Annotated in this window: 46 protein-coding genes and 1 tRNA gene; 22 read left to right on the plus strand and 25 right to left on the minus strand. The window is 67.1% G+C overall.

Going from position 1 to position 47,987, the window contains the following annotated elements:
* Positions 1-44: 44 nt before the first annotated feature.
* The 5 genes from ABIC25_RS21520 to ABIC25_RS21540 are packed head-to-tail and all read left to right on the plus strand — an operon-like array spanning position 45 to position 4,208.
* Complete coding sequence (locus tag ABIC25_RS21520) at positions 45-1,241, plus strand: serine hydrolase domain-containing protein (RefSeq protein ID WP_354563091.1); 1,197 nt, start codon at positions 45-47, stop codon at positions 1,239-1,241.
* 29 nt (positions 1,242-1,270) lie between these two features.
* The gene (locus tag ABIC25_RS21525) at positions 1,271-1,756 is read left to right on the plus strand and encodes a PPOX class F420-dependent oxidoreductase (RefSeq protein WP_354563093.1); all 486 of its coding nucleotides are present in this window, start codon (positions 1,271-1,273) and stop codon (positions 1,754-1,756) included.
* Positions 1,757-1,787: 31 nt separating this feature from the next.
* Complete coding sequence (locus tag ABIC25_RS21530; RefSeq protein WP_354563094.1) at positions 1,788-2,756, plus strand: ATP-binding cassette domain-containing protein; 969 nt, start codon at positions 1,788-1,790, stop codon at positions 2,754-2,756.
* Positions 2,753-3,556 (plus strand): ABC transporter permease, encoded by an 804-nt coding sequence (locus ABIC25_RS21535; RefSeq protein WP_354563096.1) that lies wholly within the window; start codon positions 2,753-2,755, stop codon positions 3,554-3,556. The genes ABIC25_RS21530 and ABIC25_RS21535 overlap by 4 nt, the downstream gene beginning before the upstream one ends.
* Positions 3,557-3,566: 10 nt before the next feature.
* Positions 3,567-4,208, plus strand: a complete 642-nt coding sequence (locus ABIC25_RS21540; protein ID WP_064570275.1) for a GyrI-like domain-containing protein — start codon at positions 3,567-3,569, stop codon at positions 4,206-4,208.
* A 29-nt stretch (positions 4,209-4,237) separates the two neighbouring features.
* Here ABIC25_RS21540 and ABIC25_RS21545 read toward each other — a convergent pair whose 3' ends face one another.
* The gene (locus ABIC25_RS21545; RefSeq protein WP_354563098.1) at positions 4,238-5,278 is read right to left on the minus strand and encodes an LLM class flavin-dependent oxidoreductase; all 1,041 of its coding nucleotides are present in this window, start codon (positions 5,276-5,278) and stop codon (positions 4,238-4,240) included.
* 131 nt (positions 5,279-5,409) lie between these two features.
* On the opposite strand from ABIC25_RS21545, the gene poxB reads away from it, so the two are divergent.
* From poxB to ABIC25_RS21565, 4 genes are all read left to right on the plus strand, one after another.
* Positions 5,410-7,146, plus strand: coding sequence for a ubiquinone-dependent pyruvate dehydrogenase (poxB, locus tag ABIC25_RS21550; RefSeq protein ID WP_354563100.1), 1,737 nt, complete (start codon positions 5,410-5,412; stop codon positions 7,144-7,146).
* A gap of 498 nt (positions 7,147-7,644) precedes the next feature.
* Positions 7,645-10,227, plus strand: coding sequence for a tetratricopeptide repeat protein (locus ABIC25_RS21555; protein ID WP_354563101.1), 2,583 nt, complete (start codon positions 7,645-7,647; stop codon positions 10,225-10,227).
* An 830-nt stretch (positions 10,228-11,057) separates the two neighbouring features.
* Positions 11,058-12,344: an oxygenase MpaB family protein gene (locus tag ABIC25_RS21560; RefSeq protein WP_354563103.1), complete on the plus strand. Its 1,287-nt coding sequence runs from the start codon at positions 11,058-11,060 to the stop codon at positions 12,342-12,344.
* A gap of 65 nt (positions 12,345-12,409) precedes the next feature.
* Positions 12,410-13,462, plus strand: coding sequence for a fused (3R)-hydroxyacyl-ACP dehydratase subunits HadA/HadB (locus tag ABIC25_RS21565; RefSeq protein WP_239399176.1), 1,053 nt, complete (start codon positions 12,410-12,412; stop codon positions 13,460-13,462).
* Between the two features lie 9 nt (positions 13,463-13,471).
* On the opposite strand, the gene ABIC25_RS21570 is transcribed toward ABIC25_RS21565, so the two are convergent.
* Both ABIC25_RS21570 and ABIC25_RS21575 read right to left on the minus strand, forming a co-directional pair.
* The gene (locus ABIC25_RS21570; RefSeq protein ID WP_354563104.1) at positions 13,472-13,948 is read right to left on the minus strand and encodes a DUF8821 family protein; all 477 of its coding nucleotides are present in this window, start codon (positions 13,946-13,948) and stop codon (positions 13,472-13,474) included.
* 80 nt (positions 13,949-14,028) lie between these two features.
* Complete coding sequence (locus ABIC25_RS21575) at positions 14,029-14,454, minus strand: nitroreductase family deazaflavin-dependent oxidoreductase (RefSeq protein ID WP_004022194.1); 426 nt, start codon at positions 14,452-14,454, stop codon at positions 14,029-14,031.
* Between the two features lie 145 nt (positions 14,455-14,599).
* Between ABIC25_RS21575 and ABIC25_RS21580 the strand changes: the two genes are divergently transcribed.
* Positions 14,600-15,079 (plus strand): methylated-DNA--[protein]-cysteine S-methyltransferase, encoded by a 480-nt coding sequence (locus tag ABIC25_RS21580; protein ID WP_354563105.1) that lies wholly within the window; start codon positions 14,600-14,602, stop codon positions 15,077-15,079.
* A gap of 198 nt (positions 15,080-15,277) precedes the next feature.
* Here the strand turns inward: ABIC25_RS21580 and ABIC25_RS21585 are convergent, their stop codons facing one another.
* On the minus strand, positions 15,278-16,186 hold the full coding sequence (locus ABIC25_RS21585; protein ID WP_248642798.1) for an alpha/beta fold hydrolase: 909 nt from the start codon (positions 16,184-16,186) through the stop codon (positions 15,278-15,280).
* 230 nt (positions 16,187-16,416) lie between these two features.
* Between ABIC25_RS21585 and ABIC25_RS21590 the strand changes: the two genes are divergently transcribed.
* A complete protein-coding gene (locus ABIC25_RS21590) occupies positions 16,417-18,015 on the plus strand; it encodes an AMP-binding protein (RefSeq protein WP_354563106.1) in 1,599 nt (532 codons plus the stop codon).
* A gap of 90 nt (positions 18,016-18,105) precedes the next feature.
* Positions 18,106-18,960, plus strand: coding sequence for a helix-turn-helix transcriptional regulator (locus ABIC25_RS21595; RefSeq protein WP_354563107.1), 855 nt, complete (start codon positions 18,106-18,108; stop codon positions 18,958-18,960).
* A gap of 83 nt (positions 18,961-19,043) precedes the next feature.
* Here ABIC25_RS21595 and ABIC25_RS21600 read toward each other — a convergent pair whose 3' ends face one another.
* The gene (locus ABIC25_RS21600; RefSeq protein WP_354563108.1) at positions 19,044-19,922 is read right to left on the minus strand and encodes an enoyl-CoA hydratase/isomerase family protein; all 879 of its coding nucleotides are present in this window, start codon (positions 19,920-19,922) and stop codon (positions 19,044-19,046) included.
* 160 nt (positions 19,923-20,082) lie between these two features.
* Here ABIC25_RS21600 and ABIC25_RS21605 point away from each other — a divergent pair, with 160 nt between their 5' ends.
* The 9 genes from ABIC25_RS21605 to ABIC25_RS21645 all read left to right on the plus strand — a co-directional run bounded on the left by ABIC25_RS21605 (position 20,083) and on the right by ABIC25_RS21645 (position 28,183).
* Positions 20,083-20,652: a recombinase family protein gene (locus tag ABIC25_RS21605; protein WP_101821395.1), complete on the plus strand. Its 570-nt coding sequence runs from the start codon at positions 20,083-20,085 to the stop codon at positions 20,650-20,652.
* A complete protein-coding gene (locus ABIC25_RS21610) occupies positions 20,649-20,951 on the plus strand; it encodes a hypothetical protein (protein WP_004022198.1) in 303 nt (100 codons plus the stop codon). Before ABIC25_RS21605 ends, ABIC25_RS21610 begins: the two co-directional genes overlap by 4 nt.
* Positions 20,952-21,240: 289 nt before the next feature.
* On the plus strand, positions 21,241-21,660 hold the full coding sequence (locus tag ABIC25_RS21615; protein WP_101821393.1) for a chorismate mutase family protein: 420 nt from the start codon (positions 21,241-21,243) through the stop codon (positions 21,658-21,660).
* Position 21,661: 1 nt separating this feature from the next.
* Complete coding sequence (gene pabB, locus ABIC25_RS21620) at positions 21,662-23,791, plus strand: aminodeoxychorismate synthase component I (RefSeq protein WP_101821391.1); 2,130 nt, start codon at positions 21,662-21,664, stop codon at positions 23,789-23,791.
* A complete protein-coding gene (locus tag ABIC25_RS21625) occupies positions 23,788-24,678 on the plus strand; it encodes a prephenate dehydrogenase dimerization domain-containing protein (RefSeq protein ID WP_101821390.1) in 891 nt (296 codons plus the stop codon). The genes pabB and ABIC25_RS21625 overlap by 4 nt, the downstream gene beginning before the upstream one ends.
* Positions 24,675-25,616, plus strand: coding sequence for a diiron oxygenase (locus ABIC25_RS21630; RefSeq protein ID WP_101821388.1), 942 nt, complete (start codon positions 24,675-24,677; stop codon positions 25,614-25,616). The genes ABIC25_RS21625 and ABIC25_RS21630 overlap by 4 nt, the downstream gene beginning before the upstream one ends.
* A 52-nt stretch (positions 25,617-25,668) precedes the next feature.
* Complete coding sequence (locus ABIC25_RS21635; protein WP_101821479.1) at positions 25,669-26,142, plus strand: GNAT family N-acetyltransferase; 474 nt, start codon at positions 25,669-25,671, stop codon at positions 26,140-26,142.
* A 38-nt stretch (positions 26,143-26,180) separates the two neighbouring features.
* Positions 26,181-27,269: an ATP-binding protein gene (locus ABIC25_RS21640; protein WP_257881307.1), complete on the plus strand. Its 1,089-nt coding sequence runs from the start codon at positions 26,181-26,183 to the stop codon at positions 27,267-27,269.
* Between the two features lie 182 nt (positions 27,270-27,451).
* Entirely contained in the window at positions 27,452-28,183 is a 732-nt protein-coding gene (locus tag ABIC25_RS21645; protein ID WP_101821386.1) for a dienelactone hydrolase family protein, read from the plus strand.
* A gap of 15 nt (positions 28,184-28,198) precedes the next feature.
* Here the strand turns inward: ABIC25_RS21645 and ABIC25_RS21650 are convergent, their stop codons facing one another.
* Positions 28,199-28,669 carry a DUF6389 family protein gene (locus ABIC25_RS21650; RefSeq protein ID WP_354563110.1) on the minus strand — a complete coding sequence of 157 codons (471 nt, stop codon included), beginning with the start codon at positions 28,667-28,669 and terminating at the stop codon, positions 28,199-28,201.
* Positions 28,670-28,726: 57 nt separating this feature from the next.
* On the opposite strand from ABIC25_RS21650, the gene ABIC25_RS21655 reads away from it, so the two are divergent.
* Positions 28,727-29,266 (plus strand): hypothetical protein, encoded by a 540-nt coding sequence (locus ABIC25_RS21655; protein WP_354563111.1) that lies wholly within the window; start codon positions 28,727-28,729, stop codon positions 29,264-29,266.
* Positions 29,267-29,342: 76 nt separating this feature from the next.
* Here ABIC25_RS21655 and ABIC25_RS21660 read toward each other — a convergent pair.
* From ABIC25_RS21660 to ABIC25_RS21750, 19 genes are all read right to left on the minus strand, one after another.
* Positions 29,343-29,416, minus strand: a tRNA-Pro gene (locus tag ABIC25_RS21660).
* Positions 29,417-29,566: 150 nt separating this feature from the next.
* Complete coding sequence (locus tag ABIC25_RS21665) at positions 29,567-29,830, minus strand: GlsB/YeaQ/YmgE family stress response membrane protein (RefSeq protein WP_033204961.1); 264 nt, start codon at positions 29,828-29,830, stop codon at positions 29,567-29,569.
* A 50-nt stretch (positions 29,831-29,880) separates the two neighbouring features.
* Positions 29,881-31,320 carry a ribosome biogenesis GTPase Der gene (der, locus tag ABIC25_RS21670; RefSeq protein ID WP_004022209.1) on the minus strand — a complete coding sequence of 480 codons (1,440 nt, stop codon included), beginning with the start codon at positions 31,318-31,320 and terminating at the stop codon, positions 29,881-29,883.
* Positions 31,317-32,030, minus strand: a complete 714-nt coding sequence (gene cmk / locus ABIC25_RS21675; RefSeq protein WP_354563113.1) for a (d)CMP kinase — start codon at positions 32,028-32,030, stop codon at positions 31,317-31,319. The genes der and cmk overlap by 4 nt, the downstream gene beginning before the upstream one ends.
* The gene (locus ABIC25_RS21680; protein ID WP_064572061.1) at positions 32,027-32,962 is read right to left on the minus strand and encodes a pseudouridine synthase; all 936 of its coding nucleotides are present in this window, start codon (positions 32,960-32,962) and stop codon (positions 32,027-32,029) included. Before ABIC25_RS21680 ends, cmk begins: the two co-directional genes overlap by 4 nt.
* Positions 32,963-32,968: 6 nt before the next feature.
* Complete coding sequence (gene scpB, locus ABIC25_RS21685; RefSeq protein ID WP_354563114.1) at positions 32,969-33,727, minus strand: SMC-Scp complex subunit ScpB; 759 nt, start codon at positions 33,725-33,727, stop codon at positions 32,969-32,971.
* Positions 33,724-34,602: a segregation and condensation protein A gene (locus ABIC25_RS21690; RefSeq protein ID WP_248642837.1), complete on the minus strand. Its 879-nt coding sequence runs from the start codon at positions 34,600-34,602 to the stop codon at positions 33,724-33,726. Before ABIC25_RS21690 ends, scpB begins: the two co-directional genes overlap by 4 nt.
* On the minus strand, positions 34,599-35,546 hold the full coding sequence (locus tag ABIC25_RS21695; RefSeq protein ID WP_101821374.1) for a ParA family protein: 948 nt from the start codon (positions 35,544-35,546) through the stop codon (positions 34,599-34,601). The genes ABIC25_RS21690 and ABIC25_RS21695 overlap by 4 nt, the downstream gene beginning before the upstream one ends.
* Before the next feature lie 178 nt (positions 35,547-35,724).
* Complete coding sequence (gene xerD / locus ABIC25_RS21700; RefSeq protein ID WP_004022215.1) at positions 35,725-36,645, minus strand: site-specific tyrosine recombinase XerD; 921 nt, start codon at positions 36,643-36,645, stop codon at positions 35,725-35,727.
* On the minus strand, positions 36,642-37,277 hold the full coding sequence (locus ABIC25_RS21705; protein ID WP_064572064.1) for an NUDIX domain-containing protein: 636 nt from the start codon (positions 37,275-37,277) through the stop codon (positions 36,642-36,644). Before ABIC25_RS21705 ends, xerD begins: the two co-directional genes overlap by 4 nt.
* Before the next feature lie 6 nt (positions 37,278-37,283).
* Positions 37,284-39,083 (minus strand): CTP synthase, encoded by a 1,800-nt coding sequence (pyrG, locus tag ABIC25_RS21710; protein ID WP_239399238.1) that lies wholly within the window; start codon positions 39,081-39,083, stop codon positions 37,284-37,286.
* Positions 39,084-39,226: 143 nt separating this feature from the next.
* Positions 39,227-40,162, minus strand: a complete 936-nt coding sequence (locus tag ABIC25_RS21715) for a copper transporter (protein WP_004022218.1) — start codon at positions 40,160-40,162, stop codon at positions 39,227-39,229.
* A 3-nt stretch (positions 40,163-40,165) separates the two neighbouring features.
* Entirely contained in the window at positions 40,166-41,353 is a 1,188-nt protein-coding gene (gene steA, locus ABIC25_RS21720) for a putative cytokinetic ring protein SteA (RefSeq protein WP_033204963.1), read from the minus strand.
* Positions 41,354-41,456: 103 nt separating this feature from the next.
* Positions 41,457-43,211, minus strand: coding sequence for a DNA repair protein RecN (gene recN / locus ABIC25_RS21725; protein WP_239399242.1), 1,755 nt, complete (start codon positions 43,209-43,211; stop codon positions 41,457-41,459).
* 2 nt (positions 43,212-43,213) lie between these two features.
* On the minus strand, positions 43,214-44,236 hold the full coding sequence (locus ABIC25_RS21730) for an NAD kinase (protein ID WP_354563116.1): 1,023 nt from the start codon (positions 44,234-44,236) through the stop codon (positions 43,214-43,216).
* A 76-nt stretch (positions 44,237-44,312) separates the two neighbouring features.
* The gene (locus ABIC25_RS21735; protein ID WP_004022222.1) at positions 44,313-45,200 is read right to left on the minus strand and encodes a TlyA family RNA methyltransferase; all 888 of its coding nucleotides are present in this window, start codon (positions 45,198-45,200) and stop codon (positions 44,313-44,315) included.
* Positions 45,201-45,243: 43 nt separating this feature from the next.
* Positions 45,244-45,534, minus strand: a complete 291-nt coding sequence (locus ABIC25_RS21740) for a hypothetical protein (RefSeq protein WP_004022223.1) — start codon at positions 45,532-45,534, stop codon at positions 45,244-45,246.
* An 11-nt stretch (positions 45,535-45,545) separates the two neighbouring features.
* Complete coding sequence (locus tag ABIC25_RS21745; RefSeq protein WP_354563117.1) at positions 45,546-47,582, minus strand: HAD-IIA family hydrolase; 2,037 nt, start codon at positions 47,580-47,582, stop codon at positions 45,546-45,548.
* 38 nt (positions 47,583-47,620) lie between these two features.
* Entirely contained in the window at positions 47,621-47,776 is a 156-nt protein-coding gene (locus tag ABIC25_RS21750) for a hypothetical protein (protein ID WP_231896064.1), read from the minus strand.
* Positions 47,777-47,987 lie beyond the last annotated feature (211 nt).

The following is a 47,987-nucleotide window of genomic DNA, read 5'->3' on the forward strand; positions in this document are numbered from 1 at the left end:
CGGCAAACCGCCTCGTCGCGCCGGTCTGCCGATACAGTGAGCGGATGAGCCGAAAGCCTGTGCGCGCCACGCTCCTCCTCCGCATGACGACGCTCGGCGCGGCAGCCGCACTCGGCCTGGTCGCGTGCTCGCCAGCGGAGACGGCTTCGGGTGCGGGATCGTCGACGGCATCGGTCACGGGGCAGCCGACATCGGTGCCCGCCGACGCCGCGGCGGCGTTTCAGAAGGCGATCGACGACACGCGGGCCGCCGGCGACTTCCCCGGGGTCATCGCCCGGGTCATCTCGCCGGCCGGAACCTGGACGGGAACATCCGGTGTGCGGGCGGCAGGCGGGGACGAACCCATCGAGTCCGGAGACCACACGCGTATCGGTTCTCTCACCAAGACGATGACCGCGACACTCCTGTTGCAACTCGTGCAGGAGGGTCGGGTCTCCCTCGACGATCCGATCGACAAGTACGTCGCGGGCGCACCCAACGGCTCCGCGACGTTACGGCAGGTCGCCGACATGACCAGCGGCATCCCCTCGTACACCGCGTCCGAGGCCTTCGACCGGAAGTTCTTCGCCGACCCCGAAACCGTCTGGACGCCCGCCGAACTAATCGACACCGCGAAGGCGCTGCCGCCGAGCTTCCCACCGGGGCAGGGCTGGGAGTACTCCAACACCAACTACGTCCTGCTCGGACAAGTGATCGAGAAGGTGCTCGCGAAGCCCATCGGCGAGGTCTTCACCGACCGGATCTTCACACCCCTGGGGATGGACGAATCCTCCTGGCCCGGCGGGTCGGTCGAGATCCCCGATCCGCACCTGGACGGACTGACCGACCAGGGTCAGCCCGACGGGCAGACGGTGAACTCCACGCGCTGGAACCCCTCGTTCGCCTCCACCGCGGGCGCCGTCATCTCGACGATCGACGACCTGCAGACCTGGGGCGAGGCGCTGTTCACCGGACGCGGGGTGCTCGATCCGGCCACCCAGCAGCTGCGACGGGATTCGATCCTCACCTCGCCACCGCCCAACACCGCCACCTCGGGATACGGCATCGGAATCGGCAACCGCGACGGATGGTGGGGCCACGACGGCGATTTCCCCGGATACAACACCTCGCTGTTCCACGAGTACGACTCGGACACGACCATCATCATCGTGATCAACACCGACGACGCCGTCACCGTCGACGGCAAGTCCACGCCCCCGGTCTCCGCGGTGCAGTCCGCGCTCATCGCCGCACTGCCCTGAATCACCCCGTCCGGGCGTAAGGTCGGCGCATGGCCAGAACAGTCGCGAAAGCCGATGGTATCGACCGTGCCGGACTGCTCGAGTTCATCCGGCCGCGTCACCACATGATCCTCAGCACCGTCCGATCCAATGGCAGTCCGCAGATGTCGCCGGTCACCGGCGGCGTCGACGAGCAGGGGCGGATCGTCATCTCGACCTACCCCGGACGCGCCAAGGCCGCGAACCTCCGCCGCACCCCCGTCGCCGGGGTCGTGGTCCTGTCCGACGAGTTCAACGGTGCCTGGGTCCAGGTCGACGGCGATGCCGAGGTCCTCGACATGCCCGAGGCCGAAGACGCGCTGGTCGACTATTTTCGCAGCATCTCCGGAGAACATCCGGACTGGGACGAATACCGCGCCGCCATGCGGACCCAGGGCAAGTCGCTGATCCGCATCACCCCGACCAGTTGGGGTCCGATCGCCACCGGCGGGTTCCCCGCCGACGTCGCGGCGCGGCTCGACGCACAGGATCGATGATCGACCCCCGCGGCGCGACGGGCCCGATCGGTTGACCACCGCCGCTGACATCGAGATCAGCGCGCTCACGAAAACCTATGGTGAGCATCGTGTTCTCGACGGCATCGACCTGCACGTACCCGCGGGAAGCGTGACCGCCCTGTTGGGGCCGAACGGGTCCGGCAAGACCACGACCGTCGGCATCGCGTCGACCCTGTTCCCCGCCGACTCGGGGACGGTGACCATCGGCGGATACGACACGGTCGCGCGGGCGCGCGAGGTCCGGGCGATCATCGGCGTCACCGGTCAGTCGGTCGCGGTCGACGAGTTGTTCAGCGGACGAGACAATCTCGTTCTCATGGCCGATTTGCGCCGGCTGGGCCGACGCGGTGGACGCGCACGTGCGCAGGAGTTGATCGAGCAGTTCGACCTCGTCGACGCCGCAGACCGGCCGGTGTCGACGTATTCGGGCGGAATGCGCCGCCGGCTCGACCTCGCGATGACGCTCGTGTCGATCCCGCGGGTCATCTTCCTCGACGAGCCGACCACGGGACTCGACCCCAGAAGCCGACGGATGCTGTGGGACACCATCTCTCGCCTGGCCGCCGACGGTGTCACCATCTTCCTCACCACCCAGTACCTCGAGGAGGCCGACCGGCTCGCCGACCGGGTCGCCGTCCTGGACCATGGACACATCGTGGCCGAGGGCACCGCCGCCGAGTTGAAGAGCCGGGTCCACGATTCCGAGGTGCGCCTGACCTTCCCCGACCGCGACTCGTTCGACGCGGCGGCCTCGCTCCTGCCGGATGCGCGTCCTGTTCCCGAAGCACGTCGCCTCGACATCGCGACCGACGACACCGTCGCCACTGTCCGGAACACGCTGAACCGACTCGACGCCGCCGGGATCCGGGTCGCCGACGTCGGAGTCCATGCCCCGACCCTCGACGACGTGTTCTTCGCCCTCACGGGCAACCCCTCTCCCGCGATCACCGACCCCGATGAGTTCGGCGGAACGTCATGACGGCCCTCGCGCACACGGTGTCGGACGCGCGGGTCATGGTCCGCCGCAACGTTCGGCGGCTCATCAAGTTCCCCGTCCTCACCGTGATGCTGGTCGGGATTCCGGTCGTCTTCCTGCTCCTGTTCGTCTATGTGTTCGGCGGTCAGCTCGGCGCCGGGATGACCAACCAGTCCGGCGACACCGGTCGGACCGCCTACCTCGACTACGTGGTGCCCGGGATCGTGCTGGTCACCGTCGCCTCGGCGGTCCAGGGCACCGCGATCGTCGTCGCGATGGACATGACATCGGGGATCATCAACCGCTTTCGCACCATGGACATCGCCCGCTCGGCGGTCCTCACCGGCCACGTGCTCGCCAGCCTTCTGCAGGCGCTGTTCAGCATCGTCGTGGTCCTGGCCGTCGCCATCGCGATCGGTTTCCGTCCGTCGGCGGGACTGCTCGACTGGCTGGGCGCGCTCGGCGTGACCACCGTGTTCTCGATCGCGCTGATCTGGCTGTCGGTCTATCTCGGGCTGGCGGCCAAGAGCGTCGAGACCGCAAGCAACACACCGATGTTCCTCACGATCCTGCCGTTTCTCAGCACGGGGTTCGTGCCGGCCGAGTCCCTGCCCGCCGGACTTCGGCAGTTCGCCGAGTACCAGCCGTTCACCCCCGTCATCGAGGTGCTGCGCGGAACCCTCACCGACGCCCCGGTCCCGGTGGGGAGCGTTGCCGCGGCACTCGTGTGGAGCGTCGTCATCGGCGGGGCGTCGTATGCCCTCGCCCTCCGAACCCATGAGCGGCGGCGTATTCCCGGATAAGGTCGTCGACGTGCCCGAGAAGGTCGACTTCAAGAAGACGCTCGACGCGTACAAGGCCCGCCGGGGCCGGATACGTGTTCTCGAAATACCCGTGATGCGCTACGTCATGATCGACGGGTCGGGCGACCCCAACACCACGTCGCAGTTCGCCGCGACGATCGAGACGCTGTACCCGGTCGCCTATGCGCTGAAGTTCGCGAGCAGCCGCGAACTCGGCCGCGACTACGTCGTGCCGCCGCTCGAGGGTCTCTGGTGGGCGGAGGACATGAGCGCCTTCACCGGGGCTCGCGACAAAGGCCGCTGGAATTGGACTCTCATGCTGATGGTCCCCGACTGGATCGACGATGGCATGCTCGACGCCGCCGTCGTGCAGGCGGGCACGAAGAAGTCGCCCCCGCGGCTCGACGACCTCCGCATCGCATCCCTGGACGAGGGCCTGTGCGTACAGACGCTTCACCACGGTTCCTTCGACGACGAGGGCCCGGTGCTGGCCGAGATGCACGATCGATTCATCCCGGACAACGGCCTGCGTATGCGCGGCCGGCACCACGAGATCTATTTCAGCGACTTCCGTCGGGTCGCGCCGGACAAGCTCCGCACCCTCCTGCGTCAACCGGTCGGATCCGCGACGACGACCACCGGGACGGTGTAACGAAAGACGCCACATGGCACGCACTTTCGCTACGAATCCGCAGTCTGTGCCCCGGCCGGTGTCCAACCGAGCGCGGGCCCGAGCCGTCCGGCGAGATCACCCACGATCTGCAGATAGTCCGGTTCGTCGAAGGAGAACGGCAACGCGAAGGCCACCTCGGTGGCGCGCTGGAATCCCGCGTGCTCGTAGAGCGTTTCGGCGAGTTCGGCGGACGGACCGACATAGTCGGGCGAGAACAGCAGGCCGCGGGGTCCCTGCGGGGTGCGCGTGCGTTCCGATCGGCTCTCGGCGTACGCCCGGTACTTCCGTACCTGATCCGGGGTCGCCGAGTCGGTGGGGATCACCACCAGCCCCTGAGACACCCGCGCTCGGTCGGGATCGACGTGACTGGTGCGGTAGGCGTCGATGTGTTCGGCCTGGATGGTCGCGAAGTCCCGCGACCGCGTCCCCTCGACGGTCACCACCGACGAGGTCAGGTAGTTGATCCCCTGCCGACCCGCCCAGACCGCGGAGCTCAGTCCGCCTCCGTACCAGACCCGGTCGGCCAGTCCGGGCGAATGCGGCTGCACACGGCGCGAGAACGTCTCGATCCCGACGGTCCCCTCGAAGTCGCTGACCGGCTCACCGCGCAGGTTGCCCAGGAGCCGCGCCACCCGATCCTTCGAGAAGTTCTCCAGCGCATGTGTTTCGGGGTACAGGGAGGTCTTGAAGTCGTCGTAGCGCATCGGTACGCCCACGGAGACACCCGGATTGAGCCGGCCCGCGCTGAGGACGTCGACGGTCGCCAGGTCCTCGGCCAGCCGCAGCGGGTTCTCCAGGCCGAGCGGGATCACCGCGGTGCCCAGCTCGATGCGGCTGGTACGCACCGCGGCAGCGGCCAGCACGGCCACCGGCGAGGAGATGCCGTACTGGAGATGGCGGTTGCGCACCCACACGCTGTCGAAGCCGAGTTCCTCGGCCAGCTCGATCATCCGCAGGGTTTCGAGATGGCCGGGGCGGGGATCGTCGCCGTCGAAGCGTCCGATGGTCAGGAATCCGAGCTTTCGGAGGGGTTCACCGCGTCGTGGCATGCCGTCGATTCTCACACCGCGGGCGGCCGGACGACGCCGGAAAATCAGTGTGGGCCGAAGTCCGGCGGGGCCGATGTCCCCCGGCTCGCGTCTATAGTCGGGACACACCGACCCCGACCGAACGGATCGCCATGTCCACCACAGTCGCGGAGAGAATCGTCGAGGAACTCGAACGTGCCAGAGTCCGGCGCGTCCACGGGCTTCCCGGTGATTCGCTCAACGGTTTCACCGATGCCCTGCGCAGAAACGACGCCATCTCGTGGCGGCACGTCCGGCACGAGGAGTCGGCCGCCTTCGCCGCATCCGCCGAAGCCGCTCTCACCGGCGAACTCGCGGTGTGTGTCGGAAGTTGCGGACCCGGAAACCTGCACCTGATCAACGGCCTGTTCGACGCACACCGCAGCCGTGTCCCCGTCCTCGCGATCGCCGCGCACATCCCGGCCACCGAGATCGGCACCGGCTACTTCCAGGAGACGCACCCCGAGCAACTGTTCCGGGAATGCAGCGCCTACTGCGAAATGGTCAGCACCCCCGACCAGATGCCGCGCCTGCTCGACATCGCGCTGCGCACCGCCGTCGAGAAGCGGGACGTCGCGGTGCTCGTCATCCCGGGCGAGACGTTTCTCGCGCCCTGCCCCAAGCGACGAGCCGGCGCCCCCATCCGGCACATCCCGCGCGTCATCCGTCCCACCGATGCGGAGATCGCCCGTGCCGCAGACACTCTCAACGCCGCCGAGCGGGTGACCATACTCGCCGGCGCGGGCGTTCAGGGCTCGCATGACGAGGTCGTCGAGCTCGCGCGGGTACTGCAGGCACCCGTCGTCCACGCCCTGCGTGGCAAGGAGTTCATCGAATACGACAACCCCTATGACGTGGGAATGACCGGCCTTCTGGGCTTCTCATCCGGGTATCGCGCAATCGAGAAATGCGACACCCTGCTCATGCTCGGCACCGACTTCCCCTACGAGCAGTTCTATCCGTCGAAGGCGACCATCATCCAGGTCGACATCCGCGGTGAACAGATCGGTCGACGCTGTCCCGTCGACCTGCCTCTCGTCGGCGATGTCGGCGACACCGTCCGGGCCCTGCTGCCGTCGATCACCGCAGGCCGCGACAGCGAACACCTGTCGACCTCGCTGGCCCACTACGCCACGGCGCGACGCCGCCTCGACGATCTCGCCGACAACGACCGCAACCGGGCACCGATCCACCCGCAGTACCTCACCCGCCTGATCAGCGAAAAGGCCAGTGGCGACGCGGTGTTCATCCCCGATGTCGGCTCACCGGTGGTGTGGGCGGCGCGTTATCTCGAGATGAACGGCACCCGGCGACTGATCGGTTCGTTCACCCACGGCTCGATGGCCAACGCCGTGTCCCAGGCGATCGGCGCACAGACCGCCTTCGCCGACCGCCAGATCATCGCGCTGGCCGGCGACGGCGGGCTCGCGATGTTGCTCGGCGAACTGCTCACCATCACGCAGAACAAGCTGCCGGTGAAGATCGTCGTCTTCGACAACGCGTCCCTGAACTTCGTCGAGGTCGAGATGAAGGCTGCCGGATTCGTGAACTACGCAACCGATCTCGACAACCCGGACTTCGCCGCGCTCGCGGAGTCGCTCGGTATCCGGGGCCGGCGCGTCGAGCAGCCCGACGACCTCGCCGGCGCGGTCGACGACTTTCTCGCCCACGACGGTCCGGCGCTGCTCGACGTCGTCACCGCTCGGCAGGAGCTGTCCATCCCGCCGGCGATCACCGCTGCCCAGGCCAAGGGTTTCACCCTCTACGCCCTGCGCACCGTGTTGTCCGGGCGCGGCGACGAACTCATCGACCTCGCCGAGACCAACCTGTTCCGGCGTCTGTTCGACTAGGTGATCTTCCCGATGGCCGCGAGGTCCAGACCGGTCCGGACAGCCGCTTGATTTCGGATCGTGACGGTCCTAAGCCGATGAACGACTAAGTCGCGCACTAGTCGTTCGAGACCATATCGCTTCAGTAAGCCGGAAGCCGAGCGCGAGTCGGCGCAATGTGCGTCGCGCTCGCGAAGGCCTCTGCTCGAATAGCCGGTGCACGTGCGAGCCAGGTTTGAAGATCTGGCTCGGCCAGAATGAACTGCACACTGTGGGGCGCATTCTGTGACGCACGGGCGGCAGCGCGAGACTCATGTCATCCTGTATCGAGTAGCTTCGCGGTCGAAGGCCTGCCGCGCGCCGCCCCACGTTCCGGGCCAGCAACATCCCGGCACGCCGTTATTCCGACAACAAACGGTTTCAAACGTCGAAAGGACGGGTGGACCCGAACAGTAGGGAGCTCAAGTGACCCGAAGGGCCGGCGTAAAGCCAATACGGCAACTTTTGAGCCTGCCATCGGTGGCGGTGTATGCGGTCGGTGCAGCCCTGTCAACGAGCCTTCTTGCGGCACTAACGATGCTAGAGGCCCCGATCTGGGCCAGAGCATTGGCGATCCTGTTTGGTGTAGCGGTCGCTGTAGCCCTTGAGCGCGCGAAGTATCAAAAAGAGGTACTCGACAACACGTCAGCGAATTCTGCCCTGCAGGCCCAAGAAGACAGGGAACTAAGTCGCAGAATCGCACACCTGGACTATCTTTTCTCGACCGAATGGCCTCCTCCAAAGGTCTCTGAAGTCAATCGAGCGACGATCGGAGTCAAGGTACCGTTCCAAGATGCCAAGCAAGAATCGAAGGACGACGAGAACTATGTCACTCGCGATATCGAGTCAGTTGCTAAATCCAAAGTCAACAGTCTCGATGCGCTGTTGATCGTCGGCGATCCAGCGAGCGGGGCAACTCGCACCGCGTATGAAATTGCGGCAGCTACCTCGCCAAACTATTTAATCCTCGCACCAGCAGCCGATTCCGGGCTCGAGCAAGCATTCATTGAGTTGGAAGCCCACCTTCTCCTTGAAGGAACACAACGCGCGGTCTTGTGGTTAGACGAAATTCACAGATATACGACCCCCGATGACAGTATCGCGCTCGTGATTAAGCGGTTAAAGAATCACTTCGCCCACCTCAGAGTAATAGCCACAGTCCCTTCGGGGTTGCTATTTCGCACCTGGGCTAGCAGCTATAACCACACACGTTCATTGTTAGGTGAACCATTAGTAATCCCTAGACCTCCCTCCAATACTGAACTAGAAGAGGCCCGAAGAAAGATACCGAATTATGATTGCTCAGGAGGAATCGCCGTCGCATTTACCGCGCATCGGACCCTCCTCGATCGGATGGCCGAAGGCAATACTCATTGCCAGTTTGAGGCAGATAATTCGGGGTGCAGCGTGTCACGAAATGTTCTCGCTGTCACTTCTACTTGGTCGCAAACCGGGACCAACCAAGAGCTTTCCGTCTCAATATTAGAATCTATTCTTAAGGGTCTTCCAGCAGACGGTACGATAGGAATGAAACACCTCCAATCTGCTATTGATTGGGCCACCCTACCAATCCTCGGCGGATTGTCGCTACTAACCAGAGACGGTCCTGCCGATAATTTCAGAGAGAATACTATCGCCCTCAATGCAGTCTTAACACCCTCAATTTACAGTGAACAAAATGCGGCCAATGTTTTAGTATGGAAAGAGGCGATCCAGCAAGCGATCTCCCTCGATGATTCAGAATCGCTTGGACGCATAGGATTTTGCGCTCAGGAGCGTGGGCTTCTCGAACTAAGTGAAACCGTATGGTCGAAAGTTAGTGACTTAGGCGATCCAGCGGCCAAGTGGCTGAGTCTCTCAGTAGAGGCTTGCCGTGAGTCTTATAGGGACTCCGACCTCATCACGCTGCTCCAACACCAGTTGCGCCTTGTGGAGCGTGAGCACGGGGCAATGAGTGTCGAAGTAGCGAATATTCTGGAAGACCTGGGCGCGAGTTGGCGTGAGCTTAATCACGGGAACCTGACCCTTGAGCTATACCAACGTTCCTTAATGATCAGGGAAAGCGTCTATTCAAGGAACGATCCGAACACAGCGTTAACGCTTAGCAGACTGGCGGAAATGTGGAGCACAGCAGGCGCATATGGTACTGCGATCAAACTCGTACGAAGAGCGCGACAAATTGCTGACGACGACCCCCGAATTGATATTCTAGTGCGCGCCGAGATCATATGCACAACCGCGAGCGTGCACATAGATTCCGGACGTTACCCCCAGGGACTCGCTTTCGCAACGGAAGCAAATAATCTACTCGTCGAGCACAATAATATTCCTATTGCGACTGATGAATTTTCGAGGATAGCTGCTGAGATCAAGCATGTTTTGGGTTACGCTTACTACAAGAATGCAAAATACGAAGAATCGTTTTCTATTCAGAATGAGTTAGTTAAACAGCTAAGAAAAATTGTGGGTGCGCACCGCTTGTTGGCGCGAGAACTGAATTGCACAGGAATGTCATTGTATGAGATGGGCAGAATAGATCAGGCCGAGCCATTCTACGCCGAGTCGCTTGCGGTTTCAGAAGCATTACCAGGTGTCACTCGCGACGGCGCATCTTACCTCAACCTGGGCAACTGTAAACTCTATAGGGGAGACGCAGAGGGGGCCTACCCATACCTCATTAAAGCGAAGAACTATTTCGAAAGAGCAGCAAATGCCGACTTAGCCCTAGTCTATACACTATCTAGTCTCGCAATGGCTGAAACTCATCAGAAGAAATATAAATCAGCCCAGAATCATCACAAGCGCGCGATAAAAATAGCCGAGAAACTGTTTGGTTCTGAGCACATCGAAGTCGGCCATATGCTGGTTCCTGCAGCCGATAATGACCTTCAGTTCGAGCGTAGGCAGCGAGCAAAGACGCGGTACCTACGCGCGCTCCGCATTTACCAAAGATCGAGCATACCCATAGACCATCCACGCTTTGTTCGGCTTAGGGAAGCAATCCGAGATAGTTTCCCAGAGTTAATTATTACTAGTGACGGGGAGACAATGAGCACCAAGTAGGCGCAAACCTATCGTTGGAGCTCCCATAGAGCTAGGACGGACGCACAACCGTTTACCGCATGAGTGACTGCCTGCCTAGTTGGACTGATCCGACCGGTTTCGTACGCAGTCGGCGGGTGAGCTGACTCGCGGTGCTGTGGCAGACAACGGAACCAAGCCCCGAGTGCTCGGATCAGTAACTCGACCCACTATCCGTCATCACCCCGCGTGGTGCTGACACCGATAGCGGTTGCAGTTCGCCAATATCCGATTCATGAACACGGTCGCGGATTTCTGGCGTTCGTACCCGCACAAGACATGCCCACGCGCCGGTCGCCGGGGTCGGTCCACGACAACCGCTGGCATCGGTGCCGGGTCAAGATCCGGTCCACCGTCGAGATATTCAACCCCAGGTGAACCCGAAGCAGGCCGGGCCCAAGCGGCGGGAGCCGCGTAACTCGACGACTGGCGCTCCTGGCGACGGCTGTCGCGAGGGGGACACGAACGCGATCGGCTGGACCGGTCGACCACCCGACTGACCCCGAGTCGCGGCAGCGATGCGCTCACCGGTTTGCCGGGGTGACCGACATGACCGCCAGATTGAACCGGTCTGCCGCGCGGCGAGGGGCCACCGGTCGTCACAACACCCTAGCCAGACGCAACGCGCCAACTGGTGACATCGGTGAATTCGGGCGAGACATGAAGGCCTCCGGTTGAGGAAGACGGTTCGTTGACAGCTCCACCTCACCCGGAGGTCTTCCCTTATGTCTGGTCGACTCAAAAAGCGGTATCCAACGTCCTGGGTCAGTGCATATAGTCACCGACCGGCTAATGCGGGTGATACAAATGGGATGATCAGTCTCACGTCTGGAGTTCCTGTGTCCCTCTCGCCGCCACCCGACGCTCCGGCCTTTCCCGCGGCGGTCGCCTATGAGTCCGCGATGTCGAACCGCCGTCTGCGACGTGTCCGTACCCTGGTCCGGCGAGCGACCCGCAAGGACCTCTTCCCGGACCCGGAGCACCTGCGCACCTTCGCCGAGGACATGTTGCGCACCGACCCGGTCGCCGAACGTTTCGTCGACGAGGTGTACGGCACGCTGGGCGGTGAGACCGCGCGGGCGCTCCTCGATCAGGCACTCACCGACGGTCTCGACAGCATCAGTGATCCCCCACCTGCTCTGGTCGACCTGTTCGAGGAGTTCGAGACCGTCCCGGACTGGGTCGACCCCGAGCTGATCGCGGAGGGCGAGGCCATCTGGCGCCGGTGGGGCACCGGCCTGTTCAGTGTCGCCGGCGGAATCACCCTGGAGATGTACACCGAGGCCGCTGTCGCGAAACCGCTCTCACTGGCCGGCGGTTATGCAGGCGACAACGCGCTGCGCCGGTTCCTGGAGACCTCGCGCTTCTGGATCGACGTCTCACAGCCCGGGGCGCTGCTCACACCGGGGTCGCAGGGTCGTGCGACGGCGATGCGCGTTCGGGTCATGCACGTGTGGGTTCGTCGCACCGTCGCCGAGCATCCGGAATGGGATCGGCAACGCTGGGGGGATCCGATCAGTCAGTCGTATCAACTGCTGACCCTGCTGGGCGGCAGCGTGGTGCCGGCGATGGCGCTGTGGCTCACCGGAGTACAGACGACACCCCGCGAGATCCGCGTCCTGCTGCACTACCAGCGTTACCTGGGCCACCTGCTCGGTGTGCGCACGCAGTGGTACCCCGAGACGATCGCCGACTCCTTACGGCTGCTGGCCTTCGTCACCTCCACCCGCACGTACGACGCCGGGGACGATGGTGCCGAGCTCATCGAGTCGTTTCCGGCGGCGTTCGCGAAGAGCGGCTCGACCGGACTGCAGCGACTGCGCGGCAGATACAACGCGGCCATGTACGCGGCATATTCGAGCATCTACATGCTGCCCATGACGCGGGTGCGCTACCGGATGCCGAGCCCGGTTCCGGGGATACTCGTCATCGCACTCCGTCTCCCCGCCGTGATCGCCATCGAGACCGCCCGTCGGATCTCACCCGGATTCCGCCGTCTGCACGAGCGGTGGATGTGCCGCCACCGGGAGAACTGGCACGACTGGCAGACCTCGGGGCGGCCGGCGGAGTACGCCCACGGCAAGGGGCTCCGACGCTGACGCGCGACGGCCGCAAACTTACTCCGGAGTTGGACTCGGATCGGTACACCGTTAGCGTGTTCGGGGTGACGCACACTCCGACGACCACCGCCACGACCGCCGATGATCCCGCCGGGATCGAATCCCGAGTCGGGCACTACTACGTCCTCGACGGCTCGTACCAGGTCGGACGCGAGAAGGTGCGCGAGTACGCCCGCGCGGTCCAGGACTACCACGGCGCGCACTGGGAACCCGAAGCCGCAGCCGCACTGGGCTATTCGGGACTCGTCACGCCGCTCACCTTCACCTCGATCCCGGCGATGGCGGCCAACCGGGAACTCTTCGAGAAGGTCATCGTCGGATATGACACCTACGTGCAGACCGAGCAGGTCTTCGAACAGCACCGGCCGATCGTCGCCGGAGACGAACTGACCACCGACGTCGAGCTGAGCAGCGTTCGTCGGATCGCGGGCAAAGACCTGATCACCGTGACCAACACCATGACCGACGCCGCGGGCGAACGAGTGCACACCATGCACACCACGGTCGTCGGCGTGACCGCGGACGAGGTCGATCCCGAACTGAGCAGTGCGGTTCGCAAGGTGATGATGCACGACGTCAACATCTTCAGCCACGACGAGGCTGCCCAACGCTACGTGAAATCGGTTCGTCCCGAGCGCGATGTCCCGGCCGCCGATGACACGGGTCGCACCTCCGGGGCCCGGAGCTTCGACGACCTGAGCGTCGGCGACGAGCTGCCGCCGCACACCATCCGACTGTCCCGCGGCGACCTGGTCAACTACGGCGGTGTCGCCGGCGACGCCAATCCGATCCACTGGGACGAGACGAGTGCGAAGCTCGCGGGCCTCCCCGATGTGATCGCCCACGGGATGCTGACCATGGGCCTCGGGGCGGCGTACGTGTCCTCGTGGTCGGGCGATCCGGGTGCCGTGACCCGTTACGCGGTGCGCCTGTCCCAGCCCGCCGTCGTGTCCCGCGCCGAGGGCGGGGAGATCGAGTACAGCGGGCGGATCAAGTCGCTCGATCCGGCGACCCGAACGGGCGTCGTCATCGTGGTGGCGAAGTCGGGTGGCCGCAAGATCTTCGGTCTCGCCACCCTGAACATCCGCTTCAAGTGACCGTCGGGGTCAGTACTCCCCTTTGATGACGAAGTAGGACCCGCGGATGACGCCGGCGAGTTTCGATTTCTGGCGGGCGAACTTGAACTTCGCCTCCAACTCGGCCGGGACGTCCATACCCTCGGACAGCTTGAACCCGACAGCACGTTTCCCGGCGGGGTCGATGCTGTACATGACGTTGACGGCCAGGCCCGACTCGTAGAACACGTACGACATGTGGAGTCTGCCGTCGTCCGGGCCCACCTCGAAGTCGCTGACCTCAAGAGCCGGCGACGCGATGGTGATGTCGCGCTCGTTCGCCAGGATCGTGGTCACCCGGTCGAGGATGTCGGGTGCTTCCGATGCCGGGACGACGACGAAATCGTGCCCGTACTTCGTCTTGTAATACCGGGCCTCGTTGGCCCGGAGGCCGGCCAACGCCTCGGCGACCGGTGAACTGTCGAGTCCCGTGGTGGAGACATCCTTGAAATCGACGACGTTCCCCATGACGCTCCTTCCGCCTCACTGCCTGAGACAGCGTAAAGCCCCCGGCCGCGGCCGGGGGCTCCAACGGTGAAGCGCGCCCCTCACTCGAGCACGAACACCGGGATCTGCCGATCGGTCTTCGTCTGATACTCCGCATACGGCGGGAAAGCGGCGACGGCGAGCTCCCACCAGTGGTCGCGCTCCTCGCCATCGCTCAGCTCGCGAGCGGTCAGTTCCTTGACCTCGGCGCCGTCCTGCGCGGTCACCTGCGGGTTCGCCTTCACGTTGTGGTACCACGCCGGATGCTCCGGTGCGCCACCCTTCGAGGCCACCATGAGGTACTTGCCGTTCTCCTCGACCCGCATCAGCGGCACGTAGCGCTTCTTGCCCGACTTCGCGCCGGTGGTGGTGAACAGCACGATCGGACGGTCCATCACGGTCACACCGTCGGTGGTGCCCTGCTCGAGGATCTTCTCGGTCTGCTCGCGGACCCAGCCTTCAGGACTCAACTCTGCATTAGCACTCATGGTGGGCGGAACACGACGGCCCAGCCGAATATTCCCAGATACTCCCGGAGCTGTCTCCACCGAAGGGCGCGACTCTGGCGCTACTGTGACCGCACCCCGACTCCGACCGTGAGACCCCGCGATGCCCCCAGCACACAGTGTTCTCGTGCCGACGCCTGTCGGCACCCTGGCCGTCGACAGCGACGGCTCGGCCATCGTGCGCGTGGCCTGGCCAGCGGACGTCGAGGCACCGGCCGGCATCGACTCCGTCGATCCCGTTCTCCCCGAAGCCGCCCGGCAACTCCGCGCCTATTTTGCCGGCGAGCTCACCGAATTCGACCTCCCGGTCGACCTCGGCGGGATGTCGGATGCCGCACGTGCGGTTCTGACCACGCTGCACCGGGAGGTCGGCCATGGCGACACCGTCACCTACGGAGAACTCGCCGCGATGACAGGCACCCGGGTCTCCGCGCGCGGCGTCGGGACCATCATGGGCATCAATCCCGTGCCGCTGCTGATCCCCTGCCACCGCGTCGTCGCCGGTGACGGTCTCGGCGGCTACTCGGGAGGCGTGACCGGCCAGGGACTGTCGACCAAGCGCTGGTTGCTCGAGTTCGAAGGCGCCCTCCCGCCGACGCTGTTCTGACGGCCGCCCGACAGGCGACCACGCGCGACCGCCCCGCTGCCCCCTGAGGAGCGCCCGGAGCTTGCGGAGGGCGCCTGCCCTGCCCCCTGAGGAGCGCCCGGAGCTTGCGGAGGGCGCCTGCCCTGCCCCCTGAGGAGCGCCCGGAGCTTGCGGAGGGCGCGTCACGAAGGGTCCGGGCAACCGAGAGTGGAAAGCCCTTCACTCCACCGCGGCCAGGTGCTCACCGACCAACGCCTGGAGTCGCGACGCGTCGGAGCCGAGCCACATCGACAGGTGGGTGCCTTCGTCGATCGCCTCGAGGCGAGCATCGACCAGGGTGTCCACGGCATGGACACTCTGGTCGAAGGGGACGTCGGCGTCGGTGCGCGCGTGGATCGCCAGCACCGGCGCGGTGATGGCCGCGAGTGGTAGGTCGAGCTCGCGAAACTGGTCGAAGTCGTTGTCGAAACCTGCTTTTCGGCCCCCCGACACGGTGGCGAACAAATCGGTCGCCAGCGCGCGCTGGTCGTCGTCGGCGACGATGCCCGCCGTGAGCTCCCGGATCTGGGCGCGCGACAGATCGCCCTCCCCCGACAGCAGAGTCGAGATGGCCGTGGACGGGGCCTTGGCGGCGAGCGTCGTCGCGAGCCACTGGCCGAAGCGGCTGAACAGAAGCCTCTCCTCGGATAGTTCGAGTCGGCCGCGCAGACTGCTCCGCGGGTCGAACCGCGTGCTGACCGCGGCGACCGCGACCATCGATGCGACGCGGTCCGGCACCGCAGCGGCGAGCGAGTAGGCGGCGGGTCCGCCCCCGGACCAACACATCAGTGCACACCGCTCGATCTCCAGCGCATCCAACACGGCCACGGCCAGCTCCGCCTGCGCCGCCGGAGCACTCGTCTCGTGCGTGAGCGGCGTGCCCAGGTACCCCGGCCGCGAGATCGCGATGACCCGATGCGACCCGGCGAGAAAGCGCGTCATCAGGACGCCCTGGTCGTAACCGCCCGGCGACCCGTGCAGAAAGAGCACGGGCGGGCCCGACCCGACATCGACGGATTCGACCGGTCCCAACGGTGTATCGACAAGGTGCGGTCCGGACGCGTGGGCGCCCGAGTCTGCCAGTCCCATCAACATGCCTCCACCGCCGACGACAGGTGGTGCGACGGTAACGCCGGATCCGGGCTCTCGCGGCGAAAGCGCACGAACCCGAACAAAGAGATGACGCTCGCCCCCAACAGCGAAGCCCCTGTCGCGCCCCGGGGGCAGGGCAGACCCACTTTCGGGGGTAGCGAAGGGTCACGGCGACCGCGCACGATGGCACCGATTACGTCTCGTACCCGACGATTCGGAGGTTCAGCATGTCTCCCGACAACGCTCTGCCGGCCAACGACACCCCGCTGAGCCCGCTGTCGTTTCTCGAGCGCTCCGCGCGAGTGTTCCCGGACCGCCTCGCGGTGATCCACGGCGACCGGCAGCTCACCTACCGCGAGTTCGGGCACCGCGTGGAACAGTTCGCACGAGCCATCCGGACTCGCATCCGGCCAGGTGACCGGGTGGCGTTCCTGTCACCGAACACGCCGGAGTTGCTGTTCGCCCACTACGCGGTGCCGTTGGCCGGCGGTGTCCTGGTCGCACTGAACTCTCGACTGGCCGGGAGGGAACTCGAGTACATACTGGACCACTCCGGGGCCGTCCTGTTGTTCGTCGATGCCGAGTTGTCCTCGGTGGTAGACGGTTTCGGGAGTTCGGTGGCGTCCCTCGACAGCGTCGTGCGAGTCGTCGATCCGACCGTTCCCGACGATCACGCCGGCACCCGCGGCACCGAGGACTTCGCGGACTTCCTCTCCGCCGCGGCCGACGACACCGCCCCCATCCACTGGGGAGTCGACGACGAGAACCAGCCGATCTCGATCAACTACACCTCGGGGACGACAGGTAACCCGAAGGGTGTTCTGTACTCCCACCGCGGCGCCCACCTCAACTCCCTCGGCGAGACTTTCCACAACGGGTTCGACGGCCACACCCGATACCTGTGGACGCTGCCGATGTTCCATTGCAACGGATGGTGCACCACGTGGGCGGTCACGCAGGCCGCGGGCACTCATGTGTGTCTCCGCGCTGTGCGGGGTGCGGACATCTGGAAGGCGATCGACGACCTCGGCATCACACATCTGTGCGGTGCACCGGCGGTCTGCTCCACCATCGCCCAGGCGCCAGGGGCTCATCGTGTCGACGAACTGCGCATCACCACCGCCGGAGCGCCGCCGTCTCCGACCGTGATCGGTCAGCTCGAAGCGCTCGGGTTCACCATCGTGCACGTCTACGGACTCACGGAGGTCTACGGCCCGTACACGATCTGCGAGCATCAGGATTCGTGGTCGGACCTGCCCGCAGACCAGCGGGCCGCGCTGCTCGCCCGCCAGGGCGTCGGCATGGTGCAGGCGGAGACCGCCAGGGTGGTCGACGAGGACATGGTCGATGTACCGGCGGACGGAAAGACCATGGGCGAGATCGTGCTTCGCGGGAACAATGTCATGATCGGGTACTTCCGCGACCCCGAGGCCACCGCAGCTGCCTTCGCGGGCGGGTGGTTTCACACCGGCGATCTCGGTGTGATGCATGCCGACGGATACATCCAGCTCAAGGATCGAGCCAAGGACATCGTCATCTCCGGGGGCGAGAACATCTCGACCGTCGAGATCGAGCAGGTTCTCGTCAGCCACGAGGAGGTGCTCGATGTGGCCGTCATCGGTGTCCCCGACGAGAAATGGGGTGAACGGCCCAAGGCCTTCGTGATCGTCGCGCCGTCGGCCACGGTGACCGCGGATGAACTGCGCGATCACGTACGCCGCCACCTCGCCCGGTTCAAGGTCCCCGATGACATCGTGTTCATCGATGAGCTCCCACGCACGTCGACCGGCAAGATCGTGAAATACGCTCTGCGAGAGCAGAACTGATCCGTTCGTGGACACTTTGCTACGCTGACCCCATCGGATGTGACGGGGGACACTCGACTATTGCAGCCGAGAAGTAGGAGACGAACAGTCGTGAACGACGCCCTGCGGCCCTCCGACCAGGACGCCATCCATGCCGAGTTGCGCGACCTCGGTCGCCGGACCGCTTTCCCGGTCCTGTTCGGCGGCATGGTTCACCGGGGCGATCTGAAGCTGTCCGGACTGGTCGGCACCCGCAGCCAGATCTTGCGCGGGTTGGTCATCCACGCCGAGTGCGGCGCGGGCGGGCGGGCGATCGCCGAACAGCGTCCGGTCGGTGTCCGAAACTACGCGCACTCACGAACGATCACACACGAGTACGACCATCACGTCGGCACGGAGGGTATCCAGACCCTGCTCGCGGTGCCCGTCGTCGTCCGGCGAGAAACCCGCGGCGTGCTCTACGGCGGGCTCCGCCTGGACTCCGATCTGGGCGATCGAGCGGTCGAACCCGTCGTCGCCGGGGCGACCGCGCTCGCGCGCGAGTTCGCGATGCGCGACGAGGTCGACCGCCGTGTTCGGATCCTGTCGGCAACACCACGGACAACCGGCAACGATCCGACACGTGAGCTGCGGGTGTCCGAGGCGATCACCGAGAGTTACCTGGCGCTCCGCGACATCGCCGATCGCCTGGGTGACGATTCACTCAGCGCGGAGATCCACGCCGTCGAGGATCGGCTTCGCCGCCTGGCCGATCCGGATCCGGCACCGACGGTCCGGTTGTCCCGGCGTGAATCCGACGTACTCGCTCACGCCTCGCTCGGCTGCCGCAACGCGGAGATCGCCGAGCGGATGTCCCTGAGCCCGGAGACCGTGAAGTCCTACATGCGCAACCTCATGGTCAAACTCGAGGTGCACAGTCGTCATGAAGCCGTGGTGCAGGCCCGCAGGCTCGGCCTACTCCCGTAGGACGCCCCGGGTCTCGGACGGCCCCTCGACCACCGATGGCACCGGCACGGCGTGCCGGTGCCATCGAGTCGTCCTTGCGACGCCTACTTCTGGGTGTCGAGGAAGTCGCCGGCGGAGCTGAGTGCGCCACCGGCCAACAGCATCCCCTCGGCGGTCAGCATGCCGAGTCCGACGGTGTTCAGATCCTGCAGCACATACTGATTGAGCCACTTCTTGCTCATCTTCAGGGCGAACGTGTCGTAGGACTTGAGTTTCGCCACCAGGGCGTCCACCTCGGCGTCGAGCGACTCCGCCGGTACCGACTTGTTGATCAGGCCGATCTCGACGGCCTCGTCGGCAGTTGCCACCCGGTCGGTGAGCAGGAACTCACGTGCCCGAGTCAGTCCGATTCGTGCCGGCCACAGCAGCGCGCCACCGTCGCCGGGCGGGACCGCGAAGCCGGAGAGGTGCGGATCGCTGAACGTCGCATCGTCGGCGGCATAGACGAAATCGCAGGCCAAGGCGAGGGATGCACCCAGGCTGTGCGCGCCCGGCGCCCAGACCTTCGCCACCATCGGCTTCTCACAGGAGATCGAGTCACGAATGATCGCCTCACCCTCCTTGTACATGGTGAGCATCGCGTCTCGGGCTCCCGCCGCGACGATGTAGTCGGGGTCGTACTTGTCCGGGCTGAAGAAGGTGTGGTCTTTGCCCGTCACCACCACGACCTGGGCATCGGACTCGTGCGCTGCGCGAAACACCCGGGACAGCCCGTTGTGTGTCGCCGCATCGAGTCGTCCTATCTCGATCGTGAAAACACCGTCTTCGATCCGAACGTCGATATCGCCGAACTCTGACCTGGGCGGAACCTCTTTCTCTCGGCGGTTCAGATCACATGTAACGGACGACGATGCGCTCGGCGCTACCCCCGAAGTGGGGTGGACCACCCGGCGCGCCGGGCTCGGGGTCTCAAATTGTCTCATTTGTTTCGGGACGAGCTTTCTTATTTTGCGACAGCACGACCGACTAATGGCTGGTTGCTAGCGACGAGCAGTCTCGAATCTCGGCGTGTCGCGAAATCATGTCGAAACACTTTTGAGATACGCTGCCACGGTGACAGCAGATCCAACACAACCGTCGGGAATGGCCCTCGGTTACGCCCGCGAAACGGTCGGCACCCATCCACTCGCGCCGCAGATCGATGCCTTGACCGAGGCGGGTGTCGATCCCGCACGCATCTACACCGACGCAACAGACCGGTCCATCCCCGCCGGCCACCGCCCAGGCATCGCCGCGCTCCTCGACTACGCGCGTGCGGGAGACGTCACCGTGGTGGTCGGTATCGATCGCCTCGGCCGCACCGTGCCCGAGATCATGGAGATCGCGAACCAGATGACCGGACGCCGCATCGGACTGCGCTCGTTACGCGAGGGCATCGACACCGCCGACCCGGCCGGAGCGATGATCGTCGGGGTCTTGGCGTCGCTGGCCGAACTCGAGGACACGCGCACACCGACCGACCGCTCGACACCGAGAACGCTGCGCGGATCGACCTCGACCATCGGTCGACCACGAGCGCTCGACGCCGAGCAGGTGGCCCGAGCCGAGCAGATGCGCGCACGAGGTGTCGCCGTACCGAAGATCGCGCAGGAGCTCGGCGTCAGTCGGGCGACCCTGTACCGCACGCTCGCCGAAAGGCGTTCGGTCCGTTGAAAACTCCCGACCCCGATCTTCCCGAGCTCGACATCGTCACCGAGCACGGCATCGTCACGCGACTGCCGACGTCGTTCCCGATCTTCGACGCCGAACTCGACGAACATCTCGACCCGGATCTGTTCCAGCAGGGTTTCCTCGACGCCGCCGCCGATCTCGACGCCCTGCCGGCGCCGTGGGCTCGACAACTCGCGTCGTCGACGCTCGCCTGTCCACCCCACCCCGATGACGAGGAACCCAGTTACACCCGCGGTTATCGCGCCGCACTGTACGGACACCTGCGGCACGCGGGAAAGTGAGGGCGGCAAAGGATTCGGCGGGAGCACCGCCCGGAAGGTCGGACTTGCCGCAATCGAACTGCCGCCCGGACAACGCATCTCGCCACGGTGACGTCCCGGTCGATGATGAATCGTGATCAGCTGGTGACGTCAACGCCTTCGAGATCTCGCAGTCGGTGCGACCATGGACCGAGTCGGGGTGTGGGTTCGTCGACGCGAGCCCGGGCGCAGGACCCACGGGGCGGCGCCGCATCTCGGGGCGGTTCAAGCCGGCGGGCCGCACATTCGGACACTTCTAGGTGGTCGCGCCGTGAACCAGACGACGAACATCGACGGGCGAGCGCTGGGTGAGAACGACCTCGGTGCACGCGAACTCGAAGCATTGCGAACGGAATTGGACGGGATCGACGATCGACTGCTCGACACCGTTCGTGCCCGGATCGAGGTGTGCACCCGCATCGCGCGACTCAAACGCCGGCATGCCATCGCGGTGATGCAGCCGGGTCGTGTCGGGGTCGTGCACGAACACGCCCACCGGTTCGCCGTCGAACACGACCTCTCCCCCGACTTCCTGCACGCCCTCTACGACCTGTTGATCGCCGAGACATGCCGCGTCGAGGACCTGATCGTGGCAACCGATCCGCGGCGGGCGATCAGCGATCCGGTGCCCGACGCAGAGCCGGATCGTCACCCTGTCCGGCGCGCGGCCGCCGGGTCGAGCACGGACTGAGGTGGCCGCGGTGCGCACCCTGCTGATCGACAACTACGACTCGTTCACCTACAACCTGTTCGCACTGCTGACCGACGTCAACGGCCGGGAGCCGGTTGTCGTCGCCAACGACGTGCCGTGGGCGTCGGTGGATCTGACGGCTTTCGACAATGTGGTGGTCTCCCCCGGCCCGGGCCGACCGGACTATGTCCGCGACTTCGGGATCAGCGCGCGGGCTCTGACCGACAGTGGGCTACCCGCGCTCGGGGTGTGTCTGGGGCACCAAGGTCTGTGCCACGTGTTCGGCAGTCCGGTGGTGGCGGCCCCGGAGCCGCGGCACGGGCGGGTCAGCGCCGTGCACCACGACGGCCGGGGCCTCTTCGCGGGGCTGCCGTCCCCGTTCCACGCGGTGCGATACCACTCACTGGCCGTGATGGACGTCCCCGACGACTTGGAGGAGCAGGCCTGGTCCGACGACGGCGTCCTGATGGCGGTGCGCCACCGGGATCTGCCGTTGTGGGGGGTGCAGTTCCATCCGGAGTCGATCTGCAGCGAATACGGCCGGGAACTGCTGGCGAACTTCGCCGCGGCAACCCCGGTGCGGGCGCACCGGCGGGGACGGGCAGCATCGAGGACGTCGCCGGCGACGACAAGCGTCTCGGCAGAACGCATGCCGTCGCACATGCCGGGACACCGCTACCGCGTGCGGTCGGTGCGGGTCGACCGGGCGGTGGACGCGCAAGCGGTGTACGAGAGGTTGTTCGCCGACGGTCCGAACAGTTACTGGCTCGACGGTTCGGCGTCCGACGACGAGGACGGCAGGTTCTCGGTCATGGGCGACTGCTCGGGCCCGCTCGCCGAGTACGTGACCTACCGCGTGCCGGAAATGACCGTACGAGTGGAACATTCGGATGGCTCCGGCGAGGTGGTCCGCAGCACATTCTTCGACTATCTCGGCGCGCGACTGCGGGAACGCTCGGTGGCACCGCGGTCGGACCTGCCGGGCGGGTTCGGTCTCGGCTACGTCGGCTATCTCGGCTATGAGCTCAAGGCGGACACCGGTGGACAGTTGGCGCACGCATCCGAGCAGGCCGACGCGGCACTGGTCTTCGCCGACCGCGCCGTCGTGATCGACCACGGGCGCGACTGCGCGTACGTTCTCGCACTGGAACCGGTCGACCGCTCGGAAACCGGCACGTCAGGCCCCGATACCGCGGCATGGTTGCATGCGACGGCGTCGACCATCCGGGAGTCACCGGTGCCACTGGCCGACCCGGCGTCGACCCCGCCGCTGGTCCCGGTGGCGCAGGAGGCGCCGATCGTGTTCCGGCACGACCATCAGACGTATCTGGGACTCGTCGAGGACTGTCTGGCGGAGATCCGGTCCGGGGAGTCCTACGAGGTGTGCCTGACCAACTCGGCGACGGTGCATCGCAGGCTCGACCCCGTGTCCGGGTATTCGTGTCTGCGCGAGATCAGCCCGATGCCCTACAGCGCGCTGCTGCAGTTCTCGGGGTTGTCGGTGCTCAGCGCGTCCCCCGAACGGTTCCTGAAGGTGGCCGCGGACCGCACGGTGGAATCGAAACCGATCAAGGGCACCCGGCCCCGGTCGGCGGATCCCGTGGAGGACGAGCACTTGCGGTGCGATCTGCGAACGAGCGAGAAGGACCGGTCGGAGAACCTGATGATCGTCGACCTCGTCCGCAACGACCTGTCGCGGGTCTGCGAGCCGGGCTCGGTGCATGTGCCGTCCCTGTTCGACATCGAGACCTTCGCGCCGGTCCATCAGATGGTGTCGACAGTGCGCGGGACGTTGCGCGAGGGGTTGTCGGCGGTCGACTGCGTGCGGGCGGCGTTCCCCGGCGGTTCGATGACCGGCGCGCCGAAGATCCGCACGATGGAGATCATCGACAAACTCGAGGCGGGTCCGCGTGGTGTCTACTCGGGCGCCATCGGCTACTTCTCGCTGACGGGTACCGCCGACCTGTCGATCGTGATCCGCACGATGGTCGCGACCGAGTCGGAGGTGACGTTCGGGGTCGGCGGGGCCATCGTCGCGCTGTCGGATCCGGACGAGGAATACGAGGAGACGATGGTCAAGGCCCTGACCATGCGTCGCTGCCTGTCCGTCGCCGCCGAGAGCAGTCCGTGACCGCGTCGACCGCCCCCGGTGTGCGGTCGGTGGTCGTGGCCGGCGGAGCGGGGGCGGTGGGAACCATGTTGGCCGATCGGTGGCGCGGTGACGGCGACATGGTCCACGTCCTGGACGCCACCACAGGCGACGACATCCGGTCCCCGGCTCCGGAGGCGACCGCGCGGATGCGCGACGCCGATGTCCTGGTTCTCGCGGTACCGGAGGACGTGGCGCTCGCCGCGGTGGGAACGGTACGGTCCGTGCTGCGCCCGACGGCATTGCTGGTGGAGACGCTGTCGGTGAAGACGCGGTTCTCGGCGGCGCTGGCCGACATCGACCCCGGCGGGCCGACCGTCGGGGTGAATCCGATGTTCGCGCCGTCCCTCGGTCTGCCCGGGCGGGTGGTCGCGGTCGTCGTCCATCACCACGGACCCGGCGCGGACCGTCTTCTCGACGACCTGGCCCGGTGGGGTGCCCGGACGGAGGTCACCACCGCGGAGCGACACGACCGACTGTGCGCGTCGATCCAGGCGCTCACCCATGCGACGATCCTGTCGTTCGGGACAGCGCTCGCCGACCTGGGAGTCGACGCCGACGACACCGCGCTGCTGGCCACTCCCCCGTTCACGGCCATGTCGGCGATGCTGGCCCGGATCACCGGCGGGACGCCGGAGGTGTACCGGGACATCCAGGAGTCGAATCCGTGTGCGCCGGCGGCTCGAGAGGCCTTGTCGCGGGCCGTCTCCCGGGTGTCGGCCGCCTGCGCCGACGGCACCGGCACAGGCACTCACGGCGACGCCGGCGAGTTCGCGGCACTGCTGGCCCGGGCCGGCGCCCCCCTGGGCACCCGCGCGAACGGATATGCCGCGCTGTGTGCCCGGTTGTTCGACGGACTGGTGCCGTGACCGGCGGACTGCCCGACCACGACGCCTCCGACCCGGTGGAGTCGGCGGTGATCCGCGGGCTCGTCCGCAGCTGGCCGCGGCGAGCGACGGTGCGGCGCACCGAGGCCGAACTCGACGGCCCGACGATGGACGATCTCTACGACGACACCCGATCCGACTTCCCCGAGACGATGCTCCCGTTCGCGGGGCATCCGAGCTGGGATCGTCTCGACGACGACGTCCGGTCGAGAGTTCTGGCCTGGAGTTGGATCGCGTACAACAAGACCGTCATCGACATCGAACAAGACGTGGTGACACCCGGTTTCGGACTGCTGTTCCGAGACGCGTTCGGCACCGGCTTCTCGGATGCTGGTCGAGCGGCCGTGGTGCAGTCGATGGTCGACGAGGAGTACCACACGCTGATGCACCTGAACGCGTCTACACTGACCCGGCGACGGCGCGGCTGGGCGCTGCCGGACGCCGCGCTGCCGGCGTCGACGACGGTGCGGCGGCATCGGGAAGCGCTCGCGCGGGCGGAGTCGACACGAGACGCCGCGCTTACGACTCTCGCGTTCGCCACGGTCGCCGAGACGTCCATCGGGGACTATCTGACCCTGATCGCCGACGACCGGTCGATGCAGCCGGTCCATCAGGCGACCGTCGCCCTGCACCGCCGTGACGAGCGCGCACACGGCTCGGTCGCCGGCGAGATGATCGCCCTGGTCCACGACCGCCTCGACCCCGACGACCGGATCGTCTTGGCGCGGGCCCTGCGTGACGGTGTCGACGCGTTCACGGCCACCGACGGGGCGGTGTGGTCGGCGATCGTCGGCATCGAGCGGATCCCGGGCGGCGATGCGATGCTCTGCGATGTCGCCGCGGACCCCGGTCGCCGGCGCATCCTGCAGGACTGCAGCGCGGTCGACCGCCTGCTCACCCGGTTCGGCGGGGACGGCTGACCCACCACCGGAACGACTGCCCACCTACGGAGGCGCCGCTACGGTGGGACCCGTGAACGTCCACAACAGTGCCCGGTTGGCGACGCCGGCAGATGCGCCGGTGATGGCCGACCTCCTCGATGCGTTCAATCGCGAGTACGACGAGCCGTCGCCCGGTCCGTCGGTGCTGGCTCGTCGACTCCGCGAGCTGCTCTCGGGCACCACGACTTTCGCCATCGTCGCCGGCGACCCGGTCATCTCCGTCGGGTTGGTCACCATCCGGACCAACGTGTGGGTCGACGGCGGCATCGCACTACTCGACGAGATGTACACGACCCCCGCCGAACGCAGCCGCGGACTCGGTGGCGCGGTCCTCACCGCGGCCGTCGCCGAGGCAGCACGGCGAGGCGCCGGCGAGTTCGAGATCGAGGTCGACGAACCCGACGTCGACGCGCATCGTTTCTATGGCAGGCACGGGTTCCCGGTCCGCGACCCCGCCACCGGCGACCGTGCTTTCGTGTTGCGCAAGGAGTTGACCGGCTCGTAAGTCCGATGGAAAGCCGCCCGTGCCAGTAAGGTACGGACGTGGTTCAGCTGACAGTGGGAAACCATCGCGACAACGCGACGACCGACGTCCTCCTCGCCGCCGAGAAGTTCAACCGCCACACCTTCTGGTGCGGCCAGAGCGGTTCCGGCAAGACCTACGCGCTCGGAGTGGTGCTCGAGCAACTGCTGCTGCGCACCCGGCTCCCGCTGCTGATCCTCGATCCGAACGCGGACTTCACACGGTTGCCGGAAACACGTGGCACCACCGACCCGGCGACGGCCGATGCGATCGCGGCCACCGACATCCGGGTACTCCACTCCACGCGGCGCGACGGACAGCAACTGCGGGCGCGGTTCCTCTCGCTGCCGCTCACCGCGAAGGCTGCGGTCCTGCAACTGGATCCGATCGCCGACGCCGACGAGTACAACGTTCTGCTGCACGCCGACGCCACCCTCACCGAGACGTCGGATCAGACCACCTACCTCGACGCGCTTCGCAGTTCGGCGGATCCAGGACACCAGCGGTTGGCCAAGCGGATCGAGAATCTGCAGGTCCTCGACTGGGCGCTGTGGGCGCGGGGCGACGTCGCGGCCACCGACATCATCGACGACCGTCCGCGGGCGACCGTGCTCGACCTCGGCGGGTTCGCCCACCCGGCAGAACCGAAGGTGGCGGCGCTCAGTGTGCTCGAACACCTGTGGGCGCATCGCGACGAGCGGCGCCCCGTCCTCATCGTCATCGACGAGGCCCACAACATCTGTCCGCCCCTCGCCACGAATGCGGTGGAGCAGACCCTGATCGATCGCGTCGTGCAGATCGCCGCCGAGGGTCGCAAATTCGGCCTCTGGCTCCTGCTGTCGACGCAACGACCGACCAAGATCCATCCCAACGTCCTGTCCCAGTGCGACAACCTGTGTCTGATGCGGATGAACGCGCCGCGAGATCTCGCCGAACTCGCCGACACCTTCGGCTTCGTGCCCGAACACCTTCTCGCGGAGTCCCCCGGATTCCGCCAGGGCGAGGCGCTCTTCGCAGGCGGTTTCATCGCGGCCCCCACCTATACCCAGATGGGCGCCCGGATCACCGAAGAGGGCGGCGCCGACGTCGCGGTGCCGCTGACCGTCTAGCGTCGACGACGATTCCCGCGTGGCAGTTGGTCGACCGCTGCTACTGTGTTCACCGTCCGTGCGACAGACCGAGGAGGCGATACCCATGAACGATTCGATGTGGGCGCTCCCCTACGGAGTCACGGTCGGGCGATAGGTCGTCCGGGGCGCGCCGTAGAAGCGCACTCCCGAGAGGCACGACCATGCATTTCATCTCTGAGACCCACCTCGCCGACGGCGTCGTCGAACGGAACTTCGTCCTCGGCGGCATCGCGGGCATCCTGTGGACTCCCGCGACGACCTCGTCACCCGTTCCGCTGATCCTGCTCGGACACCCCGGCGGCCTTCCACAGATGTATCCACGATTGGCAGCCCGGGCGCGGCGGGCCGTGACCGACGGCTTCGCCGCGGCGACCATCGAGACGCCCGGCGGTGGCGACCGACCGACGTCGATGGACGCCGAGCACGCCCGTGCCGACCTGCGTCGGACGCTACAGGCCGGCCATCAGGTCAGCGCCGACATCATCGACCGGCTCGTCCTGCCCCTGGTGGAGCAGTCGGTCCTGGAATGGCGGACGGCGATGGACCGGCTCCTCGAGCTGCCCGGCATCGATGGGCCGGTGGGCTATTCCGGGGGCGTCATCTCCGTCGGCGTCCGACTGGCCGTGACCGAACCCCGGATCGCGGCCGCCGTGCTGTTCGCGGGGAGCTTCATCCCGCGAACGATTCTCGACGAGGCCCAGCGCGTCACGATCCCCCTGCACGTGTTGCTGCAGTGGGACGACGAACACAACGACCGGCAGGCTGCACTGGATCTCTTCGACGCCTTCGGTTCGGCGGAGAAGAGTCTGCACGCGAACATGGGCGGACACACCGGCGTCCCGGCGTACGCGGGTGAGACCGCCGCCGGATTCTTCGTCCGGCATCTGAGGTGACACGGGCGCCGGGCGTCAGATTGTGGAGCCGATTCCGTTCCCGTCGACGCTCGGCCCCACCGGCCGTGGGTCGAGTGTGCCTGTACCCGAACCGATTTCCCAGGCCAGTGGCCCACTGGGGATCAGCGTGTCGAGCCACGTCGCCACGACATCGACGATCGTTTCCTTTAGGTCGTCGCGCGACCACCCCCGCGGTCGCGGCGGCACCGCCGGTTCCCAGCCGAGTTCGCCCCATTCGACGCCGAACAGTCGTCTCTCGTCATCGAACCGGCGGTCCAGTTCGAACGCGTCCGCACCCTCGAATCGCGCCCACACATCGAACGGACCCTCGGCGTCCTGGTCGACGAACACGTCGATCGTCACCCCGTCGATCACCCCGGCGACGTCGGACGCCGCGCCGCCGAGGCGTTCCAACGTTGCTGCGACAACCGCGGATCGCGCCGCAAGGATGTGTGCCAGGCTGCGTCGGTACTCGGCTGCGTCCACGCCGCGAGCCTAAATGGATCGCCCCCCTCGTTCACGGCGTGTCCTGGTCTCATCGTCATGGCGAACCTCGACGCCCTCCGTGTAGGCGGCGAACCCACTCGGATGCACATCGACTTCGCCGGACTCGATGGCTTCTCCTTCGACGACGGTGGCGGGTTCCCGCCGTCCTATCGCGACTTCATCCGCCACTCGGGATGGGCGCGCACGTTCGGTCTGTGGCTCGTGTACCCGCCGGTCCTGCCCGGTTACGCAGACGGATTCGTCGGGCGCGGAGGGCAACTCACCCGCGCGTTCCACGCCGCCTACGCCGACGCGCAGAACGAGGGTTTCGACTGGACGATCGAGCCCGACGGCAGCTGGGAACTCGTCGCGTCGCTGACAGTCTTCGGCTGGAGCGAGAACGGCGACGCACTTCTCTGGGACACCACGGCGCGCGGCGCTCACGGCGAGTTCCCGGTCTGGGAATCCCTGCACATGGACACGCTGCATCGACGCGGGACGAATCTGGCCGAGGTTCTCGACGGTCTGCGCAGCCGGGCCGGCGCGCTCGCTGACGATGTCGTCGACATCCAACCGCTCCCGCCGACTCGGGCCTGACCGTGACGAGTGCAATCGCAGTGCAGTCGGCGAACAGAACAAAACCCTGATGAGCAATGCTCATCAGGGTTTTCTGTCGGGCTGACAGGATTTGAACCTGCGACCACTTGACCCCCAGTCAAGTGCGCTACCAAACTGCGCCACAGCCCGTTGCTCCCTGGAGAAGCGGAGCGAGGTAAAGCCTAGCCGACGAGCACGGTCCCGAACCAATCGCCTGGTCAGGCCTCATTTCGGGCCGGTGGCCAGATGTAGTGAGTCGTTGCTTCTACCGCTACGGAGCGCTACATCTGACACCGGCTGCTAGACCGCCGAACGCTTCTTGAACCAGATCCACCCGGCGGTCACCAGGACCGCGCCCACGAGGGAGCCGATGATGCCGCTGGGGCGGAGTTCGAGTCCGTCGCCGGAGAGCAGACTGATGAGCAGTCCACCGACGAAGGAGCCGACGAGTCCGGCGACCAGGGCGAGACCCCAGTCGACGGTGCGCAGGTTCTTGCCGCCGAGGAGGATCTGCGCGAGGGCGCCGATGACCATGCCGAATACGATGATTGCCAGGATGAGCACGAGACGCAGTATCTCACAGCGGGTGTCGTGCGCCACAGACAGACAGCAGTTCAGCGCTTTCGGCGTTGCTCCCGCTTGTCGCGGACACGGACGTTGACCCGGACCGGCGAACCGTCGAAGTTGAATTCCTCACGCAGCCGCCGCTCGAGGAAGCGGCGATAGCCCGCCTCGAGGAAACCGGTGGTGAACAGCACGAAGGTCGGCGGCCGGACCGAGGCCTGAGTCGCGAACATCACGCGCGGCTGTCGGCCACCGCGCAGCGGCGGCGGGTTGGCGGCGATGACGTCCTTGAGCCAGTTGTTCAGCGGGCCGGTCGAGATGCGCTTGTCCCACGAGTCGAGCGCGGATTCCAACGCGGGCACCAGCTTCTGGACGGCCCGGCCGGTCGACGCCGAGATGTTGACCCGGCGCGCCCACGGCACGCGTGCCAGCTCGCGATCGATCTCCTTGTCCAACTGGTACCGACGATCCTCGTCGACGAGATCCCACTTGTTGAACGCGATCACGAGCGCACGCCCGCTCTCGATGATGAGCGACAGCACCCGCAGGTCCTGTTCGGTGATCGGTTCCGACGCGTCGATCAGCAGGATCGCCACCTCGGCCGCGTCGAGCGCCGACCGCGTCCGCAGTGACGCGTAGTACTCGTGTCCGCTCGCGGTCCGCACCTTGCGGCGCAGACCCGCGGTGTCGACGAAGTTCCACGTCCTGCCGCCGAGTTCGACGAGCTCGTCGACCGGGTCGACGGTCGTCCCGGCGACGTTGTCGACCACCGACCGCTCGGTGCCGGTGAGCTTGTTCAGCAGCGAACTCTTGCCGACGTTCGGCTTGCCCACGAGCGCGACGCGACGGGGACCACCGAGAGTCGGTGCCTCCCGCGGGGTCTCGGGCAGCTTGTCCAGGATGATGTCGAGCAGATCGCCGGCCCCGCGGCCGTGTGCCGCCGACACGGGATACGGCTCGCCGAGCCCCAGCGACCACAGGGACGCGGTGTCGGACTCGAGACGTTCGCTGTCGACCTTGTTGGCACACAGGATGACCGGGGTCTTCGACCGCCGGAGGACCCGCGCGACGGCCTCGTCGGTCGCGGTCGCACCGACCGTGGCGTCGACCACGACGACGATCGCGTCGGCGGTGCGCATCGCCAGCTCGGCCTGCGCGGCGACGGCCTGCTGCAGCCCCTTCGCGTCGGGCTCCCAGCCACCGGTGTCGACGACGGTGAACCGGCGACCCGACCACGAGGCCGCGTACGACACACGGTCACGGGTCACGCCCGGGATGTCCTCGACCACGGCTTCCCGTCGGCCCAGGATGCGGTTGACGAGCGTCGACTTGCCCACGTTGGGTCGTCCGACGATCGCCACCACCGGCATGTGTTCGACGCCGGACGCGTCGTCGGCGCCCCCGACATCGGTCAGCTGCCAGTCGGATTCGTCCGACCACGTGCCGTCACCGGGCAGCGCGGTGAGATCGTCCGAGTAGTTGTCGCTCACCGTTCCACAGCTCCGATCCGGGTCGCCACGAGGCCGCTCAGTTCCTCGAGCACCGCGTCGAGGGTCTTGTCACTGGTGTCGACGACGGTCGCGTCGTCGGCCGCGCGCAGCGGCGAGACCTTGCGCGTCGAGTCGAGATGGTCGCGCCGGTTCACACTCGCCAGCACCGCGTCGTAGTCGCTGTCGCGTCCGCCGGCCAGATTCTGCTTGTGCCGCCGCTCGGCGCGCGCCTCGGGCGTCGCGGTCAAGAAGATCTTGACGTCGGCGTCGGGGAACACCACGGTGCCGATGTCGCGGCCCTCGACGACCACGAACCGGCCCTGTGCGTTCTGCTGTTGCAGCGCAACCAGTTTCGTGCGCACCTCGGCGACCGCCGAGACGGCCGACACGGCGCTCGTGACGTGGTCGGTCCGGATCGGACCGGACACGTCGCGGCCGTCGAGGAAGACCTTGGCACCGTCTCCGTCCGGGACCAACTCGATGTCGACGCCGGCCGCCACACGGGCGATACCGGCCGGATCATCCAGCGCCACACCGGCATCGAGAACGGCGAGCGTCACCGCCCGATACATGGCGCCGGTGTCGAGGTAGCTGGCCCCGACCTTCGCCGCGAGCAGTTTCGACACCGACGACTTCCCGGTGCCCGCCGGGCCGTCGATGGCGACGACGTGCGTGGTCCCGCCTGCGAACCCCGACGTGCCCTCGCTCACAGGCCGACCGCCTTGTACAACCCACCGACCTCGTCGCTGCCCAGAACACGCAGACTGCCCGGGCGCTGTTCGCCGAGTGCCACCGAACCGACGTGTGTGCGAACCAGTTTGACGACGGGGTAGCCGACCTCGTCCATCATCCGGCGCACCACCCGGTTGCGCCCCTCGTGCAGCGTGATCCGCACCAGTGACTGCCCCTCATGGACCTCGATCACGGTGAACCTGTCGACCAGGACGGGACCGTCTTCGAGGTCGACGCCCTCCCGCATGCGTCGCGCGATCCCGCGCGGCACCTCACCCTTGAGGGTCGCCAGATAGGTCTTGGGCACCTCGAACGACGGATGCATCAATCGGTGCGCGAGTTCGCCGTCGTTGGTCAGCAGCAGCAGACCCTCGGTGTCGGCGTCGAGGCGGCCGACGTGGAACAGTCGCTGCCCCGCCATGACCCGCTCGGCGACGACATCACCGACGCAGGGACGACCCTGATCGTCCGACATGGTCGACTGCCAGCCCTTGGGCTTGTTGAACGCCAGGTACTGACGGGTCTCGTCCATGATCACGCGTGCACCGTCGACGCGGATGATGGCGGTGTTCGGATCGATCCGCAGACCCTGCTCGGTGACGATCTCACCGTCGACCTCGACACGACCGGCGGCGATCAGCTCTTCGGCACCGCGTCGCGACGCCACGCCGGCCTGGGCGAGCACCTTTTGCAACCGAACGCCGTCCTCGACGTAGTTGGCTCCGGCGCCCTGATTCTCATCGGCGGGCGTCTGGTGGCGCGCCGGCCGTGCATTGTTGAGCCGGATCTTGCCCACTTCGGCGTTCGGCTTCGACGACCCCTTGCGGTGGGTCTTCTTGGTTCGCGGCTGTTGTGCGGGCGCGCCCTTGCGGCGTTTTCCCGGTGAGCCATCTCGGCCAGCGGATGCCATGTTCTCTCAGTCCTGTGAGTCGGTGGTGGTGCCACCGTCGATGATCAGTTCCTTCGAGTCTGACGGTTGAGAGGACAGTTTGGCGAATCGGGGATCCGACAGCAGTTCCTCGTCGAGGTCGTCGATGAGGTCGACGTCGGGCAGCAGCGGCGCCAGATCGGGCAGTTCGGCCAGGGATGCCAGGCCGAGACGTTCCAGGAACAACTCGGTGGTGGCATAGGTCGTCGCGTTCGTGGTCGGTTCGGTGCCGACCTCGTTGATCAGTCCACGGGCGACGAGCGTGCGGATCACGCCGTCGACATTCACGCCGCGGATGGCGCTCACGCGGGCTCGGGTGACCGGTTGCCGGTAGGCGATGACCGCCAGGGTCTCGAGGGCCGCCCGGGTGAGCTTCGACCGTGCCCCGTCGAGCAGCAACCGCTCGACGTAGGGGGCGTACTCCGCGCGGGTGTAGTAGCGCCAGCCGTCGCCGGCGAAGCGCAGATCGAAACCGCTCCCCGACGCGGTGAGCTCCGACGACATGGCGTTGAGCATCTCCCGGACCCGCGTGCGGTCCTGGTCGACCGCGTTCGCGAGTTCGTCGGTGGTCACCGGGGTGTCCACGACGAGCAGCACCGCCTCCAGCGCCGAGCGCAACCGATCGTCGTCGAGGTACTCCCCGTCGCCGTGGAGTGCGGTCTGCTCGGGTTCGTCCGGACCCGGGTCCTCCCCGCCGGCCGTCCTGGTCGGGTCGAGGATCTCGACCTCGGGAACCTGGTCTGTCATCCGTAATCCTCTGACTTGTCGATGCGCAGGTCGTCGGCGCCGCGTTCGCCCGTCCACATCACCGCGAGTTCCTCGAGCGCCACGGGCTGTTCGAAGGCGACGGCCCGCTCGCGGAACAGCTCGAGCAGCCCGAGGAAGCTGCCGACGATCTCCAGCCCGTTCGCACAATCGGCGGTCAGTTCACGAAAACTCAGCCAGGTCCCCGAGGCCGCGCTGAGCAGCGAGGCCATCCGACGCGCCTGGCCCGGGACGGACACCTTCTGCACGTCGTGGAGGTGGTCCAGGCCGACGGTCGGCACCGGACGGGGCGTCAGCCCCGCCGCGGCGACCTGGGCGAAGCCGTCGGCATCGACGCCGAGGGTCACCTCGGGAAGCAGATCCTCGAACCGTTTCTCCAGCGACACCGCGCGTGGGTAGCGCTGCAGCGCGGCGGCCTCGAGTTCGCCGAACAGCGCGGCCACCTGCTTGTATGCGCGGTACTGCAGGAGCCGGGCGAACAACAGATCCCGCGCCTCGAGCAGAGCCAGATCCTCGGGGTCGTCGACCTCTCCGGACGGCAGCAGGCGGGCCGCCTTGAGATCCAGGAGCGTCGCGGCGACGACGAGGAACTCGGTCGTCTGGTCCAGGCCCATCTCCGGACCGAGTTCGCGCGTGTAGGCGATGAAGTCGTCGGTGACCTCGTGCAGCGCCACCTCGGTCACATCGAGACGGTGTTGCGAGATCAGGTTCAGCAAGAGGTCGAACGGACCCTCGAAGTTGCGCAGTTTGACCCGGAAGCCGGGCTCCTGGGCGACCTCGGTCGAGTCCTCGCCCGCCGGTGCGTCGAGGTCGGGGGTCGCGGCGTCGGGCGGCGCCTGATCCGTGCCGAGCGTCATGCGCCTTTGACGTTACGGGCGATGACCTCGCGCGCGAGCGCCCGATAGGCCTTCGCGCCGGCCGACCTCGGCGCCCAGGAGGTGATCGGCTCGCCGGCCACGCTGGTCTCCGGGAAACGGACGGTTCGAGCGATGACGGTGTCGTAGACCGCGTCGCCGAACACCTCGACGACGCGGGCCATCACCTCGCGCGAGTGCAGCGTACGGGCGTCGAACATGGTGACCAGGATGCCGCCGAGGTCGAGCCGCGGGTTGAGACGGTCGCGCACCTTGTTGATCGTGTCGGTGAGCAGCGCCAGTCCGCGGAGGCTGAAGTACTCACATTCCATCGGGATGAGCACGGTGTCGGCGCAGGCCAACGCGTTGACGGTGAGCAGACCGAGCGACGGCTGGCAATCGATGAGGACCACGTCGTAGCGATCGAGCACGGGATGCAGAGCCCGGCCGAGCGATTGCTCGCGACCCACCTCGGTGACCAGCTGGATCTCCGCGGCGGACAGGTCGATGTTGCTGGGCAGCAGGTCGAGGCCGTCGACGCGGGTCCGCATGAGGACCTCGTCGGTCGCCACCTGCGGCGGCACGAGCAGGTTGTAGACGGTCTGCTCCAGTTCGTGATGCGGCACACCGAGACCCGCGGACAGGGCTCCCTGCGGATCGAGGTCGACGAGCAGCACCCGACGACCATATTCGGCAAGGGCTGCACCGAGATTGATGGTCGACGTCGTCTTGCCCACGCCGCCCTTCTGGTTGCAGACCGCGATCACCGTGGCGGGTCCGTGACGGTCGAGCAGAGCCGGCTCGGGGACGTCGCGATACGGTCGCCCGGTGGGGCCGATCTCATCGGCGTCGTGCTCGGCTTCCTCGGTGTCGTTACCGGGCGACACCTGGATGCTGTACTGATCTCCCGGACGGGCGCCAGACCGCGGTGCGCTCGGAGTGGTCACGTGTCCGCCGCTCCCTTCGCTGTTCGATACCGCTTCTGTTCGATGCCGCTGCTGTCTTGCCGATGTCGCCACTGTTCGGTGGTGCGGCCGGCCCGCCCGTCGGCAGCCGAACCTCGTATCAGCCTAGGACACCCGCCCGGTCATTCCGGCGTCGGCGCGCCCGAGGCCATCCGAGGGGTCAGCGCGCTCTCGGATGTGCGACGGCATAGACCTCGCGCATCGTGTTCACCGTCACCAGCGTGTACACCTGCGTGGTGGTGACCGAGGCGTGTCCCAGGAGTTCTTGCACGACGCGGACGTCGGCACCACCGTCGAGGAGGTGGGTCGCGAAGCTGTGCCGCAGCGTGTGCGGCGAGACCGCCTTGTCGAGTCCGGCGCGTTCGGCCGCGGTGACGAGCACCTGCCAGGCGCTCTGCCGGGACAGCCGTCCGCCGCGCGCGTTGAGGAACAGTGCGGGCGTCGCCCGGGACACCAGCGCGGGCCGCCCACGAACGAGATACGCCTCGAGTGCGTCGACGGCGGGTCCGCCGAGCGGGACCAGGCGCTCTTTCCCACCCTTGCCCCGAAGGCGAACCGCGCGCATGTCGTCGAGATCGAGATCGTCGACGTCCAGCGAGGTGGCCTCGGAGATCCGCGCCCCGCAGCTGTAGAGGAACTCCAACAGCGCGCGGTCGCGCAGACCACGTGGGTGGTCGTCGGCACCCGCGGCGTCGAGGATCGCGAGCACCTCGTCCACCGGCAGCGACTTCGGCAGCCGGCGTGCGGCACGAGGCGGCCGGACATCATGTGCGACGTCGGTCGCGACGATCCCCTCGTCCATCGCGAACTTGTGAAAGCGCCTGGTGGCGACCAGGGTTCGCGCGATCGAACTGTCGGCGAGCGGCGCGAACCCGGCGTCGGTGTCACCGCGCCGCAACTCCACGAGGAACTCGCGGATGTCTTCCTCGGCCACCGCGTCGAGTGCGGAGATCCCCCGGCGGTCGAGGTACCGCCGGTACCGCTCGAGGTCGCGCCGATACGACGAGACCGTGTTGGCCGCCGCACCCCGCTCCACCGTCAGATGGTCGAGGTATCGCGAGATGTCGGCGGCCAGGGTCACGACCGGCGGCCCCGATCGTCGGCCCGACGGTTGCGCAGCGCGGTCGGCTCATCCGGCCACGGTGCGTCGACGTCGCGCAGGCCGGTCGTGGAATCCCGGGCGGCCGCCGCGGCCAAGATCCCGGCGACGCTGGTCGCGTTGACGATCTCCCCCGCGAACACCTGGGCGACCGCGTCGTCGAGCGGCACCCATTCCACCGACATGTCGGCCTCTTCGTCGACGCGTTCGGCCGCGTCGAGATGGTGCAAACCCTCGGCGAGGTACAGCCGCAACGCCTCGTCGGTGAAACCGGGTGAGAGCGCGAGGTCGACGAGGACGTGCCACGAGTCGGCGGCGAGGTCGGTCTCTTCGGCCAACTCGCGCTTGGCGGCGGCCAACGGCTCCTCGTCGGCCTGGTCGAGGAGCCCGGCGGGCAACTCGAGCAGACGGTGGCCGAGGGGATGGCGGTACTGCCGCACCATCGCCACGCGACCTGCGTCGTCGCGCGCCAGGATCGCGACCGCCCCGAAATGCTCGACGACCTCACGTTCGGCGACGCGCCCACCAGGCATCTCGACATCGTCGACCCGCAGGGTGATGATCGCGCCGTCGTAGACGGTGCGGCTGTCCTTGACCTCGAAGTCGTGGCCCAAAACGGGTCAGCTCCGGCCGGCCGAGTCGTCGAGCGCCGTCTCGCCGAGGCCGGCCACCGGCTCCACCGTGACCGCGTTGACGGCAGCCACCGCATCCGCGGGGGCGTCATTCGACTCGTAGTCGTCACCCAGGTCGACCGGGAGGCGCTCGGCGGCCTTGTACTTCAGCGCCGCCTCGATGAACGACCGGAACAGCGGGTGCGGCCGGGTCGGCCGGCTCTTCAGCTCCGGATGTGCTTGAGTGGCAACGAGATACGGATGGACCGACTTGGGGTACTCGACGAATTCGACGAGATGCCCGTCGGGTGAGGTGCCCGAGAAGACGAGTCCGGAATCGGCGATCTTGTCGCGGTAGGCGTTGTTGACCTCGAAGCGGTGGCGATGACGTTCGGACACCTCGCGCGTCCCGTACGCCTCGGCGACGACCGAACCGGCCTTCAGCACGGCGTCGTAGGCACCGAGTCGCATGGTGCCGCCGAGGTCGGCGTCGCCGGCCACGGCGTCGGTCTGATCGGCCATGGTCGAGATCACCGGGTGCGGTGTGTCCGGGTCGAACTCGGTGGAACTCGCCTCGTCGAGCCCGACCGACCGGGCCGCCTCGATGACCACGCACTGCAGTCCGAGACACAGGCCGAGCAGCGGGATCCCGCGCCGGCGCGCGTACGAGATGGCCCCGACCTTCCCCTCGATGCCACGGATGCCGAAGCCGCCGGGGATCAGGATCGCGTCGACGTCGCCGAGGGCGGCCTGTGCACCTGCCGGAGTGGCGCATTCGTCCGACGGCACCCACTTGATCTCGGTACGCGCCTTCCAGGCGAAGCCACCGGCCCGGATGGCCTCGGTCACCGACAGATAGGCGTCGGGCAGGTCGACGTACTTGCCGACCAGTGCGACGCGGACGGTCTCCCGCGGCTCGTGCACGCGGCGCAGGAGCTCGCCCCACACCGTCCAGTCGACGTCACGGAACGGCAGTCCGAGCTTGCGGACCACGTAGGCATCGAGATGCTCGCTGTGGAGCACCTTCGGGATGTCGTAGATGGACGGGGCGTCGGGAGTGGAGATCACGCCGTCGAGTTCGACGTCGCACATGAGCGCGATCTTCTTCTTGAGTCCCTCGGGCACGTCGCGGTCACAGCGCAGGATGAGCGCGTCGGGCTGGATACCGACGTTGCGCAGTGCGGCGACGGAGTGCTGGGTCGGTTTGGTCTTCAGCTCACCCGACGGCGCGAGGTAGGGCACGAGCGAGACGTGCAGGAAGAAGACGTTGTCCCGACCGACGTCGTGGCGCACCTGACGCGCGGCCTCGATGAACGGCAGCGACTCGATGTCGCCCACCGTGCCACCGATCTCGGTGATCACCACGTCCGGTACCTCGCCGTCGGCGTCCGGCTCGCCCATGGCCAGCACGCGCGCCTTGAGTTCGTCGGTGATGTGCGGGATGACCTGGACGGTCTCGCCGAGGTACTCGCCGCGGCGTTCCTTGGCGATCACCGTCGAATACACCTGTCCGGTGGTCACATTCGCCGACTGCGAGAGGTTCCGGTCGAGGAAGCGTTCGTAGTGTCCGACGTCGAGGTCGGTCTCGGCGCCGTCCTCGGTGACGAACACCTCTCCGTGCTGGAACGGATTCATGGTGCCCGGATCGACGTTCAGATACGGGTCGAGTTTCTGCATGGTGACCCGGAGGCCCCGTGAGGTGAGAAGCTGACCCAGGCTGGAAGCCGTGAGGCCCTTGCCCAGTGAAGAAGCAACGCCACCGGTCACAAAGATGTGCTTGGTGTCGTGTACATGGCGAAGTGGTCGCAAAAGAAGTGTCTCCCGTCGGCCGAATCGGGGCCGATGCCCTGATTACCTACGGGACTCCAGGGTAACACCACCGGCGCCCGACGCCGCACCGCCACACCGGAGGCGGGCGTGGCGGTACTGACGTTCGAGGCGGCGAGCCCGGCCTAGGCGGCGGGTCGGCCGTCGGCGCCGACGGTGATCGCGGTCGCCCCGGCCCCGGTGCCGTAGGAACCGGTCGTGCCGTCGACCTCGGCGGTGAGCGCGAGAATCGTCGTGATGAGGCCGGTCGGCTGGTCGATGTTGTCGACCGTCGATACGGCGTTGGCCAGCGACGGATCCGAGCGGACGATGGCGATGGGAGATCCGCCCGACGCCGAACCCGTGCGTCCGACGAGCACACCGCCGACGCCGCGTGCCGCCATCGCGGCGGCGAACCGGCCGACGAGCGCGCCCTGCGCGCCCGAGTCCGGGCCGAACTCGTCGCCGGTGACCACGACGACCAGATCGGTCGGGGTGATGGCGTTGTCGGCGTAATCGATGAACCCGCCGTCGCGCAGCGTGCCGAGACCCGTCCGACGATCACCGGACGACGCCGGACGCGCCGTCTCGTTGGACAGTACGAGGGCGCCCAGGAGGTCACCCACCCGTCCGCCGGAATCGGTCAGTTCGGCGCGGAGCATCGTGCCCGGCGGGATCGTCTGGTCGACGATCGTCCGCAGCTCCTCGGACTTGCCGTCGGTGAGCAACGCGTCGGTCAGGGCGAGTTGCCCACCGAAGCGGGCCCCGGCACCCGAGATCGACTCCTTGACCGCATCGACATCGGCCTCCGCCGCGTTGGGCGCGGTCACCACCAACACGGACTGCCCCTTCAGCTTGTCCGCGATCAGTCGCGGCGCGATCGCGTGGTCGAAGCTGTTCGAGGCGTTGAGCTTTGCATTGAGGTCGTCGCGCTCGTTCTCCAGATCGCCGATGCGGTCGCGACTCGTGCCGGTCATCGAGTTGACACGGTCACCGACGAAACCCGACCCGAGAAAGAGTCCCAGTGCGAGCGCGAGGAAGACCGCGACCAGCGAGATCGCGTGCTGTCGTAGCGAGATCATCGGCTACCTGTTCCAGACCTCTCGTGCCCAGTCGAGCAGCGCATTCCACTGCACGACGATCCAATCGGTGATGTCGGTGCCCGCGTTCGACAACATCACGGCCGCGATCACGGCCACCAGCGCCGCGAGGACGACACAGGCGATGGCAGCACCCGACACCCGGCTGCGGTACAGCGTGGCGACGGCTTTCGCGTCGACCAGCTTCTGACCGACCTTGAGTCGCGTCAGGAACATCGACGGGTTGCTCTCCCGACGCGACCGGTCGAAGAAGTCGTCGAGCGACCCGGGATAGCCGACGGTGACGATCAGGTCGGCACCGTGGTAGTCGGTGAGCAACAGCGCCAGGTCTCCCGCCGAGCCGGCGGCCGGGAACGTCGTGGCGCCGATGCCGAGGTCCTGGATGCGTTCGAGCCCGGTCGCGTGTCCATCGGTGTCGGCCGGAAGCACCAGCTGCGCACCGGATTTCAGCGTCGCCGTCTTCATGGTCTCGGGATCGCCGACGACGATCGAGGGCTTGTACCCGGCCTTCATCAGGGTGTCCGCACCGGCCCCGACGCCCACCATGACGGGCTGGTATTCCTTGATGAACGGCTTCAGGGAGCGGAGATCGGCGGCGCGGTCGGCGCCTTCGCCGACGATGACGACATGGCGGCCCGCGACGTCGACGTCGATCTCCGGCACCCCGACCCCGTCGATCAGCAACGGCGATTCGCTACGGATGAACTCGATCGTGTTGCCGGAGAACGCCTCGAGGTGGTCGACGAGACCGGCCTTGGCGCCGATCATGATGTCGGCGATGTCGCGCTCGTCGAGTTCGGTGCCGAGAGCCAGCCGCCGCTCGCCGACGTACAGCCGGTCGTTGTGAACCCGTACCTTGGCGCCGTCCTTGACCCGCTTGAAGATCTCCGGACCCACGTCGTCGAGCAGCGCGATGCCGGATGCCACCAGGACCTCGGGCCCGAGATTGGGGTACCGGCCGGTGATCGACCGCGAGGCGTTGACCACGGCCACCACGTTGGCCTCGACGAGGGCGTCGGCGGTCACGCGGTCGAGGTCGACCTCGTCGAGGATGGCGATGTCGCCCGGCCCGACGCGGTTGAGAAGCCGTTTCGTGTTCTTGTCGATTCTGGCGATACCGGTCACGCCAGGCAGTTCTTCGGTGGTACGCGCGAGCAGTGCAGGCATCTTCATGACGGCCATGATCGGCCGAAGGCATGCTTCAGCCGGGGAGGCGCGCCGTAACAGGAGCAACTTTTGTCACACACGCACCATGTGTTTCACCGCGCGTCGGCGGTCACTCGGCGGCGCGCTCCGCCTCCGCGGTCGCCAGCAATTCCTCCGCGTGGGCGCGCCCGGTGTCGGACTCCCCCAGGCCCGCGAGCATGCGGGCCAACTCCGCGACCCGCTCGTCTCGATCGAGCGTGCGCACACTGCTGGTGACCAGCGCCCCCTTCTTGCTCTTGCCGATGACGAGGTGGTTGTCGGCGAAGGCCGCCACCTGGGGAAGGTGGGTCACCACGATGACCTGGTGGGCCCGGGCCAGCCTCGACAACCGCTTTCCGATCTCGACCGCCGCGCGGCCGCCGACGCCCGCGTCGACCTCGTCGAAGACCATCACCGATCCCGACGTCGGTGCGGCGAGCACGACTTCGAGCGCGAGCATGACCCGCGAGAGTTCGCCGCCCGACGCCGACTTCGCGATGGGCAACGGGGTGGCGCCGGGATGGGCGACGAGCGCGAACTCGACCTTGTCCGCGCCGTCGGCGCCGGCGTGCACCGAGGTGCCGCCGACCGTGACGGCCAACCGGTCATCGGGCGACGCCGGGTCCGGGTTGACCGCGACCGCCAACGCCGAGTCCCCCATCGCCAACCCCTTGAGCTCACGGGACACCTTGTCGGACATCGACTTGGCGGCCTTCGCGCGCAGCGTGTGGAGTTTCTCCGCCGCGGTCTGCACCCGGTCGCGCGCAGCCGCCGCGGCGACCTCGAGTTCCTCGATCGAGGCACGGGGGTCCTCGATCTCGGCCAGCCGCGCCTCGGCCTTGCGGCGCCAGTCGATCACCCCGTCGACGTCGGGTGCGTACTTGCGGACCAGGGTCTTCAGCTCGGCCTGACGCGCGAGCAACTTGTCGAGCTCCTCGGCGTCGGCCGGCAGGCTCGAGGTGAATGCGGTCAGTTCGGCACCGACATCGGTGATGACGGTGAGCGCTTCGGCCACGCGCGGCACGAGGTCGCGCAGGGTGTCGTCCGCCGCGGTCTCGAGAAGGGTCCGCACCGTTCCGAGACCCTCGATGACCGACGATCCCGAGTCGCCGGCGACGAGGTGGTGGGCTTGATCTGCGGCGCCGCGGATGGACTCCAGATCGGAGAGCCGACGGATGGTCGCGGTCAGCTCCTCGTCCTCGCCGGGCACCGGATCGACGGCGGCGATCTCGTCGATGCCGAACCGCAGCCGATCGGCCTCCTGCGCGAGCTCGCGGTGATTGGCGCGCCGGACATCGAGCTCGTCGAGCAACTCCACCCAGGCCGATCGGGCCTTGCGGTACGACTCGAGCGCCGCGACGGCCTTGGGTCCGGCGAAGGTGTCGAGCGCGGCCCGCTGATGTTCGGGGCGGAGGAGACGCAACTGATCGTTCTGGCCGTGAATGGCCAGGACCGCGGTGGTGAGTTGACCCATCACACCGACCGGCACCGATCGACCGCCCAGATGTGCACGAGAGCGTCCATCGGCGCTGACCGATCGGACCGCAATGACGGTGTCGTCGTCGTCGAGTTCGGCCCCGGTCGAGTCGAGGATCTCGGCAACGACCGGGTCCCGCTGCGTGGCGCCGTTGTCCGCGAGTCGAAACCGGCCCTCGACGATCGCCTTGGCCGCGCCGGTCCGGACCCGCGAAGCGTCGGCACGGGCACCCGAGAGCAGGTGCAGGCTGGTGACGATCATCGTCTTACCCGCACCGGTCTCGCCGGTCAGCACCGTGAATCCGGGATGGAAGCGCGCCTGCGCCTCCTCGATGACACCCAGACCGGTGATCGAGATCTCTTCGAGCACGCCTATGCCTGCCTCCCTCGCCATCCCGTGACCGGGAGGGCGAACTTGGTGACGAGTCGGTCGGCGAAGGGATCGGAGTCGATGCGGATCCAGCGCACCGACCGTTCGCTGCGTACGACCTCGACACGTGCGCCGGCGGGCACATCGAGCGCGCGCCGGCCGTCGCACAGCGCCAGCGCCGACCGTCCGTTCTTGTCCACCTCCACCGCGATCCGCGATCGCGGACTGGTCACCATCGGCCGCGCGAACAGTGCATGGGCGTTGTTCGGCACGACCAGGATGGCCTCCAGATCGGGCCACATCACCGGCCCGCCCGCCGAGAAGGCGTACGCCGTCGACCCGGTCGGCGTCGACACCAGCACGCCGTCGGCGCCGAAGGCCGAGACCGGGCGGCCGTCGACCTCGGTCACGAGCTCCAGGACGCCGTTGTTGCTCGTGTTCAGTACCGCGACCTCGTTGAGGGCCCAGCTGCACGCGGTCGGCGGATCCGGGTCGGTCGGGTCGACGATGGCGATGTCGAGGGTCATCCGCGGTTCGATCCGGTAGTCCCGGGCGATCAGCTGGTTCATGACCTCGTCGACGCGGTGCGCCTCGGCCTCCGCGAGAAACCCGATGTGCCCGAGATTGATACCGAGGACCGGGACCTCGGCCGGGTAGGCCAGCTCCGCGGCCCGCAGGAAGGTGCCGTCACCTCCCAGGACGATGACGAGCTCGCAGCCCTCGGCCGAGGCGGACTCGGCCGTGGTGACCTCGACGACGGCGCCCAGCGATCGCAGGTACTCGGGATCGACCGGGACGTTCGGGGGTCGAGGCGACTCGCCCTCGTTGTTCCGGTACAGCACGTCGTGATCGGGGTCGTCGCGGTCGAGCGTGTCGTGATCGACCACGCGGAGCGCGACGTCGGCGGCCGCACAGCGTCGGGCGATCGCCTCGATGGTCTCGATGACGTTCTCGCGTCCCGTATGGGCGACCACCAAGAACTCGCGGGCACCGGGGTCGTGGTCCGGCACCGATTCGTCGGTCACTGGTGGTTCCCTCCATCGAAGTGCGGCCTGGAAAGAGTGCGGTGTCGGAGAGCGGCGACGCCACCGACCCGAGCGGTCAGCGCGGACCCGCGGCGACCGCTTGTTCGATCATGGCTCGGAGTTCGTCCGGGGACCCGGTGGTGCGATCCGCGTCGGTCGAGTCCGACCGGTCGACCCTATCGCCCTGCCCCGACTCCCCGCCTGTCCGGTGGGCCCGCTCCTTGTGCAGCCAGAGGAAGAACTCCACGTTCCCCGACGGCCCGGGCAGCGGGCTCGCGACCACGCCCCGGGTCCGTAGACCGTGGGACGCGGCTTCGGTCGCGACCGCCAGGACCGCGTCGGCGCGCAGTTCCGGGTCGCGGACCACGCCGCCCGAACCCACCCGGTCCTTGCCGACCTCGAACTGCGGCTTGACCATCGGCAGCAGGTCGGCGCCCGGTGCGCAGCACCGGGCCAGTGCGGGGAGCACCAGCCCCAGCGAGATGAACGACAGATCCGCGACCACCAGGTCGACTTGGCCACCGATGGCGTCGGGCTCGAGGTGTCGGACGTTGGTCCGGTCGTGGACCACGACGCGTTCGTCGTTCTGCAACCGCCAGATCAGCTGTCCGTAACCGACATCCGCGGCGACCACCTCACGGGCGCCACGCCGGAGCAGGACATCCGTGAAGCCGCCGGTGGACGCGCCGGCGTCGAGGCAGCGACGCCCCTCGACCGTGAGACCCTCCGGCTCGAAGGCCTCGAGGGCACCGAGAAGTTTGTGCGCTCCCCGCGAGGCCCAATCGTCGCGTGGACCCTCGTCGACCACGATGGGGGTGTCACGGGTGACGCCGGTGGCCGCCTTCGAGGCGACCGTCCCGTTCACCCGGACCGAACCGGCATCGACGAGCTCGCGCGCCTGCTCGCGCGAGCGAGCTAGGCCCCGACGGACGAGTTCGGCATCGAGCCGTGCTCTGGTGGCCACGGTCAGGACCGCGTCGCCGGCGACGCCTGGCATCCGGGCGGGGTCATCGGCGGTCGACGGCGTCGAGGGCTGCGGTCAGCGAGTCATGGGCCTGTTCGAGAAGCCCGGCCTGACGTTCGAGCGCCGCAAGCGAGAACGTGTCGCCCACCGACTCACGAATTTCGTCGACCTGCGCGAGGATCTCGGACACCTCGGCGTCCACGTCAGGCAACTCGCCCACCCCATCAGCCGTGCCGAACCCGTCGGCCACCGGATCGAACTGCCGACGTGGCATCCCACCCGGGGTGGGCCGGGACGGACCTTGGTCAGCCGGAGAGGCGCTCGGGTGATTCATCGTGCACCACGCTAGCCGACGAGTGTGACACCGAGAGATTCGAGCTTGGTCCTCGCCGCACCCTCCGCGACCACCCGCAACTCGTCCGGATCCGCCGAACCGGCATCGACGGCGGACCAGGTCGCCGCGGCGAGAGCGGGCACCAGACCGGCCTCCGCCCCGGAGCCTCCGACCCGAATGGTCGAACCGTCGATCTCGATCTCCCATCCGGGCTGGTCGGACACCCGCACGGCGTCGATGTCGACGAACAGCCCGGCGAGATCCTCGAGAACGTAGGTGGGCCGCTGCTCGGGCGGAGCAGCCAGCAGATCGTCGACGGTGCTCACACCGGTGAGGACCAGCGCGCTCTCGATACCGACGGCGTGCCCACCCTCGATGTCGGTGTCGAGCCGGTCCCCGACGACCAGCGGTGCGCTCGCACGGGCACGCGCGATCGCGTCGGCCATCAACGGGGCGGCCGGCTTGCCCGCCACCATCGGCTCTTTGCCCGTCGCGTTGCGCAGCGCGGCAACCATCGAGCCGTTCCCCACCAGCAGACCACGCTCGGACGGCAGGGTGGCGTCGACGTTCGTCGCGATCCACAGCGCGCCGGCCCGGATCGCGAGGGCGGCCTCCGACAGCTGCGCCCACCCGGTGTCCGGCGAGTGCCCCTGGATCACCGCGGCGGGCCGATCATCGGCACTCCGCGTGACACCGACGCCGACCTCTCGGACCTCCTGCGCCAGACCGTCGGTACCGATCACCAGGGCGCGCGAGCCCGGTTCGAGATGTTCCGACAGCAGTCGGGCGCCCGACTGCGCGCTCGTCACGACAAGGTCGTCGGTCGCCTCGAACCCGAGTTCGCGCAGATGAGCGGCCACCTCGGACGGGCGCCGGCTCGCGTTGTTGGTCACGAAGAAGCGCGGTATCGCCAGGCGCGCGAGTGCGTCGAGGGCATTGGGCAACGCACGGTGCCCGGCGAACACGGTGCCGTCCAGATCGAGGAGAAGTGCATCGTGACGATCGACGAGCGCGACGACACCGCCGTTGTCCTCCGCAACGGACTCGTCCGAGGTCGATGGTGCGTCGGCGTCTTCCACTGTGGTCAGCGGACTCGGCACGCCTGCCACGATCGTCGACTCGGTGACCACCTCGTCGGTGGACACGGCTTCCGCTTCCGCATCGACCACAGAGGTGGCGTCCTCCTCGTCCTCGTCCACGTGCACTGCGCTCTCGGGCGGAGTCGAGGTCTGCGACAGATCGGCGGTTCCCGCAACGGTGTCGATGTCACGAGGGAGCGTCTCGGCTTCCGGAATGCTCGTCGCCGGATCGACAGATGGCTCACCGGCCGACACGGGCGCCGCGACGTCCGACGTGGGTGCCGCATCCGGTTCGACGCCGGAGACGGAGACAGGCCGGGCGTCGATGTCGGCAGCGACGCCGTTCATCGACACGCTCTCGCCCGGCACATCGTCGTTGGCCAGCTCGGTGAGACGGAACTCGGCGTCGGTCACGTCGTCGACGTCGGCAGCAGCAGCATTCATGAACCAGGTGATCGCGTCGTCCCGGCGGCCGGCCGCCTCGAGTGCCGACGCATACGCATAGAAGAGGCGAGCCGGACCCGTACCGAGTTGCCCCGGTGTGAGATTCTCGGCCTGGAGCGTGACGACAGCCTTCTCGGGTTCGCCCAGATCCATTCGGGCGCCCGCTTCGACGATCCGCATCTCCGTGGCGTCTTCGCCGGTCAGCGAGCGTCCCTCGTCACCACGGGCGATCTCGACCGCCCGCTCGGGCCGCCCGAGACCGCGCTCGCAATCCGCGATGAGCGGAAGCAGAGCAGGGTTCCCGGTGATGCGCTTGGCCGCTCGCAGCTCGGTCGCCGACTCCTGCCACTCCCCTGCGTTGTACGCCGCGATGCCAACGGTCTCGCGGACGACGCCGACCCGAGATGCGCGGGCGCGAGCTGCGCGTGCGTGCTCCAGCGCCTGCGCGGGATCCTCGAGCAGAATGCGCGACACCATCACCAGGTGCCGCGCGACGATCTCCGCGTTGGCCTTGTCGAGTGTCAACAGATCACGCCGCACCTCGGGATCGAGGTCGGATGCTGCTACGTCATCGGGCAGCGGAGGTCCGGGCTGCCGGCTGCCACGATCAGACCCCCGGTCACGCCCCGGACGATCGGGACGGCCGCCTCGGCCGCCGTCGCGTTGTCCGCGGGTGTCCCGCTGACCGCGCCCTTCGCGACGCGGACGATCACGATCATTCATAGCTGCCAATCTATGCTCTCGAACCTTGCTGGGAAGAGCCGACCGCCGATGACACCGGCGCGGCTGACACACGAGAAAGACCCCGTATCCGACGAAAGAATTTCATCGAATACGGGGCCTTTCTGAAGTTGTGTTCGGCGGTGTCCTACTCTCCCACACTGATTAGGGTGCAGTACCATTGGCGCTGGAGGGCTTAGCTTCCGGGTT

Source organism: Gordonia sp. PvP123, assembly GCF_040547295.1.
Classification (GTDB): Bacteria; Actinomycetota; Actinomycetes; order Mycobacteriales; family Mycobacteriaceae; genus Gordonia; species Gordonia terrae.

What these genes read in the sequence shown, in the direction of transcription:
- ABIC25_RS21520 (WP_354563091.1), top strand. Translation starts at nt 45, where the DNA reads ATGAGCCGAAAGCCTGTGCGCGCCACGCTCCTCCTCCGCATGACGACG.
- ABIC25_RS21525 (WP_354563093.1), top strand. Translation starts at nt 1,271, where the DNA reads ATGGCCAGAACAGTCGCGAAAGCCGATGGTATCGACCGTGCCGGACTG.
- ABIC25_RS21535 (WP_354563096.1), top strand. Translation starts at nt 2,753, where the DNA reads ATGACGGCCCTCGCGCACACGGTGTCGGACGCGCGGGTCATGGTCCGC.
- ABIC25_RS21545 (WP_354563098.1), bottom strand. Translation starts at nt 5,278, where the DNA reads ATGCCACGACGCGGTGAACCCCTCCGAAAGCTCGGATTCCTGACCATC.
- poxB (WP_354563100.1), top strand. Translation starts at nt 5,410, where the DNA reads ATGTCCACCACAGTCGCGGAGAGAATCGTCGAGGAACTCGAACGTGCC.
- ABIC25_RS21560 (WP_354563103.1), top strand. Translation starts at nt 11,058, where the DNA reads ATGATCAGTCTCACGTCTGGAGTTCCTGTGTCCCTCTCGCCGCCACCC.
- ABIC25_RS21570 (WP_354563104.1), bottom strand. Translation starts at nt 13,948, where the DNA reads ATGGGGAACGTCGTCGATTTCAAGGATGTCTCCACCACGGGACTCGAC.
- ABIC25_RS21575 (WP_004022194.1), bottom strand. Translation starts at nt 14,454, where the DNA reads ATGAGTGCTAATGCAGAGTTGAGTCCTGAAGGCTGGGTCCGCGAGCAG.
- ABIC25_RS21585 (WP_248642798.1), bottom strand. Translation starts at nt 16,186, where the DNA reads ATGGGACTGGCAGACTCGGGCGCCCACGCGTCCGGACCGCACCTTGTC.
- ABIC25_RS21590 (WP_354563106.1), top strand. Translation starts at nt 16,417, where the DNA reads ATGTCTCCCGACAACGCTCTGCCGGCCAACGACACCCCGCTGAGCCCG.
- ABIC25_RS21600 (WP_354563108.1), bottom strand. Translation starts at nt 19,922, where the DNA reads ATGAGACAATTTGAGACCCCGAGCCCGGCGCGCCGGGTGGTCCACCCC.
- ABIC25_RS21605 (WP_101821395.1), top strand. Translation starts at nt 20,083, where the DNA reads ATGGCCCTCGGTTACGCCCGCGAAACGGTCGGCACCCATCCACTCGCG.
- ABIC25_RS21645 (WP_101821386.1), top strand. Translation starts at nt 27,452, where the DNA reads ATGCATTTCATCTCTGAGACCCACCTCGCCGACGGCGTCGTCGAACGG.
- ABIC25_RS21655 (WP_354563111.1), top strand. Translation starts at nt 28,727, where the DNA reads ATGGCGAACCTCGACGCCCTCCGTGTAGGCGGCGAACCCACTCGGATG.
- ABIC25_RS21680 (WP_064572061.1), bottom strand. Translation starts at nt 32,962, where the DNA reads ATGGCATCCGCTGGCCGAGATGGCTCACCGGGAAAACGCCGCAAGGGC.
- scpB (WP_354563114.1), bottom strand. Translation starts at nt 33,727, where the DNA reads ATGACAGACCAGGTTCCCGAGGTCGAGATCCTCGACCCGACCAGGACG.
- ABIC25_RS21690 (WP_248642837.1), bottom strand. Translation starts at nt 34,602, where the DNA reads ATGACGCTCGGCACGGATCAGGCGCCGCCCGACGCCGCGACCCCCGAC.
- ABIC25_RS21715 (WP_004022218.1), bottom strand. Translation starts at nt 40,162, where the DNA reads ATGATCTCGCTACGACAGCACGCGATCTCGCTGGTCGCGGTCTTCCTC.
- steA (WP_033204963.1), bottom strand. Translation starts at nt 41,353, where the DNA reads ATGAAGATGCCTGCACTGCTCGCGCGTACCACCGAAGAACTGCCTGGC.
- ABIC25_RS21740 (WP_004022223.1), bottom strand. Translation starts at nt 45,534, where the DNA reads ATGAATCACCCGAGCGCCTCTCCGGCTGACCAAGGTCCGTCCCGGCCC.
- ABIC25_RS21750 (WP_231896064.1), bottom strand. Translation starts at nt 47,776, where the DNA reads ATGATCGTGATCGTCCGCGTCGCGAAGGGCGCGGTCAGCGGGACACCC.